Raw genomic sequence first — 48,874 nt, forward strand, 5'->3', positions numbered from 1 at the left:
GAAGGATGAGTCCCGGCGTGGGATCTACGGAGCGAACTGACTGTTCAAGGGCGCAAACGGCGTCCGGGACTCGATGACGGAGCGCTACTCCGTCAGGTGTGACAATACAAGGGCGCAATCCCCGAAGGGCATTGCGCCGTATCGACCGCCGGGGTGCCTCGCCGCATATATGTATATGTGCCTCCGCGTTCAAAGTGGATAGGACCACCAACCGGACCACTTGCTGGCCCCGCCCCGCCGAGCCCAGCACCACACCCGCAACACTCGCCTCACAAACTACAAACCACTACGTTTCCAAGTCCCACCGCCTTCAAAACACTACCGTACATGGCCGCATCGGCCTGGCTGCTGCATTTCAACGACAAGCACTGCAATACCACCCGCTAAACCACCCCAAAGCTATTTGCCTGTTTTGTGTGTCATGGCGCACACACTTGCGCAAATCAGATGACCATTCGTTGACAGCGGTTTTACAGTGGTATTGAATTGATCTTGTATTCAATTGGTATCAAACCAATCCAACAAGGCCGGCGCGGTACACGACACGGCCTCCAGGGAGCAAGAGCAGGATGTCCATTGATTATCTGATCGGCGTGGATGGCGGCGGCACCGGTACCCGGGTGGTCGTGGCTGATCGCGACGGTCGGGAGCTCAAGCGTGCGCAAGGCGGCCCATCCGGTCTCGGGCTAGGCATCGAGCCGGCCTGGCAGGCCGTGCAGGCCACCGCCGCCAGCGCCTTCGCCGAGCTCGGCGTCAGCTACAGCCCGGTGCATTGCGCCATTGGCCTTGGGCTCGCCGGCGTGCACAACGCCGGCTGGGCGCAGGCCTTTCTGCGCGCTGCCCCCGGTTATGCCCACATCGCCCTCGATACCGACGGCTTCACCACCCTCCTGGGCGCCCACGGCGGCCAGCCTGGCGCCATCGTCGCGGTCGGCACCGGCACCATCGGCGAGGTCTGGTTCGGCGGTGACGACAAGCGTACCGCCTCCGGCTGGGGCTTCCCCAGCGGCGACGAAGGCAGCGGCGCCTGGATAGGCCTGCGCGCCGCCCAGCTGGCGCAAAAAGCCCTCGACGGTCGAGCCCCGCGCGGCCCGTTGGCCGAGGCAGTGATCGCCCATTGGGGTGGTAGCGTCGACGCCGCTTTCAGCTGGCTGGGCGCTGCAACTCAGACCACTTACGCACAACTCACACCACTGGTTATACAAACCGCCGCGAGCGATCCGGCGGCTGATACCATTCTGGCCCAAGCAGGTGTGGAGGTCGCCGCCATCGCCGATGCGCTCGACCCCAACCACAGCCTGCCTCTCGCGCTGTGTGGCGGTCTGGCCGAGGCACTCGCTGCCTGGCTGCCCCCGGCGCTACTCAACCGCGCGCGCCCCTCGCAAGGCGATTCAGCCACCGGCGCGCTGCATCTGATACGGGGTCGCCTACATGGATAAGGCACGCGAAAACGCGCTGCTCGCACTCAAGCCGGACGCAGACAGCAGCACACCGCTCTATCTGCAGGTCGCCAACAAGCTGTCCAACGCCATCGCCACCGGCCTCTGGCAGGCCGATGAAGCCCTGCCCAGCGAGCGGGTGCTGTGCGACATGCTGGAAATCTCGCGCGTCACCGCCCGCAAGTCCATGGACATTCTGTTCGAGCAAGGGCTGATCGTCCGTCGCCAGGGTTCCGGTACCTATATTGCACCGCGCCTGGTGCAGCCGCTGTCGCGCCTGACCAGCTTCTCCGAAGAGATACGCAGCCGCGGCTTCGCCCCAGCCTCACGCTGGCTCAGCCGCGAGATCGGTATCGCCAGCCAGGAAGAAGTCCTGCGCCTGGGTCTCTCGCCTGCCGCCACCGTGGCCCGCCTCAAGCGCCTGCGCATGGCCGACGACACGGTCATGGCCGTCGAAACCTCGACCCTGCCCAGCCGTTACCTGCCCGATCCCGGCTCGGTAGGCGATTCGCTGTACGCCTATCTGGACGGCCGCGGCACCCCGGTCACCCGCGCGCTGCAGCACATCAAGGCGGTCAACGCCAGCGACGAGATCGCCCAACTGGCCGGCATCCCATCGGGCAGCGCCATGCTGATGATCACCCGTATCGGCTACCTGGACAGTGGGCTGCCGGTCGAACTGACTTATTCCTACTGCCGCAACGACTACTACGACTTTGTCGCAGAACTGCGCCGCTAAGCGAACGTACAGCAATGCTTACCCTCACAGGCAACATCCTCACTCCCGACGGTTGGCAACACGGTCAGTTGTCTTTTGACAGCCGTGTCGTCGGCATCATCGGCGCGCCGCTCGATCCGGCCAGCAATGCCGACGATATCCTGCTGCCCGGCTTTATCGACCTGCATGTGCACGGCGGTGGCGGGCGGGACGTGATGGAGGGTGCCGATGCACTCGACGTGATCACCCGCACCCATGCCCGGCACGGCACCACCAGCCTCCTGGCCACCACCATGACCGCCCCCAAGCGCGAGATCGAACACGCGCTCAACGGGGTACAGCGCGCCATCGCCCAACGTACCGCCGGTGGCTCGCGCGTGCTCGGAGTGCACCTGGAAGGCCCCTATATCAATCCGGGCAAGCTCGGTGCCCAGCCCAACTTCGCCCGGGACGGCATCCTCAGCGAGATCTCCGGCTTCAATGAACTGGCCCCGCTCAAGGTACTGACCCTGGCGCCCGAGGTACAAGGCCACATGGAGCTGATCAGCGACCTGGTGTTGCGCGGCATCCGCGTCCAGCTCGGCCACACCCTGGGCAGCTATGAAGACGGCGTGGAAGCCCTCAAGCACGGCGCCACCAGCTTCACCCACCTGTTCAATGCCATGACCGGCCTGCACCATCGCGAACCCGGCATGGTCGGCGCTGCCCTGGCGCACGCCGAATACGCCGAGCTTATCCCCGACCTCCTGCATGTGCACCCGGGTGCGATCAAGGCCGCCCTGCGCGCCATCCCCAAGCTCTACTGCGTCACGGATTCGACCGCTGCCGCCGGCATGCCCGACGGCAACTACAAGCTGGGCCGCCACACGGTCACCAAGTGCATGGGCGGCGTTCGCTTGCCCGATGGCACCCTGGCCGGTTCAACCCTGACCCTGGACGAAGCCCTGCGCAACCTGGTCGGTCTGGGCCTGGACCTGGACGACGCCGCCCGCCGGCTGTCCACCTACCAGGCCGAGATGCTGGGCCTGAGCGACCGCGGCCAGCTCAAGGTCGGCGCCCATGCCGACATCGTGGTGTTCGATCGCAACCTGAAACTGAAGGCCGTCTACGTCGAAGGCGAGCTGATTCCCGGAGAGCAGCAGTGACAACTTGCATGTGGAAAGAGATGCGCGAAGGCCCCGAGGCCGTCGCCCGCCAGGCAGAAAAGCAGGACGCCCGCTACGCCGAGCTCGGCGCACGGCTGCGCCATACCGATCCGCATGCGCTGGTGACCGTGGCCCGTGGCAGCTCCGACCATGCCTCCGCCTACCTCGCCTATCTCACCATGCTGCGCCTGGGCCGTCTGTCCCTGTCCCTGCCCATGTCGCTGGTCACCATGTACGACGCCCCGCTGGACGTCGCCGGTACCGTTGCAGTTGCCATCTCGCAATCGGGCCGCAGCCCGGACGTGGTCGAACCGATCAAGCGCTTTCGCGAAGGCCGCGCCCAGACCGTTGCCCTGGTCAACGACCCCGCCTCGCCGCTGGGCGAAGCCGCCGAGTGGACCCTGCCGCTGGAAGCCGGCCCCGAGTACGCCGTTGCCGCCACCAAGAGCTATATCGCCAGCCTCGCCGCCGGCGCCCGCCTGGTCGCCCACTGGGCCGACGACGAAGCCCTGCTCAAAGGCCTTGCCGCCCTGCCCGATGCCCTGCGCCAAGCCCAGGAAGCGGACTGGTCGGCCGGGGTCGAAGCCCTCAAGGACGCCGACCGCATCATGGTGGTTGGCCGAGGCCTGACCCTGCCGGTGGCCATGGAGGCCGCCCTCAAGTGCAAGGAGACCGCCGCCATCCAGGCCGAGGCCTTCTCCGGCGCCGAGATCAAGCATGGCCCCATGGCCCTGATCGACGAAGGCTACCCGCTCCTCATCTTCGCCCCGCGCGGCGCGGCGCAAGCCGGCCTGATCAAGCTGGCCGAGGAAATGCGCGGTCGCGGCGCCAAGGTGCTGCTGGCCGCCCCGGCCGACGTGGCCGAGCGCGAGCTGACCCTGCCGGTCGCACCGGTCGCCGAGCTCGACCCGATCACCGCCGTCGCAGCCTTCTACCCCATGGTGGAGGCGCTGGCCCGCGCCCGCGGCTTCGACCCGGACCAACCGCGCCATCTGAACAAGGTCACGCTGACCCGCTAAGTCGGCAGACCGGCAGTACCGCAGCAAGCAACAGACAGTAAAGAGCGTGCCCTGAACTGAAGTGCTCGAAAGCAGGCGTGAATTCAGGCCCTGGCGAGCACGGCGAGGTTCCCCGCCGGAGGGTGGGGCGAAGGGGTAGGAATTCGACACGGGGAGCGCTGGCTGTTTCAGGCTTACCCGGCAGCAAGCGCACGGTTTTCCGGGCGCCAGCGCCGAACGAACTCCTTACCCATCGCTTGCCAGCTCAAGACACGCTCTCGCGCTCGCGACCCAACGAAAAACGCGAGCACAGCTTTCTAAATGACGCCCGGCCTATGAGCCACGGCGCAGGAGTGGGTGGTGCACATGCGCACCCGGCTGAAGACGAAGTACTACGGGACTTACGTATCATGCAGTGGAGACAACTGACGCAAGCGCTGATGCTGCTGGCCGGCCTTGCCCTGAGCGACAGGGCCATGGCGGACAAGCCGCGCCTCGAATTCTGGACCCAGAGCCTGGCGCCCAAGTTCGACCCGTACTTCAAGAACCTCGTTGACCGCTACAACGCCGCCAACCCCAATGTGGAAGTGGTGTGGATCGACTATCCCTGGAACGTCATCCGCCCCAAGTTCACCGCTGCCATCGCCGCCGGCCGCCCCCCCGTGCTCGCCAATATGGACGTGCCCTGGGCCTATGAATACCACCTCAACGGCCTGATCCAGCCGGTGGACCAGCTCATCGACCGCAACCAGTACCTGGCCGGCGCGGTGCAGGACGTCACCTTCGAAGGCAAGACCTGGGCCGTGCCGTTCTATAACGGCGCCAACGTCATCGCCTACAACACCGCCCTGTTCAAGCAGGCCGGGCTCGACCCCAACAAGCCACCGCAGACCCTGGACGAACAGCTGCGCCTCGCCGGCATCATCAAGGCCAAGACCGGCGTGGCCGGCTTTGCGCCTACCCTCGGCCCCACCAAGCTCGAGGGGCTGATGAGCCAGGAAGGTCTGGACGTCATCCGCAACGGTCGCGCCGTGTTCAATTCGCCGGCCCATGTCGCGCTCGTCAACAAGCTGGCCACCGCCTACCGCAGCGGCGCCCTGCTCAAGGACGGCCTGTTCGCCCAGGACAACTTCCAGCTCTCCATGGCGGCCTACAACAGCGGCCGCATGGCCATGCTGGTCACCGTGCCTGCTGCCCTGGGTCGGGTTCGCGACGACGCCCCCGAGATCTACAAGGCCACCGCCGTCGCGCCAGTGCCGCTCAGCCCCAGCAAGGTCGCCGCCGGCGGTTGGCAGTTCACCTACGTGGTACCCAAGAACGTCGACCCCAAGCTGCTGCCGGAGATCGGCAAGCTGGCCCGCTACCTGACCAATGCCGAGAACCAGCTGGCCTTCGCCAAGCTGGCCGGCACCCTGCCGACCAACCGCCAGGCGGCCGCCCACGCCTACTTCCACGCCGCCCCGCCCGATGCCGGCGCCGCCGAGAAGGGGGTGATCGCCGCAGTACAGAACCTGGAATACGTCCGCACCATTTATCTGAGCGGCGTGAAGGACGCCGAGCTGCTCTCGACCAAGCTTTCCAGCGCCGTCGAGCAGGCCGTCACCGGCCGCAAGGACACCCAGCAGGCGCTCGATGAAGCGGCCGCCTTCTGGAACAAGAAACTGGGCGCGCTCTAAGCCCCCCATGCAACAGCAACCGTAACCGTGAGAACGACGTGGCCCACGCCCGCAACCGTACACTGACCGCCTACCTGTTCCTGGCACCCGCGCTCGCGCTGCTGCTGGTGTTCTCGTTCTGGCCGGTCGGCTTCGGCTCCTACATCGCCTTCACCAAGTACAACCTGATCGATGCTCCGGTCTGGGTTGGGCTGGAGAATTTCCGTGACCTGTTCAGCGAAGAGCTGTTCACGGTCTCGCTCAAGAACTCCGCCCTCTACCTGCTGGTGGTACCGGTCATCCAGGTGCTGGCCATCCTCTTGGCGGTGCTGGTCAACAACCAGTTGCCCGGCATCAAGCTTTTCCGCGTGGCCTACTACGTGCCGGTGGTCACCGCCGTGTCGGTGGTCGGCATCATCTGGAACTTCATGTACAGCGCCGACGGTGGTGCCCTGACCGTGGCGCTCAACCACACCCTGCAGTTCCTGCACCTGATCGACCAGCCCATCGGCATCCTCACCGACGACCGCGTGGCCTTGTTCGCCGTCATGTTCGTCACCATCTGGCGCGGCCTGGGCTGGTACATGGTGCTCTACCTTGCCGGCCTGCAATCCATCCCGGCCGATGTGTACGAGGCCGCCCTGCTCGACGGCGCCAACGCCTGGCAGCGCTTCTGGCGCATCACCGTGCCGCTGCTCTCGCCCACCATCCTGCTGTGCTCGCTGATGTCCATGCTGGCCGCGGTGAAGGCCTTCGAGGAAGTGCAGATCATGACCGACGGCGGCCCCTCGCAGTCGACCTATACCGTGCTGTTCTACGCCTACAAATTCGGCATCCAGGAACTCAAGTTCGGCCGTGCACTCGCCGCCAGCCTCGTCATGTCCGTGGTCTGTATCGCCCTGGCCTGGCTCAACTTCCGCTACCTGCAGCCCAAGAACAAATAAGTCGATGAGCAAAGTCCAAACCATGTCGCTGCCGACTCCCCAGCCCCTGGCCCAGGCCAGTGGCACCCGTGCCGTGTGGCGCCGCCTCGGCCGCCACCTGCCGCACTACGCGCTGCTGTCGCTGCTCGCCGTCATCACCGTCTACCCCTTCTGGTGGACCCTGGTCACCGCCCTCTCGACCACCGGCGACATCTACCGCTTCCCGCCACCCTTGTGGCCACAGGATCCCAGCCTCGACAACTTCATCGAGGTATTCAACACCATCAAGCTGATCACCTTCTACAAGACCTCCGTCCTGATCGCCGCCGCCACCGTGGTCGGCACCCTGGTGATCTGCAGCCTGGCGGCCTACCCGCTGGCGCGCATGGAATTCGCCGGCAAGCGCATCGTGTTCGGCGCCATCATCGCCACCATGATCCTGCCGGCAGAGATCAACTTCCTGGTCAACTTCATCACCATCGCCAAATTCAACCTGGTCGACACCATCGCCGGTGTCGTGCTGCCCAACCTCGCCGGTGCAGTCGGCATCTTCCTGATGAAGCAGGCCTTCGAGGCCGTACCCGGCGATCTGATCGACGCCGCCCGCATCGACGGCGCCAACGAATGGCAGATCTACTGGCAGATCATGCTGCCCTTGGCCAAGCCCGCCCTGGGTGCGCTCACCATCCTCACCATGGTCAGCGCCTGGAACCAATACATCTGGCCCTCGGTGGTCATGACCAATCCCGACAACTTCCCGCTCAGCGTGGGGGTGCAGTACCTGTCCAGCGCCTTCAGCTCCAAGACCCGCGTGGTCGCGGCCGGCGCAGTACTGACCATCCTGCCCATGCTGATCGTCTTCCTTTTCACGCAGCGTTTCTTCCTGCGTGGCTTTGACGGCGCGGTGAAATAGATGGCGATGGATAGCAAACGGATTGCAATGTGCGGCACCACACCGGTGCCCTTGGAGAACGCTGACTAGCAGGCCGACCGACTTGGGCTAGATGCCCCGCTCCCGCAGTAGCAAGCAATGACGCCGCCTTGCCCAGGCAAGGCGGTCAAGGACGCTTTTTGCCCGAAATCCGGGCAGCACCAGCCCGCCGAGCCGGCACGCGGCGGCGAAAAACGAAGGAATACGGCCATGGCCGAATTGAAGCTGCGCAACCTGCAAAAGACCTACGACAACGGTCCGACCGTCATCCACGGCATCGATCTCGATATCCGTGACGGCGAGTTCATGGTCTTCGTCGGCCCTTCGGGCTGCGGCAAGACCACCACCCTGCGCATGATCGCCGGCCTCGAAGACATCAGCGGCGGCTCGCTCAGCATCGGCCAGCGCCAGGTCAACGATGTCCCCGCCGCCAAGCGCGGCGTGGCCATGGTGTTCCAGAGCTACGCCCTGTACCCGCACATGACCGTGCGCGAGAACATGGGCTTCGGCCTCAAGCTCGCCAAGAAGTCCCGCGCCGAGATCGACGAAGCCGTACAGCGCGCCGCCGACATCCTGCAAATCACCCACCTGCTCGATCGCAAGCCCAAGGCCCTCTCGGGCGGCCAGCGTCAGCGGGTGGCCATCGGTCGCGCCATCGTGCGCAAGCCCGACGTCTTCCTGTTCGACGAACCCCTGTCCAACCTCGACGCCTCGCTGCGCGTGCAAATGCGCATCGAGCTCGCCAAGCTGCACAAGGACCTCGCCACCACCATGGTCTACGTTACCCACGACCAAGTGGAGGCCATGACCCTGGGCGACCGGATCGCCGTCTTCAACGGTGGCCGCATCGAACAGGTCGGCACCCCGCTGGAGCTCTACCAGCACCCGGCCAACCAGTTCGTCGCCGGCTTCCTGGGCTCGCCCAAGATGAACTTCCTGCCCGCCCGCCTCGCTGAGAGCAGTGCAGCCGGCAGCCGCCTCACCCTGGCCGGTAATACCGGTATTAGTGTACCGCAGAAATGCCCGCTGGCGCTCGAGAGCGCCATCACCCTGGGCCTGCGTCCCGAGCACATCAGCTGGCAGCCACAGGCCGCCGACAACACCATCCCCGCCGAGGTCGACCTGGTCGAGCACCTGGGTGGTGAGCAGATCGTCTACGCCCGCGCCGCCGGCATCGATCAACAGATCGCCTTTTCCTTGCCGAGCAAGGACATCGCGCCGGCACGTGGCGAACGCGTCTTCCTCAAACCCGAATTCGAAGCCTGCCATCTGTTCGATGCCGCAGGCCAAACCTTGGCCGGGCGCGCGGTCGGCGCCTGAGCTCAGTACAAGCCGGCCTGGCAGCAGTAGGAGGCAAGGGTCGGCTGCTTTGTTCCAGCAGCAATGTTGTACCTATCTAAACCACAGGAGAGCGGCATGTTTAACAAAAGGGTATTTGCAAAGCAGCACCAACCAAGGCCCGTCGCACTGGCGGTCGCCTTCGCCATGATGGGCGCAGCCGTCCCGGTCTTCGCCGACGACGCAGCCCCGGCCAAGGATGAAGCGGTGGTCGTCACCGGTATCCGCGCCTCGCTCAAGCAGTCGCTGACTCAGAAGCGCAATGCCGATTCCATCGTCGAAGTGATCACCGCCGAAGACGTGGGCAAGATGCCGGACAAGAACGTCGCCGACTCGCTGCAGCGTGTGGCCGGCGTCAATGTCGCAGCGGCTGGCGCCGGCGAAGGCAGCTTCGGCGAGAACGACCGCGTTGCGCTGCGCGGCACTCCGTTCGCCCTGACCCTGACCACCCTCAATGGTCACACCGTGTCGAGCGGCGACTGGTTTGCCGACAATATCGTCAACGGCGGCCGCAGCGTGAGCTTCTCGCTGTTCCCGTCCGAGCTGATCGGCCAGGTGGTGGTGCACAAGGGCTCCCAGGCCGACCTGCTGGAAGGCGGCGCCATGGGCGTGGTGGACATCCAGACCCGCAAGCCGCTGGATTTCAAGAACCAGATCAACGGCCAGGTCAGCATCGGCGGCGTCTACTCGGAAAACTCCAAGAAGACCGACCCGCAAATCAACGGCCTGTTCGCCTGGAAGAACGACCAGAGCACCATCGGGGTACTGGTCCAGGGTTTCCATGAGAAGCGCACCCTGAGCCGTGCTGGTCAGGAAAACCAGATCTGGTACGACAAGGTAGTGGCCAACTCCCCCATTGCCAACGCTATCCCTGGTTCAGTTGGCACCGTGACCAGCTACCTGGGCGGTACCGCCTGGTTCGAACAGGAGCGCACCCGCAATGGCGGCCTGATCGACGTGCAGTTCAAACCCTCGGCCGACGTGTCCTTCGACGTCACCGGCTTCTACTCGCACCTCGATGCACCCAATATCAACCATAACTTCATGCAATCGGTTGGTCTGTTCGGCGGCAACGCAGATCGCCCATACCCAACCGGCAATATCACCGGCTCGGCTGCCGGCGGCATTCTGACTTCCCTCAACATCAACAGTCCCGCAGGTTGTGGTGCTCCGTGCGCAGGTCTCTCCAGCGCGGTGCAGGAAGAGTTCTCCCGCCCGATCGCCGAGAGCAAGTCGCAGTTCGTCAACCTGGACGGCAAGGTCCGCGTCAACGACAAGCTCACCCTCGCCGGCAAGCTCGGTACTTCCAAGGGTGTTGGCAACACCGTCTCCGGCGCACTGGGCGTGTGGATGCCCTGGACCGGCGGCGGCTATCAGATTCGCGGTGTAGACCAAGCCGTGATCTACAACACCCCCGGCGCCGACAAGTTCTCCATCGGCGGCAACCAAGCTACTCCGTACACCTACGGCTCGCATGTCACTGCCACCGATACCGAGGACTACGGCCAAGTCGACGGCACCTACAAGCTGGACCTGGGCACCGTACAGCGCTTCAAGTTCGGCGCCCGCGTCGCCCGTCATGAGCGCGAACTGACCTCGATCGGCATCAAGGCGACGGACGCGCTCTCCAACGTAGCGAATCTGCCGATGAACGGCCTGACCGCTTTCCCAACCACCTTCAACGATCTGGGCGCCAACGGCGCCGGCTACTGGACCTTCTCGCAGGATGCGGTCAACGGCTGGCTGTCCCAGTACGCCTATTACGATGGCCACCTGCGCCAGTCCGAGTTCGACATCAAGGAACCGACCGAGTCGGCCTACGCGATGGCGGAGTTCGGTGGTGAAGGCTTCTCGGGCAACTTCGGCGTGCGCCTCGTGCACACCAAGGAAGACGTGACCCGCTATGAGATCGGTCCCTCGGGCAGCTTCGAGCCGCGCAACTACATCAACAACTACGTCGATGTACTGCCCAGTGCCAACTTCAAGCTGGACCTGAGCCGCAACCTCGACCTGCGCTTCGCCCTGAGCCGCACCATGGCTCGCCCGGAACTGGGTCAAATGGCCGGTGTGGACCTGCGTGATGTGCAAGGCTTCGGCACGGTCGGCAACCCCAACCTCAAGCCCATCCGTTCCAACAACGCGGAAGTCACGACCGAGTGGTACTTCGGCAACGACAACAAGTCGCTGTTGGCCGCCAGCCTGTTCTACTCGTCGCTGGATGGCTACGTGACTTATGGTTCGGGCACCGCTACCTTCTATAACCAGTTGAAGGGCGAGAATACGGTCTACCAGGTCGCCACCCCGGTCAACACCACCGCCGAGGTCAAGGGCCTGGAACTGGCCTACCAGCAGGCGCTGTGGGGCGGCTTCGGCGTGAATGCCAACTATACCCACACCATCGGCAAGGAAACCGGCAAAGCGCCAGGCTCGCAATGCGGCGCCCTGACCAACCCGGACTGCACCATGATCGGCACTTCCAAGAACGCCTACAACCTGGGCGCCTTCTACGAAGACGACAAGTTCAGCGCCCGCATGACCTACAGCTGGCGTTCGGGCTTCCTGAACGGCCTGAGCCGCAACAACTCGGCCTTCCAGGACTCGATCGGGACCCTGTCGCTGTCCCTGGGTTACCAGATCAATCCGAACCTGAGCATCTCGCTCGACGGCAAGGACATCAACAACCCCATGGTCCGTTCCATCATCCACACCCCGGGTGCTGGCGACCTGCCGGGCGCGCTGTACAAGAACGGTGCCCAGTACTACCTGACCCTGCACGCGAAATATTGATGGGAAGTAGAAATAGCAGTTAGGCCTGAAACTGCAGCTCATCGCCCGGCTTATCCCCGCAAGGAGGAGGCCGAAGTAGTAAGCCACCTGACGGTGGCAACGACTTCGCTCAGCCGGGCGCTTGGGCGGCAGTGGGCGATCGGCGGTCCCTCGCTGATTTAGCCCTGCCCCCCGCCCTCGCCTCCGCGAGGGAGCCTCCCTGACGGGAGAACGTGGGGGGCTCCGCCATTTGCTAGTGGCACGTAGCAAGCGGCAGCTCAGCGCCCGGCACAGCCGGGCGTTGGGCGGCAGTGGAAAGTCGGCGGGGCTTTGCTGATCTATCCCACTCCCCTCCGCCCCCGCCGCCGCGGGGAAGCCTCCCTGACGGGAGAGGGTGGGGCGCTCAGACATTCGTAGCACGCAACAAACGGGGGAGTCGTCAGACTCCCCCGGCAATACCCCGCGTTACCCGGCACGGTCGTCTGAGGGGACGACCGTCGCCGTGGTACCGGTTTATGAATTCGCAGTCTCGTCTTCCAAGGTTCACTCCTCTCTGGCGCGTGTCCGTCTGCTCTCCCTCAGACGGCCGCGCTTCTTTTTTGCCTCAAGGAGACCGGCCCAAATCAGGTACAGGATGCGCTTGTAGGGTGCGTGCTTCGTCGGCAGAAGTCGCGAACGAGCGTCAGCGAGGCTCCCTCGCGGCGGCGAGGGCGGGGGGAGTAGGGCTCAATAAAGACAGCTGAAGCGAGCGCGCCTGAACATCAGTTGCCGCACAACACCCGGCTGTGCCGGGTGCTGATCCGCACTCAGAACCGACAAACACCTCAAACCGGGTTCACCGCTTCAGCTTCGCAAAACGAGGTAGGTCATCGACCGCCTTATCGAACCCATCCAGCCGGTCGCCCATGGCTGCCCCCAGCCGCTCCAGCCGGTCGTTGGGGCTCGGGTGGGTTTTGAACAGCAGGGCGAAGGCCCCGTCACTGGGGCTCTCCGCCAGCGTCTGCAGCACCCCCACCAGACCGTAGGGGTTGTAGCCACCGCGCGCAGCGATCACCACCCCCATGCGGTCGGCCTCGAACTCGTCCTCCTTGTCCAGGCCACGCAGGAACACCTCCTTGCCGCCGCCCACCAGCTTACCCACCATGTCGGCCTTGGCCGAACCGGTGTTCTCCTTGTACTGCGCCGCCACATCATTGAGGATGGAGCTGCCCAGCGCCTTCTGGATCGCCTTGAGCTGGTGCTTCTGCAACACGTGCGACATCTCGTGGGCCAGCACCCCGGCCAGCTCCGATTCGCTACGCAGGCGCTGGAACAGCCCGCGGGTGATCAGCACATAGCCGCCTGGGGTCGCAAAGGCATTGACGTTGGGGTGGTCGATCACCCCGAACTTCCAGGGCAGGCCCGGTCGCTCCGTCTGCTGCGCCAGCCACATCCCCACCCGGTTCACGTAGCGTTGCAGTTCGGCGTCGTTGACCAGGGGCGAGGCGCCCAGCAGCGTCGCCGCCAGCTCGCCGCCCATCTGGATCTCCTCCGGCTCGGCAATATCGCGGCTGGCGTCGGATGCCTTCTTGATCGTCTCAGCGCCCTTGATCACCTTGTCGAGGTTGAACTTGCCAAAGTCGATCGCCTGGCTGGGCAGGGCCGCTGCCAACAGCAGCGGCAATATCAGTTTGCGCATGCTCGTGGCTCCCTAACGGTTCTTGTCCGAGCTGCCCTTGGGCAGGTATTCGATCTGTTTGTTGCTGGCGAGCTTGCCGGCCCGGGCAAATTTCTCCGCCTCGTCGGCCGTCGCCGCATAGCTGCCCAGCTTGGCCAGCTGTTCATGATTGGGCTGGGCGTTCTTGATGTCCTCTTCCGACAGGCCCTTGACCCCGGTGGTCACGGTCGTACCCGAACTGCCGGTCTTGAACAGATTCACCGCCGAGAGCAGACCACCGCCGCCACCCTTGCTCTCGCCGCTGCCGGTGCGCACATTCAGCATCTTCACCCAGCCGGTCTGGCCGGCCGCCTTGACCTGCATCCAGGCTCCCTGCCGTGCCACAATCTCCACCGGCGCCTGGGCAGCCAGGTCCGCCACCTTCTCGGCATCCAGAAACGGCTTTTGCTTGAGCTCGGCGGCCCTGAGCAGGGTGCCGTTCTCGGCCGCCTGCGCCACGCCGGCCAACAAGGCCAGCATCCACCACACAGTTTTCATTCCCGCTACTCCCTGATCATTGCTTGATCCCTGGCTCATAAAGCCGGACTTCCTGCTCGCGCCCCTTCACATGGTGCGAGCCACAGTCACGATAACTGAAGGCCTCGCCAGCCGCCTGCATGGTCGATTCCGCCACCAGCACTCGCGCCACACCCTTGGTCTGCCCTTCAATCCGGCTGGCAAGGTTCACGGTATCTCCTATCGCAGTGTAGTCCAGCCGGTCGTTCGAGCCGATAAAGCCGACCACCGCAGGGCCGGTATTGAGGCCGATACCGATGTCGAACTCACTACCCAGCTCAGTCAGCTCGGCCTTGAAGCGGTCCAGCGCCGCCGACATCTCGATCGCCGCCAGGATGGCATGGCGGGCATGGTCCGGGTCGTTCACCGGCGCCCCCCAGAAGGCCATGATGGCGTCGCCGATGAATTTATCCAGCGTGCCGCCATGGCGGAAAATGATCTCCACCTGGGTAGAGAAATAGCGGTTGAGCAGCGAGACGATGGCCTCCGGCGTACGCGTCTCGGACAAGGTGGTAAAACCGCGTATATCCGAGAACAGCACCGTCACCTCCCGGCTTTCGGCGTTGGCGCCGGTATCGATCTCGCCGCGCGCCACCAGGTCCCCCACCACCCGCGGGTCCAGAAAGCGCTGGAACATGCCGATCGCCCGCTCGCGCTGTTGCCGCTCCTTCAAGTAGGCCAGCAGCGCGCACAGCCAGTAGAACACCCAGCCGCAGACCAGCGGCGCATAGAAGGGCAACCACCAGCCCTGCTGCAGCCCCCACCAGGCCAAGCCCAGCACCAGCCCATTCACACCCAGGAGACCATAACCTATCCGTGTTGCGGTCATCCCGCGCGAAAAGGCCAAGGCCACACCCAGCAAGAGGAGCAGCGCCAAGGGCAGGCCCAGCTGCCGCGGCGGCTCTCGCAGCCAGTCTCCCTGCCGCAGGTTGTCGATGGCCGTCGCCAGGATATCCACCCCCGGGTAGAGGCTGGAGAGCGGCGTTACCCGCAGGTCCTGCAGACCCGGTGCGCGGGCACCGATCACCACGATCTTGCCGCGGAACTCGTCATGCGGCCGCTGCGAGACCTCACGTTGGCTGTCGAGGTAGACATCGGCGTATGAGACATGCGGCGGCGCCGGCCGCCAGTTCAGCAGCAGCTCAGAACCACGCGGCAAGGGCCAGCCCAGGTCGGTCGCGAGCTTGGCCGGCAGCGATAGGAAGCGCCAACCCAGCCGCTCCATGTAGACATGGTAGTGGCGGCCGACTTGGTCGCTGTCCTCATTGAAGTTGATCAAGCCGGCCTTGATGCGCTGCCATTGCGGCAAGGGCAGGGCTTGTTCCGCACTCTCGGGCGGCTGTAGCGCGGCGGCCGGTACCATCAAGGGGATGCGCGCCCCTGCCACCGCCCGGGGGGTGGGCACAATCCCGAAGGAGCGCGGGAAGCGCTCAATGGGCTGGCCCATGCCGGGCTCATTGAGCGTCTGCGGCAGGTAGACATTGCTGGCCTGACTCAGCACGCCCATATAGTAGCGGTCGCTATCGAGCCGGAAGCTGTCCACCTCATTGGTCAGGATGTCCGAGACGATGGCCTTGGCCCCTAGCCGGTTCAGGTGCTCGATCAGCTCGCCATGGACCGAACGCGGCCAGGGCCAACTGCCGGCAACCTCGTTCATCTCTTCCAGCGAGCGCTGGTCGATATCGACCACCACCACCTCGCTCGAGGGCGCCCGCCGCTGTGCATGGAGCCGCAGCAACACGTCACCGCCACGCTGGTCGACGATGGCACTGGCCTGCAGGAGGCCGTAGTCCAGCAGCACCAGAACGGCAAAAGCCGCCAGCGCATGCCACCAACTGAAGGCTTGCAGGGAACGGGGCAGGGAAAGACGTTTCATGGCGACTCCGTGGCGCGGCGCCTTGTTTTTAGCAGTCCGCGCACCTTATCACCAGTCGCCGCCTCCAAAAAACAAAGGGGGCCGACATCGCGGCCCCCTTCGGGTGTACAACGGGCTAGAGAAGCTCCGCCAAGCCCCACCTCTCGCGTCAGCGAGGCTCCCTCGCGGCGGCGAGGGCGGGGGCGTGGAATTGAACAGCGATAACCTTTTGATTTTATGCTGACTGCAAGCACCCGGCTCCGCCGGGTGAAGAGCAACTATCTTCGGGTTACACCGTCTGCAGAGCCTCCGGGCGATTACTCGTCCATCAGCGCCGTGGTGTAGACCTCCTGCACATCGTCCAGGCTTTCCAGCGCGTCCAGGAGCTTCTGCATCTTGATCGCGTCGTCGCCCGACAGCGGCGTCTCCGCCTGCGGCTTCATGGTGGCTTCGCCCATCTCGGCCTTGAAACCGGCCTTTTCCAGGGTTTCCTTGATGGTCACAAAGTCGTACGGGGGCGTGATCACCTCGATCGAACCATCCTCGTTGCTGACCACGTCGTCGGCGCCGGCTTCCAGTGCCGCTTCCATCAGCGCATCTTCATTGGTGCCCGGTGCAAAGATCAGGTAGCCACAGTGCTTGAACTGGAAGGACACGCAACCGTCGGTGCCCATATTGCCACCGTACTTGCTGAAGGCATGGCGCACATCGGCCACGGTACGGGTCTTGTTGTCGGTCAGGCAATCCACCATCACGGCCGCACCGCCAATGCCGTAACCCTCGTAGCGCGTCTCCATATAGTCGACGCCCTCCAGGTTGCCGGCGCCACGGTCGATTGCGCGCTGGATATTGTCCTTGGGCATATTCGCGCCCAGGGCCTTGTCCACCGCCAGGCGCAGGCGCGGGTTGGTAGCCGGATCTGGGTCACCCATCTTCGCGGCAACGGTGATTTCCTTGATCAGCCGGGTAAACAGCTGACCGCGCTTGGCGTCCTGACGACCCTTGCGATGTTGAATGTTCGCCCACTTGGAATGGCCGGCCATGGTGTAAACCTCTTGCTAGAACAAGTCTTGGGAAGTTCGCGATTTTAGCACAGCGGCCGCCCGCTGCATTTGCCCCCGCTTGGGCGCTCTTCTACACTGCGCCTACCCCTACCCTCAACAGGAGTTCACCATGAAGCTCGCCTTTCTCGCCGCAGCCCTGCTCTCCTTCGGTCTGGTCCATGCCGCCGACCCGGCACCCGCCGCCGACGCCCCCAACAAGCAGCAGAGCAAGATGGGTCAATGCAACAAGGATGCCGAAGGCAAGAAGGGCGATGAACGCAAGAAATTCATGAGCGAATGCCTCAAGGCCAAGCCGGCCGCCGATGCCTCCGCCAAGCCCACCGATCAGAAGGAAAAGATGAAGTGGTGTAACAAGGAAGCCACCGGCAAGAAGGGCGACGAGCGCAAGAAATTCATGAGCGAGTGTCTGAAGAAATAAGCCACTCAGGCCCGCACCCGTCACAGCGGCCCGCCTTGCGCGGGCCGTTTGCTTTAAGGGCGTTCGCCGGCCTGCCGGATGAAGCGTAAGGCGCAAGCCGTAGCGCGGCACCAGCACCGCGAGCGGTTGGTAACGCAGCCATAGGCCGGCAGGGCGACGGACCCGCTAGCCGCGCGGGTGATGCTGGGCGTGCAGCGCCTGCAACCTGGCCTTGGCCACATGGGTGTAGATCTGGGTGGTCGTGATGTCGGCATGGCCCAGCAAGAGCTGCACCACCCGCAGGTCGGCGCCGTGGTTGACCAGATGGGTAGCAAAAGCGTGTCGCAGCACATGCGGGCTGAGCCGCTGGCTGGCAATGCCGGCCCGTAGCGCATACTGCTTCACGATGTACCAGAAGCCCTGCCGGGTCAGAGGCTGGCCCTGCGCATTGAGGAAGGCAATCGCATGGGCGCGCCCGCCCAGCAGCGCCGGCCGCCCTTCGGTCAGATAGCGCCGGAAAGCCGCCTGGGCCGGCTGGCCCATCGGCACCAGCCGGGTCTTGTCGCCCTTGCCGTGCTCCACTCTGACCGAGCCCTCGTTCAGATTGATCGCCGCCAAAGGCAAGCTGACCAATTCCGAAACCCGCAGGCCCGCGGCATACATCAGTTCCAGCATGGCTGCATCACGCAAGCCCAGCGGCGCATCCAGCGCAGGCGCCGCCATGATGGCCTCCACCTCGGCCTCGGACAGCGTCTTGGGCAAGGGCCGCACCGTATGCGGGCCATCGATCTCGGCACAGGGGTTGGCCGCCAAGGCACCCGTTTCCTGGCAGTGCCGGTAGTAGCTGCGCAGCGCAGACAACAGCCGTGCGCGCGATGCCGCATTCTTGCCGCGCGCCATGGCCGGCAGCCGCCGCTTCTCCGCTTCGCCCAGCGCCCGGTTGGCCTCGAAGGCACTCGCGAGCTCGGCCAGGAAGTCGCGCACATCCTCGGCCGAGGCCGTCAGGCTGTTCGCCGCCCGCATCGCCAGCCAGGCGACCCATTGCCGCAGATCGCGCCGATAGTTGTCGGCGGTATGCGCCGACCAACCCTCGGCCAGCCATGCGGCGTCGATGTACCGGTCGATGCGGTCGAGATCAGGCGTAGCAGCTTCGGTCATGGCGCGCATTATTGGCAGAAAGCCTTGGGGTCAGAAAGTCGTGAAGTCAAAAAGTCGTGGCGTCCAAAATCCTGGCCAATAAAAAAACGCGGCTGTCTTGCGACAGCCGCGTTCCGGATACTGCGTCTTGCTGACCGATTACTCGGCGGCAGCAACGGCAACCTTGCGGGCCGGCAGCTTTTCCTTGATACGAGCGGACTTGCCCGAACGATCGCGCAGGTAGTACAGCTTGGCGCGACGCACGTCACCACGACGCTTCACTTCGATCGAAGCAACCAGCGGCGAGTAGGTTTGGAAGGTACGCTCAACGCCTTCGCCCGAGGATATCTTGCGGACGATGAAGGAGCTGTTCAGGCCGCGGTTACGCTTGGCGATCACGACGCCTTCGTAAGCCTGCAGACGTTCACGGTTACCTTCCTTTACCTTCACCTGCACGATGACGGTGTCACCGGGGGCGAATTCGGGGATGGTCTTGCCCAGGCGGGCGATTTCTTCTTGTTCCAGCTTAGCGATGAGATTCATCGTTGTTACTCCGGTAGTGAAGCTTGTTCCTTCTGGAACTCTGCCAGAAGCCGAGCTTCCTCTTTTGTCAGTTGGCGGTCTTTCAGCAGCTCCGGGCGGCGCAACCAGGTGCGGCCCAGCGACTGCTTCAGGCGCCAACGCCTGATCGCTGCATGGTTGCCCGAAAGCAGGACTTCCGGAACGGCCATGCCGCGATATTCCTCGGGACGGGTGTAATGCGGGCAATCCAGCAACCCATCCACAAAACTGTCTTCCTGCGCCGAGGCCGCATCGTTCAGCACCCCCGGCAATTGCCGCACCAGCGCATCGATCAGCACCATGGCCGGCAACTCACCGCCCGACAGCACATAATCGCCGATGGAGATTTCCTCATCCACCTGGCGCTCAAGCAGGCGCTCATCCACGCCCTCGTAACGCCCTGCCAGCACGATCAAGCCCGGCTCGGCCAAAAGGCGCATCACCGTCTCATGCGTCAGCGGCGCGCCCTGCGGCGACATATACACCACCCGCGTACGCGCCACCCCGGCCTCAGCCTGCGCGCTACGAGCCGATTCAATGGCAGCCTCCAAGGGCTCGGGCAACATCACCATGCCGGGACCACCACCGTAGGGGCGGTCATCCACGCGGCGGTAGTTACCCACGCTATAGTCACGCGGGTTCCAGCAGCGCAAATCGAACAAACCCTGTTCGCGCGCCCGCTGGGTAATGCCATGCTCGCCTATGGCGTCGAACATGGCCGGAAAAATCGTGACGACGTCGAAACGCACGTCAGTAGTCCAGGCCCCAATCGACCTTGATCGAGCGGGCAGCAGCATCGACCTCGATCACCACCGCGCCGACAAAGGGCAGCAGACGCTCGGTCTGGCCATCCTTCACCACCAGCACGTCGTTGGCACCGGTACTGAGGAGGTTGGCAACCTCGCCCAGGGCCTCGCCCTGCAGGTTGACCACCGCCATGCCGATCAGATCAGCCCAGTAGTACTCACCCTCCTCAGGCGCCGGCATGGCGGAGCGCGGCACGGCCACGGTCATGCCCTTCATGCTGAAGGCCAGATCGCGGTCATCCACCCCCACCAGCTTGGCATTGAGCGCCTTGGGCTGGGCCTGGCTGTCCTCCACCCGGTAGGCACGCCAGCCGCCATTGCGGCCCAGCCACCAGGTGTCGTAGTCCAGAAGGCTATCGGCAAACTGGGTATCGGCCACGACCTTGACCCAGCCTCGGATACCAAATGCCCCTGCGACAAAACCCATCGGCACCAGGTCAGCGGGAACGCCGGCCTCGGGTGCTGCGATGGGTTGTCGGTTCGCCGGCGCGTTGCCGGCGTTTGCAGCCTTCGGCACTTAGGCCGGCAGGCGCTTGACCAGCTTCTTGACGCTGTCGGCCAACTGCGCGCCGGTGCCGACCCAGTGGTTCAGACGGTCAGCGGCAATGCGCAGACCTTCTTCGCCATCCTTGGCCACCGGGTTGTAGAAGCCGATGCGCTCGATGAAGCGACCGTCGCGGCGGCAGCGCTTGTCGGCCACAACCACGTGGAAGAAGGGACGATCCTTGGCGCCACCACGGGCAAGACGAATCACAACCATTGTGCTGTTCCTAAAACTGTATTACTTCGGTTAGACGGAGAAAGCCGGGCATCATACAAGCAAAGTCGCAAAGCTGGCAAGAACATCTTGCAACTCAAGCAATTAGCGCAGCCCGGCACACCCGCCCTCCTGCGAGACACTGCCTCCATCACGGCGGCCTGGCGCATGGCGTACCACCATGACAACCAGCAAGAATCAAACCTACACATCCGAGAGCACCGCAAGCCGCTCACGGCACAGCGGGCATAGAGACCCATTCCCACCCCGCGCCACCACCGCGATCTCTAAACACCCAGCGGAAGGCACACCCACCACTCTGCGTCGCCCCACGCGTAGCCTCCGGCAATTCAAGGCCACCGGCGGGCGTCAGCGAGGTTCCCCGCCGGCGGGCGGGGCGGAGGGGCAGGGACTAAATCAGGGCAGGGCTACCCAATTCCGCCCTCACAAATAACTAGCGCCCGGGTCTCCCGGGCGCCTGCACTGCAGCCAGACCTTATTCGCCGCGCATCCAGTCAGGCCCTACATCCCCGGCAACATCCCCTTCATGCCTTTCATGCCCTTCATCAGCTTGAACATATTGCGGCCGGAGAACTGCTTCATCATCTTCTGCATATCTTCAAACTGCTTGAGCAAGCGGTTCACCTCCTGCACGCTCACCCCCGCACCGGTCGCAATGCGGCGCTTGCGGCTGGCCTTGAGCAGCTCGGGCTTTTGCCGTTCAAGCGGCGTCATCGCGTTGATGATGCCCTCCACCCGTCGCATCGCCTTGTCGGCCTCCGGCCCCTGCATGGCCTGACCCATCTGACCCATACCCGGCAGCTTGTCGATCAGGCCAGCCATGCCGCCCATCTTCTTCATCTGCTGGATCTGCGCCTTGAAGTCCTCCAGATCGAAGCCCTTGCCGGTCTTCATCTTCTTGGCCAGCTTCTCGGCCTCTTCCACGTCGACCGTCTGCTGTACCTGCTCGATCAGGCTCAGCACGTCGCCCATGCCCAGAATGCGCGACGCCATCCGCTCCGGATGGAAGGGCTCCAGCCCACCGATCTTCTCGCCCACACCAACAAACTTGATCGGCTTGCCGGTTACCTGCCGCACCGACAGTGCCGCACCACCGCGGGCATCGCCATCGAGCTTGGTCAGGATCACCCCGGTCAAGGGCAGCGCCTCGCCAAAGGCCCTGGCAGTGTTCACCGCATCCTGACCCTGCATGGCATCGACCACGAACAAGGTCTCGACCGGGTTGATGGCAGCATGCAGCTGCTTGATCTCGGCCATCATGGCCTCGTCGATCGCCAGTCGGCCGGCGGTGTCGACAATCAGCACATCAAAGTAGTGCCGCTTGGCATGGTCCAGCGCCGCCCGGGCGATCTCCACCGGCGCCTGCTTGGGGTCGGACGGGAACCACTCGACCCCCACCTGGGCAGCCAGCAGCTTGAGCTGTTCAATGGCGGCAGGCCGGTAAACGTCAGCCGACACCACCAGCACCTTTTTCTTGGACTCTTCCTTGAGCCGCTTGGCCAGCTTGCCCGTGGTGGTGGTCTTACCCGCCCCCTGCAGGCCCGCCATCAGCACCACCGCTGGCGGCACCGCCGCCAGGTTGAGGCTGTCGTTGTGGTCGCCCATGAGCTTCTTCAGCTCCTCGTGCACCACGCCGATCACGGCCTGACCCGGCGTCAGGCTGCCCAGCACATCCTGCCCCAGCGCCCGCTCCTTGACCTGGGAGACAAAGGTCTTCACCACCGGCAAGGCCACGTCGGCCTCCAGAAGCGCCATACGCACCTCGCGCATGGCATCGGAGATATTGTCCTCGGTCAGGCGCGCATGGCCCCGCAGGGTCTTGACGACGGACGACAGGCGGCTTTGCAGGTTGTCAAACATGGGAGCAATTCTCAATCAGCGCCTTGGCGGCGCTCTGTTAAACTCGAACGCGTAAGTTTACCCGACTTGCTTGCGCTTCTCTCATGCTCATACCACATCCCTTGCTATATCTCCTCGTCTGGCTGGGTTACGTCGCACTGGCCGGCTGGCTGCTGGCCCGTCACCACCAGGCCCCGCAACCGGCGGACGGCCGGCAGCAAAGACTGGAGCACGCCCTGCTCGGCCTGCTGCTGCTGGCACATGCACCGCTGGCCTTCATGCCACTGGCGGGCAGCCTGCCGCACTTCGGCGCCCGCGAGGCATTAGGCCTCTTGACCTGGGTCGCGGTACTCATCTACTGGACCGCCGCCTTCCTGATCCGCCTCGAAGGCCTGCAGACCATCCTCCTGCCAGTCGCCGCCATCAGCCTGGGCCTGAGCCTGCTGGTCCCGGTCGGCCACGCCACCCCCTGGCTCAGCGCACCGCTGATGCAGGTCCACTTCGCCATCGCCATGCTGGCCTACGGCTTTTTCGCCGTCGCCGCCGGCCTCGCCGTCCTGATGCGCCTGGCCGATCAGGAACTACACCGCCCCAGCCGCGGACTACTGCGCCAGCTACCCCCACTGCTCGCACTCGAACGACTGCTGTTCGCCACCCTAACCCTGGGTTTCACCCTCTTGACCGCCACCCTCGCCACCGGCTCGGTCTTCGCCGAAGAGCTGTTCGGCCAGCCGCTGGCCCTGAGCCACAAGACCGTCTTCTCGGTTCTGGCCTGGCTGGTATTCGGCGTCCTGCTATGGGGCCGCCACACCCGCGGCTGGCGCGGCCGCCTAGCCGTGAATTGGACCCTGGCGGGCTTTGCCCTGCTGCTGCTGGCCTATATCGGCAGCCGTTTCGTACTGGACGCTGTGCTGCATCGCTGATGCAGTTTCCCAACACAGCAGCCATGACATTGTATTAAACTGGCATCCAGGCTGGCTTACAGCCCTGTAAACTCGCGCTAGGCGGCAACCGTGCCGCGAAACCGCGACAACACCCCCAAAACCAAGCGGCACAAGGGTTTCCGGCTTTACAGGCGGACTTGACAAAGGCATTATTTATGCCAGCCTCCAAATACACGGCGCAGTGACGCGTCATCCTTGCAAGGACGCCCCACCCATGGCGCAAGCCCCAATCCCGCTGTCCGGCCTGGCCCGTCTCCTGGTCCAGCAGGGTCTACTGCAGGCAACGGATGCGGAAGCCATCCAGAATCAAGCGCATTCGACCCACCTACCCTTCATACAAGCCCTGGTCGCCAGCAAGAAGATTCCGGCCATGCGCATTGCTGAAGTTGCCGCGGGCACCTTCGGCTATCCCTTGCTCGACCTCGCACAGATCGATTCCGCCTATATTCCGACCGGCGCGCTCGACGCCAAGTTGATGCAGACCCGCCGGATTGCCCCGTTGTTCAAGCGCGGCACCAAACTGTTCGTCGCGATCTCCGACCCCACCGAGCTGCAAGCGCTGGAAGACGCCAAATTCCAGACTGGTACGGTGATCGAACCCATTGTGGTCGAAGATCCCAAACTCGGGCAGTTGATCGAGAAATTGATTGAAGCCAGCGGCGCCAACCTCAAGGACATGGTGGGCGATCAGGACGATCTGGATCTGGGTGGTGGAGAATCCACCGAGCCCGAACCCGATGCCGGCGCCAGCGAAGTAGACGACGCCCCCGTCGTCAAATATATCCAGAAGATCCTGCTCGACGCGATCAACGGCGGCGCCTCGGATATCCACTTCGAGCCCTACGAGAAGTTCTATCGCATCCGCTACCGGATTGACGGCGTGCTGCGCGAGGTCGCGCAGCCTCCCCTGGCGATCAAGGAAAAGATCTCCTCCCGGATCAAGGTGATCTCCAAGCTCGATATCTCGGAAAAGCGCATCCCGCAAGACGGCCGGATGAAACTGGTACTGTCGAAGACCCGTGCCATTGACTTCCGGGTCTCGACACTACCCACCCTGTTCGGCGAAAAGATTTGTATGCGTATCCTGGATCCGAGCTCAGCCACGCTGGGTATCGATGCGCTGGGCTACGAACCGGAACAGAAGGCGGCCCTGCTCGACGCTGTCCATCGCCCCTACGGCATGGTACTGGTCACGGGTCCGACGGGCTCAGGCAAGACCGTATCGCTTTATACCTGCCTCAATATCCTGAACGAGCCCGGTATCAATATCTCCACCGCGGAGGACCCGGCGGAAATCAACCTGCCCGGCATCAATCAGGTCAACGTCAACGACAAGGCCGGCCTGACCTTCTCGGCAGCGCTCAAGTCCTTCCTGCGGCAGGATCCCGACATCATCATGGTCGGTGAAATCCGTGACCTTGAAACTGCCGATATCGCGATCAAGGCTGCTCAGACCGGCCACATGGTGTTCTCTACCCTGCATACCAACGATGCCCCGGCCACGCTGTCGCGGATGCTGAACATGGGTATCGCCCCATTCAACATCGCCTCCTCGGTGATCCTGATCACCGGCCAGCGGCTGGCAAGGCGTTTGTGTGGCAACTGCAAAAAGCCGGTGGAGATTCCCACCGAAGCGCTGCTACGTGCTGGTTTCAAGGAAGAAGAACTCGATGGCAGCTGGCAGCCCTACGGGCCTGTCGGCTGCGATACCTGCAAGGGCACCGGCTATAAAGGCCGGGTCGGCATCTATCAGGTCATGCCCATTTCGGACGAGATGCAGCGCATCATCATGCAGCAGGGCACCTCCATCGACATCGCCGACCAGGCCCAGCGCGAAGGCGTCAAGGACCTGCGGCAATCCGGCCTATTGAAGGTCAAGCAAGGTCTCACGTCGTTGACGGAAGTCGAAGCCGTCACCAACGAATAAGAATCCGGGAGCAAAGTAAATGGCGGCAGACAAGAAGAACCAGGTCAAGGAACAGACCTTTTCCTGGGAAGGCAAGGACAAGACCGGTAAGACACTCAAGGGCGAAATGCGCGCCGGCGGTGACAACGTGGTGCGTGCCAACCTGCGCCGGCAGGGCATCACTGTCATCAAGATCAAGAAGCAGTCGCGCTCCATGGGGCGCAAGATCACCGAGAAGGACATTACCTTCTTTACACGCCAGATGGCGGTAATGATGAAGTCGGGCGTACCCCTCTTGCAGGCCTTCGACATCGTCGCCAAGGGCCACGCCAACCCCAGCGTGACCCGGCTGCTGCTTGACATCAAGAACGATGTGGAAACCGGCTCCAGCCTGACCCAGGCCTTCCGCAAGCACCCCATGCAGTTCGACCAGCTGTTTTGTAATCTGGTCCAGGCCGGCGAACAGGCTGGTATTCTGGATGCGCTGCTGGATCGCCTCGCGACCTACAAGGAAAAGATCCTTGCCATCAAGGGTAAGATCAAGTCAGCCATGTTCTACCCTACCGCCATCATCGTGGCGGCCTTTATCGTGATCACTGTGATCATGATCTTCGTGATCCCGGCCTTCAAGGACTTGTTCTCCGGCTTCGGCGCCGACCTTCCCGGCCCTACCCAGCTGGTGATCGATATCTCCGAGATCTTCCTGAACTACTGGTGGGCCATCTTTGGCGGCATCGGTGGTGCCATCTACGCTTTTATCCAGGCGAAGAAACGCTCCAAGGCCTTCCAGGCCTGGATAGACCGGACCGCCCTGAAGCTACCGGTGCTTGGCGATGTGCTGCGCAAATCCACAATCGCTCGCTGGACTCGCACCATGTCCACCATGTTCGCCGCCGGCGTCCCGCTGGTTGAGGCGCTCGACTCGGTGGGCGGCGCATCTGGCAACGTCATCTATGCCGACGCCACCAAGCGCATCCAGACCGAGGTCAGCACCGGCACCAGCCTGACGGTCGCCATGCAGAACGCCGACGTGTTCCCGCCCATGGTGCTGCAGATGGTCGCCATCGGGGAAGAGTCCGGTGCGCTGGACTCCATGCTGGGCAAGATCGCCGACTTCTTCGAGCAGGAAGTGGACGAGGCCGTGGACGCGCTGACCAGCCTGATGGAGCCGATGATCATGATGGTGCTCGGCCCCATCATCGGCGGCATCATCATCGCCATGTACCTACCCATCTTCAAGATGGGCCAGGCGGTTGGCGGCTGATCGATGTCCCTCTGGCAAGCCCTGTCCGTCTACCCCACCCTGTTTTGCTTGGCCACCTTGCTGCTGGGGCTGATGATCGGCAGCTTCCTCAACGTGGTCATCCATCGCTTGCCCAAGATGATGGAAGCGGAATTCCGCCATGACTGCGCGCTGATCGACCTGTCTGAGGACGCGCCGCAACCGGAACGCACCAAGTACAACCTGGTGGTACCACGCTCGGCTTGCCCGCAGTGCGGTCGGCTGATCGCCGGCTACGACAATATCCCGGTACTGTCCTGGCTGCTGCTGCACGGCCGCTGCCGTCACTGCAAGACGCCCATCTCGGCTCGTTACCCGCTGGTCGAGCTGGCTACCGGCCTCCTAAGCGGCGGTCTCGCCTGGCATTTCGGCTGGGGCGCCGCCGCCGCCGGTGCGCTTTTGTTCGGCTGGTTCATGATGGCGCTGTTCTGGATTGACGCCGACACTTACCTGTTACCCGACAGCCTGACCTTGCCCCTTTTGTGGTTGGGCCTGCTGTTCAACCTCGGCAATACCTACGTTCCATTGCCACAGGCCGTGGTAGGCGCGGTCGCCGGCTACCTCAGTCTGTGGTCGGTCTACTGGCTGTTCAAGCTAGCCACCGGCAAGGAAGGCATGGGTTACGGCGACTTCAAGCTGCTGGCCGCCATCGGCGCCTGGCTGGGCTGGCAGGCCCTGCCCATCGTCATCCTGCTGTCATCTATCGTCGGTGCCGTCATCGGCATAGGCATGGTCGTCATGGCCAAGCGCGGCTGGAGCAAACCGCTTCCCTTCGGCCCTTACCTTGCCATTGCCGGCCTGGTTGCCCTGATCTGGGGACCCGCGCTGCAGAAGTTGCTCTGGGGCTGAGGCCATGCGCGTAGTTGGTCTTACCGGTGGCATAGGCTCAGGCAAGTCCACGGTCGCCGCCCTGTTTCAGGGCCTGGGCGTCCCCTTGATCGATACCGATGCCATCGCCCATTCGCTGAGCGCCCCCGGGCAAGCCGGCGCGCAAGCCGTCGCTGCCCTGTTCGGCGTTGATTACCTCGACGCAAGCGGCGCCATCGATCGCCCACGACTGCGCCAGCGAGTCTTTCAGGACGATGCCGCGCGCCGCTCCCTTGAACAGGCGCTCCACCCGCTGATCCGACAAGCCGCCATGGCAGCACTCACCACGCTGCCGGCCTCCACTCCCTATTGCCTGCTCGCCGTACCATTGCTGTTTGAAACTGGCGCCTACGCCGACGTGATCGATCAGGCCTGGGTCGTGGACTGCCCGGAGGCGCTCCAGATTGCCCGGGTCAAGGCGCGCAGCGGCATGAGCGAAGCCGAGATACGCGCCATCATGGCCAAGCAATTGACCCGGGAGGCGCGACTGGCGCAAGCCGACGCCATCATCGAGAATGACGGTGATGTGTCGCAACTCACGGAAAGAGTTGAGGAATTACATCGGAAGTACATGCAAGCGCCTGAATAGGAACAAAATTTAGGTTAATGGATTTGTCAAAACAGCGCGAATCTTGCACAATCGACCGCTAATACAGCGCCAGCAGCCGCCCAAAGCCCGTGATCAGCTACGAATTTCCCGTCAACGAACGCATCCGCACCCTCCTGCGGCTGGAGGATCTATATGATCGCGCCTCGTTCTTTGCCGGCCGTGAACACGCGGAGGAGCACCATGCAGCGTTGCTGTGCTTGTTCGAGATCATGGAAGTCGCCGGTCGGGCCGATCTGAAGTCGGACCTGCTGCAAGAGCTGGAACGGCAACGTCAGACCCTGGAAACGCTGCGTGACAACCCTCAGATTTCCGAAGAAGCACTGGACATGGTGCTCGCCGACATCGAGCACACCCACGGCCGCCTGCTGGAACCTACCGGCAAGTTCGCCCAGCATCTGCGTGAAAACGAATGGCTGATGGCCATCAAGCAGCGCTCCAGCATTCCTGGCGGCGTCTGCGAATTCGACCTGCCTTCGTATCACTACTGGCAACAACGCCCCATAGAGGAGCGGCAACGCGAACTCAATGGCTGGCTGGCACCCATGCTGCCCATCAAGGACGGTATCGACATTGTGTTGCGCATACTGCGCAACAGTGCCAAGGTCGTACCGCTCACCGCCCGTAATGGCGCCTTCCAGCAGATGTCCGGTGGCAAGCTGGTGCAGCTGCTCAAGATCACGCTGGCCTCGGATATCCCTTACGTACCCGAGCTGTCGGCCAACAAGTACGCCATCAACGTCCGCTTTGTCTCACCGGCTGCCGGTTCTGATCGCCCACGCCAATGCGAGCACGATGTCGACTTCGTCCTCGCCTTCTGCAACCTTTAGAGACCTAGGTCGTTGATGGGTTCGGAGGATGGTGCGGGCGCCAGGCAAACCCTGGCGCTAGTCGGTAGTGCAGCCTGATACAGCAGGCGGTTCCCTGTTTCACTCCACCCCCGCCGCCGCGGGGGAACCTCACTGACGCTCGTTATCGCTTTGAACCACCTATGCGACTGGTACCTACCGAAGTCGCTAACTCGCAATCGTGGCCACCGCGCAACTCAGCGCTCTGATGTAGCGGACGCTTCCGTGTATTAATCCGCGCCCACGCAACGCGGTGAGCTTCGCTGATGCCTGTCATCGCGTAGAATTAGTCGCAGCGTTTCGCCCATTTCAGTTCAAAGCACGTACCACGATGTCCTCTACCAAGCCCCGCGAAGTGCCCTGCCCCAACTGTGGCACGCTCACCCCATGGACCAGCGAACAGAAGTGGCGCCCCTTCTGTAGCGAGCGCTGCAAGCTGATCGACCTCGGCCTGTGGGCCACCGAGCAGTTCCGCGTACCGGGTGAAGCGGCCGATGAAAGTCAGTTGCCACCACCTGACGGCGATTCATAAATCCTTAACGAAACAGTCACTTGGCAGTCACTACGGCGCTCTAATTTAGCTACCTGACATAACCCGATGTTCAGGAGGCCAGACGCCATGCTGCACCCCGATAGCCAGACCAGCCAGCCCCAGAAGCGCGCACTGAGCGTCTCGCTCGCCACCTGCGAGGATGACATCCGGGCAGCCCAGGCCTTGCGGTACAAGGTATTCGGCGAAGAGATGGGCGCCCGCCTCAACGGCCGTGAAGACAGCCTCGATATCGACCTGTTCGACAGCTGGTGCGACCACCTGCTGGTGCGTGACGAGCACAGTGGCGAAGTTGTCGGCACCTACCGCATCCTGCCGCCCTCCCAGGCACGCGAGCTCGGCAGCTACTATTCCGAGACCGAATTCGACCTGACGCGGCTACAACACATCCGCAGCAGCATGGTCGAAGTCGGCCGCTCCTGCGTGCATCCTGACTACCGCAACGGCGGCACCATCACCCTCCTGTGGGCCGGCCTCGCCGACTACATGATGCGCAACCGCTATGAGTATCTGGTCGGCTGCGCCAGCATCAGCATGGCCGACGGCGGTCATATGGCTGCCAGCATCTTCCAGCAGATCCAGCAGAAAAACATGTCGCCCGTGGAATGGCGTGTCACCCCACGCTGCGCGCTGCCGCTCGAGGCACTTAACAAGGATCTCGAGACTGAAATGCCCCCGTTGCTCAAGGGCTATCTGCGCCTGGGTGCCTATGTCTGCGGCGAACCCGCCTGGGACCCCGACTTCAACACCGCCGACGTGCTCATCCTGTTGCCGCTGGCACGTATGAACAAGCGTTATCTGCGGCACTTCATGGGGGAGGGAGCCTGAGGGTGAAATAAACCGTAGACTCGTGCAATACGCTCAGCTGAGGCGCCCGGGAACCCTGTAAGGAGGCCGAAGTAGCAGGCCACCTAAAAGTGGCAACGACTTCGTCCACCCGGGCGCTTGCCATTTGAGCCACTGAAACAGCCCCCCTTTCCTGATTTAATCCCCTACTCCCCGCAGGCCCGGAGGGAACCTCGCCGATGCGCTTCAGTGCCACAGAAGGACGCCGCCAAGCGTCCGAGAGGCGCCGGCCGAATCTCTCCTACCCACCTCCTACGACGGTCGTATGGCCGTACTGCTGAGTGGAATGATCCGCCGGCAGCCAAGGCATCCCCTTAGACGCTAGCGTCGGCACATGTAAGCCTCCCAGGCAGTTGCGTCTGCCGTCATCGCTACCCGCCTGAAAACCCCGTTTTCACGCCGCGTAAGCCATATCCACCACCACGGCGGACGCGGGTTTCCCTGACAAGCCCCACCTGGCAAAGCTAAACTGCCAGCCTGTGGCTATGAAAACTTCCCATTTCCGGCAGGCTTGGCGTTTTGTCCGCCTGCTCAACCATCTGCTGCTCGGCCTGATCGAGGCTGGCTTCTACTTCCAGCGGCGCACGCCTGCCGACCGAGTACGGGCGGTCGCGCGCTGGTCGCGGCGGCTGTGTCTGATCCTGGGGGTCAAGGTCCGTGTACGCGGTGTGGTGCCTGCACCGATGCCTGCCAATACCATGCTGGTGGCCAACCATGTCTCCTGGCTGGATATCTTCGTCATGAACGCCGGCACGGTCGCGCGTTTTGTCGCCAAAGCCGAAGTGCGGCACTGGCCCTTGCTGGGCTGGCTGTGCCAACGTACCGGCACGCTCTTCGTGACCCGCGAACGCCGACACGACACTCGTCGCGTCAATACCGAGATCGCCGACGCCCTGTCACAGGGCGACTGCATCGCCGTCTTCCCCGAGGGCAGCACGACCGATGGCACCGACGTCGCCACCTTCAACGCCTCCCTGCTGCAGCCCGCCATTGAGGCCGGCGCCCAGATCATCCCGGTTGCGCTGTGCTACTACGATCGCCGCGGTCAGCGCACCACGGTAGCCGCCTATGTCGGCGAGATGAGCCTGCTGGACTCGCTAAGGGCCCTGCTGGCCGAACCCAGCCTGGTTGCCGAATTGACCTACCTGCCCGCACTGCCGGCTGCTCAGGCGCAACGGCGTGAGCTGGCACGGCTGGCGCAGCAGCAGATCCGTAGCGTCGTCCGGCCCGAAGCCGCAGTTAATGCTACTCCCGCCCCGGTGGTTGTCGTGATGGCACCTGAAATACCTGTCCATCCTCCAATCTGATCCCACTCAGGCGGCCACCCCAGACGCAACCGGTATCGAGCGCAATCACATCAGGCCGTACCAAAAGCCCGAGCGCCGACCAGTGACCACAGACCACGGTCGCATCCAGGCTCAAACGGCCCGGCGCATCGAACCAAGCTACGCAATCCGCCGGTGCATCCTTGAGCTCACCCTTGAACTCCATCTCCAGCGAACCATCTGCAGCCAAGAGCCGCATACGGGTACAGGCATTCACGATCAGCCGCAACCGATCGTAGCCTTGCAAGCCCTCATCCCAACGCAGAGGCTGGTTGCCATACATCGCCGCCAGGAAAGCCTGCGCTTGTGGGCCGGATAGCGCCTGCTGCACCTCGACCGACAGCCCCAGTGCCTGCGACACCGTCCACTGTGGCAACAAACCGGCATGGACGAAGACATACTTCCCCAGCTGCTGCACCAGTGGCTGGCGCCGCAGCCAGTCCATCAGCATTGCCGCATCCGGCGCAGCCAGGATGGCCGACAGCGTATCGCGCCCCTTGTTCTTTGCGAGCCCAGCATGAACCGCCAACAGGTGCAGATCATGGTTACCTAGCACCACCCTTACAGCATGGCGGTGTGCATGGACCCAGCGCAGTACCTCAAGCGATTCCGGCCCGCGGTTGACCAGGTCCCCAACCAAGTAGAGGCGGTCCTGTTGTGGGTCGAAGTCGACCAGCTGGAGCAGGAGGAGCAACTCCTGCAGACAACCTTGCAGATCACCAACAGCATAGGTGGACATAACAGATCTCATACAAACGAATCTGGCAATTATGCCAGCCAGGGCAGGCACATGCGGCTGTGCCCCATGCATTCGAGCCAGCCAGGCTCTAGACTGCACACAGGAGGACGCAATGATCGAACATCCCCTCGCCAGCCTCGACGCCTGGGTGCGTTATTTCGAGGCCAGCGACATCCCCATCCTAGCCCACAGCCGTGACGCCATGCAGTCACTGGCCCAGCGCGGCGACGACGCCACCGTGCTGGACCTGGCGCGGATTGTCCGCCATGACGCTCTTTTGGCCTTGCAGGTGCTGCGCTACCTGCAGCAGCATCGCTCCAGCCACCAGCACACCGAAGTCACCACGGTGGAGCGCGTCATCCTGATGCTGGGCGTGGACCCGCTGCTCAAGGCTTACGCCCACAAGCAAACCGTCGAAGAACTGCTGCAGGACCACCCGCACGCCCTCGAAGCGGTACGACAGGTTTTGTCACGCGCCTGGCACGCCGCCCACTGCGCCAGCGTTTGGGCCGAGCACCGCCACGATATCGACGGCGGCGAAGTCCAGACCGCAGCCCTGCTGCGCGACATTGCGGAAATACTGGTAGGTTGTTTCGCACCCCGGTTGCTGCTGCGGGTACGCGCCATGCAGCAGATGGACAAGCGCTTGCGCAGCCAGCTGGCGCAACGCACGGTGCTAGGCTTCCCTCTGATCGATCTGCAACTCACCCTGGTCGAACAATGGCGCCTGCCGCCCATCCTCAAGCAGTTGATGGACGAACACCATGCCGAGCACCCGCGGGTGCGCACGGTAGCCACCGCAGTCGCTTATGCCCGCCATAGCGCCACAAGTTGGCAAGACGCCGCCCTGCCGGACGACTACCTGGCTGCCGCCGAGCTAACCGGCCTCGGCTACGACAAGGTGCGCTATCTGACCCTGGAGGCCAGCCGCAAGGCCCATGAAGCCTGGCCCTGGTACAGCCAGCAGGAGCCGCCGCCGCCGCCCGCTTTCAGCCTGGAGGAAGGAGAGGGAGGATAGCCCGCGTCGGCGCGCATGATGCATGCCGGCGCATAGATCACCCCCTTAAAAAAGCAAAAAAAGCCAACCTAACGGTTGGCTTTTCTGTCGGGGAGCGGGGCTTAAGCCGCTTCCACTACCTCTTCCACTTCAGGACGGTCAACCAGTTCGACCAATGCCATGGGGGCATTGTCGCCTTGGCGGAAACCGTTCTTCAGGATGCGCAGGTAGCCGCCGTTGCGGTTCTTGTAGCGCGGGCCCAGCACGTCGAACAGCTTGAGCGTCAGCTCACGATCGCGGGTGCGGTCGAAAGCCAGGCGCAGGTTGGCGACGGAGCGCTCCTGCTTGCCCAGGGTGATCAGCGGCTCAGCCACGCGACGCAGTTCCTTTGCCTTCGGCAGCGTGGTCTTGATGACTTCGTGCTTCAGCAGTGCGTTGGCCAGGTTGCGCAGCATCGCCAGACGATGGCTCGTCGTGCGATTCAGTTTGCGGTTACTTTGACGATGACGCATGGTGTTTATCCCTTGTCTTTCCAGCCTGGATTAAGGCTTTTCCAGGCCAACCGGCGGCCAGTTTTCCAGCTTCATGCCGAGCGTCAGACCCTTTGAGGCCAGCACTTCCTTGATTTCATTCAAGGACTTGCGACCCAGGTTCGGGGTCTTCAGCAATTCGGTCTCGGTACGCTGGATCAGGTCGCCGATGTAATAGATGTTTTCAGCCTTCAGGCAGTTCGCCGAACGTACGGTCAGCTCGAGATCGTCGACCGGGCGGAGCAGGATCGGATCAACCTGCGGCGCGCGCGGCGCTTCAGGTTCGACCTCGGTGCTCTTCAGATCAGCGAACACAGCCAGTTGCTCGACCAAGACGCGGGCAGCAAAACGCACCGCCTCCTCAGGATCGATCGCACCGTTGGTCTCGATGTCCATCACCAGCTTGTCGAGGTCGGTACGCTGCTCAACGCGAGCGCTTTCCACGGCATAGCTGACGCGGCGGATGGGGCTGAACGAAGCGTCCAGCAGGATGGAACCGATGTTACGGCCCTCTTCCTTGTCCACGCGCACCACGGCCGGCTGGTAGCCACGGCCCTTCTCGACCTTGATCTCCATGGCGAGCTTGCCGCCGGTGGAGAGATTGGCGATCACATGATCGGGGTTCACGATCTCGACGTCGTGCGGGACTTCGATATCGCTGGCCTTGACCAAGCCTTCGCCGTCCTTCTTCAGGGTCAGCAAGGCTTCGCTGCGGCCGTGCAGCTTCAGCACAACGCCCTTCAGGTTCAAGAGGATGTCCACGACATCTTCTTGAACACCGTCCAGCGCGGAGTACTCGTGCAGCACACCCTCGATCTTCACCTCGGTCGGGGCATAGCCGGGCATCGACGACAGCAGGATGCGACGCAATGCATTGCCGAGCGTATGGCCATAGCCACGCTCGAACGGCTCCATCACGACACGCGCCTGGGTAGACGACGAGGCTTGCACATCAATGATGCGCGGCTTCAGCAAGTCATTCGCGTTGCTTTGCATAAACAATCAATCCCTTTATCGAAACGAGCGGCGAACCGGACTAGCCGGTTCGTCTGCTTAAGGCCCAATTACTTCGAGTAGAACTCGACAACGAGCTGCTCGTTGATGTCGCTGGACAGGTCGCTGCGTTCAGGGGCGCTCTTGTAAACGCCTTCCATCTTCTTGCCATCGACACTGACCCAGCCCGGGAAACCGATTTGTTCAGCCAGCGCGAGCGCTTCCTGAATACGAACCTGCTTCTTGGACTTGTCACGCACGGCCACAACGTCGCCGGCCTTGACCTGGTACGACGCGATGTTGACCACAACGCCATTGACGGTGATCGACTTGTGGCTGACCAGCTGACGCGCTTCGGCGCGAGTGGAGCCAAAGCCCATGCGGTACACGACGTTGTCCAGACGTGCTTCCAGGATCTTCAACAGGTTTTCACCGGTCGAACCCTTACGGCGAGCAGCCTCTTCAAAGTAACGGCGGAATTGACGCTCCAGAACGCCGTAGATACGGCGGATCTTTTGCTTTTCCCGCAGTTGAATGCCAAAGCCAGACAAACGGGGCTGCTTAGCACCGTGTTGGCCAGGCTTACTATCCAGCTTGCACTTGGTGTCCAGAGCGCGACGTGCGCTCTTCAGGAACAGATCAGTGCCTTCGCGGCGCGAAAGTTTACATTTCGGTCCGATATAACGTGCCATCTCGGGTCTCCGGAATTAGATACGACGCTTCTTCGGCGGACGACAGCCGTTGTGCGGTACGGGGGTAACGTCGGAAATGCTGGTGATCTTGAAACCCAGCGCATTCAACGCACGCACAGCGGAGTCACGGCCGGGGCCGGGTCCCTTGATGCGGACTTCGAGGTTCTTGACGCCATATTCCTGGGCAACTTTACCAGCATGCTCCGCAGCTACCTGAGCTGCGAATGGTGTACTTTTCCGAGAGCCCTTGAAACCAGCACCGCCCGAGGTAGCCCAGGAAAGAGCATTCCCTTGACGATCAGTGATGGTCACGATCGTGTTGTTGAAGGAAGCGTGCACGTGCACGATGCCCTCAGAGACGACCTTTTTGACTTTCTTACGTACACGCACTGTGTTTGCTTTAGCCATTGCTATTCCTTAAGTGCTTACTTCTTCCCGGCGATCGACTTGCGCGGGCCCTTACGGGTACGTGCATTCGTGCGGGTGCGCTGACCACGCGCGGGCAAGCCCTTGCGATGGCGCAGACCACGGTAGCAACCGAGGTCCATCAGACGCTTGATGTTCATCGTAATCTCACGACGGAGGTCACCCTCTACCGTGAACTTGCCGACTTCCTCACGCAGCTTGTCCATCTCCGCATCCGTCAAGTCCTTGATCTTGCGATCAGAAGGAACAGCGGCGGCGACGCAGATAGCCTTAGCGCGAGTCTGTCCGATCCCGTAAATGGCCTGCAGGCCAATGACGGTATGCTGATGATTGGGAATGTTTACCCCAGCAATACGGGCCATGATTCTCGTTACCCCAGATGTAAAAAGTTGCGGATTCTAGCACCAAGGCTAGCCGACGACAACTAACGCGGCTTAACCTTGACGTTGCTTGTGCCGCGGATCAGTGCAGATCACACGCACAACACGGTTGCGGCGGATGATTTTGCAGTTACGGCAGATTTTTTTGACCGAAGCTTGAACACGCATCGCTCTATCCTTTCAATGAAAAACCGCGTCACTTCGCGCGGAAGACGATTCGGGCACGGGACAAATCGTAAGGGGTCAACTCCACTGTGACTTTGTCACCAGGCAGGATGCGGATGTAGTGCATACGCATCTTGCCGGAGATATGTCCCAGTACCACGTGCCCATTTTCCAGCTTCACGCGAAACGTCGCGTTGGGAAGGTTCTCGAGAACCTCCCCTTGCATCTGAATTACGTCTTCCTTCGACATGACGAGTTCGGATTATCTAAGGGTTAGTCAAAGTGCTTGATCAGCCAGCCTTGAAGTTTGCCTTCTTCAGCAAACTCTCGTACTGGTGCGACAGCAAGTAGGACTGAACCTGTGCCATGAAATCCATGGTTACCACGACCACGATCAGGAGAGACGTACCACCAAAGTAGAACGGAAGGTTCCACTGCAGCAGCAAGAATTCCGGGATCAAGCAGACGGTCGTGATATAGATCGCACCGATCAGCGTCAAACGCAGAATGACTCGTTCGATATACTTTGCAGTTTGTTCACCCGGGCGGATGCCAGGAATGAACGCACCACTCTTCTTCAGGTTATCTGCCGTTTCCTTGGGGTTGAACACCAAGGCGGTATAGAAGTAGCAGAAGAAGATGATTGCCGCTGCGTACAGCAGCACGTACACAGGCTGGCCGGGATGCAGCATGTCGCCAAACCGCTTCAGCCACGAGAAATTGTCCGAATTACCCGTCCACGACAGAACCGTGGCGGGGAACAGGATGATGCTCGAAGCGAAGATCGGCGGAATGACGCCGGCCATATTCAGTTTCAGCGGCAGGTGGGTGCTCTGGCCCTGCATCACGCGGTTGCCGACCTGGCGTTTCGCGTAATTGACAAGAACCTTGCGCTGGCCGCGTTCTACGAACACGACACCGGCAATCACCAGTACCACACCAGCAGCCAGTGCAAGCACCAGCAGAATGGGCAAAGCACCTTGGCTGGTCAGCTCAAGGGTCTTGCCGATGGATGCCGGAATACCTGCAGCGATACCCGAGAAAATCAGGATCGAAATACCATTGCCCAGGCCACGCTCGGTGATCTGCTCACCCAGCCACATCAAGAACATCGTCCCGGTCACCAGGGTCACGACGGTGGTGAAGTAGAACTCCACCTGCCCCGTCATCACCAGGTTAGGGGTCCGGAACAACATCACGGCGATCCCGAAACTCTGGAACGTCGCCAGTATCACCGTCGCATAGCGGGTGTACTGCGTGATCTTGCGCCGACCGGCCTCACCTTCCTTCTTCAGCTCTTTCAGTGCTGGCAGCACTTCGGAACCGAGTTGCAGGATGATGGAGGACGAGATGTACGGCATGATGCCGATGGCAAACACAGTAAATCGCGACAACGCACCGCCGGAGAACATGTTGAACATGTTCAGGAGGCCCGCCCCGCTCTTCGTGGTATCGAAGAGATGGGCGAGCTCCACCGGGTTGATGCCCGGCACCGGGATATGCGCGCCAATGCGATAAACGATCAAGGCACCAATCAGGAACCAGATACGCTTTTTCAGATCCGCAAACTTGCTTGCGGTACTGGCCATCGCGGGATTTGCCACGTATATCGCCTTATCTCAGACTTTATTCGGCAATGCTGCCGCCAGCGGCTTCCAGAGCGGCACGGGCACCGGCAGTCGCCAGTACACCACGCAGCTTGACAGCCTTTTCCACCGCACCAGCCAGGATCAGCTTGACGGCCTTGGCACCATGGGGCACCAGACCGGCTTGCTTCAGCACCAGGATGTCGGCTTCTTCCACCGGCAGGCGGCTCAGGTCACCAGTGCGGACTTCAGCCGTCAGACCCTTGGTCAGCGACTTGAAGCCACGCTTGGGCAGGCGACGTTGCAGCGGCATTTGACCGCCTTCGAAGCCAACCTTGTGGAAACCACCCGAGCGCGACTTCTGACCCTTGTGGCCACGACCACAGGTCTTGCCCAGGCCAGAACCGATGCCACGGCCAACACGCTTGGAAGCGTGCTTGGCGCCCTCTGCGGGCTTGATCGTATTCAGTTCCATTTAGCCCTCGCTTTTCAGCAGATAGCTGATCTTGTTGATCATGCCGCGGTTTTCCGGGGTATCCAGCACTTCAACCGTGTGGTTGATGCGACGCAGACCCAGGCCACGCGCACAAGCCTTGTGCGCTTCCAGACGGCCGATCAGGCTCTTCACCAGCGTTACTTTGATCTTGTTAGCCATTTGCTTCGGCTCCCAGGACGTCCTCGATGCTCTTGCCGCGCTTTGCAGCGACTTCGGCCGGAGTGCGCAGCTTGGACAGACCGTCCAGGGTAGCGCGAACGAGGTTGTAAGGATTGGTGGAACCGTGGCACTTGGCCGAAATGTTGGTCACGCCCATCACTTCGAACACAGCGCGCATCGGGCCACCGGCCTTGATACCAGTACCTTCGGCAGCGGGCTGCATGAACACGGTGGTGGCGCCATGCTTGCCGACCACTGCGTGTTGCACGGTACCGTTCTTCAAGCTGATCTTCACCAGCTTGCGACGGGCTTCTTCCATTGCCTTCTGCACGGCCACGGGCACTTCCTTGGACTTGCCCTTGCCCATGCCGATACGGCCATCACCGTCGCCAACCACGGTCAGCGCGGCGAAACCCATGATCCGGCCACCCTTCACCACTTTCGTGACGCGGTTGACGCTGATCATCTTCTCCCGCAAGCCGTCGCCGCGATCTTCGATTTCAGACTTAGCCATGATTACTCCTTAGAATTCGAGGCCGGCTTCACGAGCGGCGTCGGCCAGAGCCTTGACGCGACCGTGGTAATGGAAGCCCGAGCGGTCAAAGGCAACGGCAGTGATGCCAGCAGCCTTCGCCTTTTCGGCGATGCGCTTACCAACAACTGCGGCAGCGGCGATATTGCCCCCGTTGGCGATATCCTTGCGGATTTCAACTTCCAGGGTCGACGCGCTGGCCAGCACCTTGCCACCGGTCTCATCGATGACCTGGGCGTAGATATGGCTGTTGGTACGATGCACCGAGAGGCGCACCACCTTCAGGCCGGCGATACGGGCACGGGTTTTGCGGGCCCTGCGCAAGCGAGTTTGGTTCTTGTCCATGATTTCAGCCTCGATTACTTCTTCTTGGTTTCTTTCAGGACCACCACTTCGTCGCTATAGCGAACGCCCTTGCCCTTATAGGGTTCCGGCGCGCGGTAAGCGCGAATTTCGGCGGCAACCTGACCAACCTGCTGCTTGTCCACACCCTTGAGGATGATCTCGGTCTGCGACGGGGTTTCCACCTTCACACCAGCCGGCATCTTGTGTGCGACAGGGTGGGAGAAGCCCAGCGTCAGGTTCAGAGTTTCACCTTGAGCTTGGGCACGGTAACCCACGCCCACCAGGTTGAGCTTGCGCTCGAAACCCTTGGAGACGCCGGTCACCATGTTGTTCAGCAGGGCGCGCAACGTGCCGGACATGGCGCGTGCGTGCTTGCTTTCGTCAACGGCCTTGAAAGTCAAGGCGTTGTTTTCGATCGCGATCTCAACCGCGCTGTCCAGAGGACGCGAGGCAGTGCCCAGAGGGCCCTTCACGACGATCTCGCCAGCGGCCATCTTGACTTCGACGCCAGCCGGCAGGGCGATGGGGTTCTTAGCTACGCGGGACATAGTTCAGCTCCTTACGCCACGACGCACAGCAGCTCGCCGCCAATACCTTGGGCGCGTGCTTTGCGGTCGGTCATCACACCCATGGAGGTGGAGACGATGGCGATGCCCAGGCCGTTCATGACCTTGGGAATGTCGTTCACGCCCTTGTAGATACGCAGACCAGGCTTCGAAACGCGGTCGATGCGCTCGATAACCGGACGACCGGCGTAGTACTTCAGCTCGATGTCGAGCTGGGGCTTCTTCTCGTCGCCGGTGATGGCGAAGTTTTCGATATAACCTTCATCCTTCAGCACGGCGGCGATGGCCACCTTCAGCTTGGACGAGGGCATCGTTACCGACGGCTTATCCGCACGCTGGGCGTTACGGATGCGGGTCAGCATATCGGCGATGGGATCATGCATGCTCATTCGTGATCTCCTTACCAGCTGGCCTTGACGACACCCGGGATCTCGCCACGCATGGCGATTTCACGGAGCTTGTTACGGCCGAGGCCGAACTTGCGGAAGACGCCACGCGGACGGCCGGTAACCGAACAACGGTTACGCAGACGGGTCGGGTTGGCGTTGCGCGGCAGGGCCTGGAGTTTCAGGCGGGCGGCGAAGCGCTCTTCGTCGCTCAGGTTCTGGTCATTGATGATTGCCAGCAGCTGTTCGCGCTTGGCGGCAAACTTCGCCACCAGCTTTTCGCGCTTGTCTTGACGGTTGATCAAAGCGAGTTTAGCCATGGCAAACCTCAGTTCTTAAACGGGAACTTGAACGCGGCGAGCAGCGCACGGGCTTCTTCGTCGGTCTTGGCGGTGGTGGTGATCGTGATGTTCATGCCACGCAGCGCGTCGATCTTGTCGTATTCAATTTCCGGGAAAATGATCTGTTCCTTGACGCCCATGTTGTAGTTGCCACGGCCATCGAAGGACTTGCCGGACACACCGCGGAAGTCGCGAATACGCGGCATGGCGATGGTGACCAGACGATCCAGGAATTCATACATGCGATCGCGACGCAGGGTAACCTTGCAGCCGACCGGGTAGTTGTCACGGATCTTAAAGCCGGCGATCGACTTCTTCGACAGGGTGACAACAGGCTTTTGACCAGCAATCTTGGTCAGGTCGCCAACGGCGTGTTCCATGACCTTTTTGTCGGCCACAGCTTCACCCACGCCCATGTTGATGGTGATCTTTTCGATCCGCGGCACTTCCATGATCGACTTGTAGCCGAACTTTTCGGTGAGCTGCGGAACAACGGTTTCTTTGTAGAAATCTTGCAAACGAGCCATGTTCTACCCCTTAGCCCCCGACCACTTCGCCGTTCGACTTGAACACGCGAACCTTTTTGCCGTCTTCGAGCAGCTTGAAGCCAACACGGTCGGCCTTCTGGGTCGCCTTGTTGAAGATGGCCACATTGGAAACCTGGATGGGCATCGTCTTCTCGACTACGCCGCCAGCAACACCGCGAACCGGGTTCGGCTTCTGGTGCTTCTTGGCAACATTGATGCCTTCAACGATAACCTTGTCACCAACCAGAACACGCAGCACGGTACCGCGCTTGCCCTTGTCCTTGCCGGTGATAACGACGACTTCGTCGCCTTTACGAATCTTGTTCATGCGCGGACCCCTTACAGCACTTCTGGCGCGAGCGAGACAATCTTCATGAAACGCTCGGTACGCAGTTCACGCGTAACGGGTCCGAAGATACGGGTGCCAATCGGCTCAAGCTTGTTGTTGAGCAGCACGGCAGCGTTGCCATCAAACTTGATGAGCTGACCATCGGCGCGACGAACGCCCTTGGCGGTGCGAACGACGACGGCGTTGTAGACGTCACCCTTCTTCACGCGACCACGGGGAGCGGCGTCCTTGATGCTCACCTTGATGATGTCGCCCACAGAGGCGTAGCGACGCTTGGAGCCACCGAGCACCTTGATGCACATAACAGAACGCGCACCGGTGTTGTCAGCAACATCCAGCATGGATTGCATTTGAATCATGTAAATAAACCTCCAACTTAACCCGTCAATTCCGCCGGCGTACCCGGCAGCGCCGCAGTAAACCACGGCACAACGGCCAGTTTTGGATCCCGATAGGGAGAAACCCCTTCACCAGGGCGCAACAGAACGCCGCACACCGACGAAGGATAAACAGCAGGGCATTCTACAAGAAGTAGAATGCCCTGACAAGCGAAACGAGAAAAAAGTGATTTAAATCACTGATTAAACGTTACGTGCTTTTTCCACGAGGCCGGTAACAATCCAGGACTTGGTCTTGGACAGCGGACGGGTTTCCTCGATCGTCACCACGTCGCCTTCGCCATAGGCGTTGGTTTCGTCGTGAGCGTGGTACTTCTTGGACAGACGGATGATCTTGCCGTAGAGCGGGTGCTTCACTTTACGCTCGACCAGCACGGTCACGGTCTTGTCCATCTTGTTGCTGACCACACGGCCGGTCAGCGAACGCTTCAGTTTGGTCTCGGTCATTTACGCCACCTTCTGAGCCAGGATGGTGCGAACGCGCGCGATATCGCGGCGAACGCGCTTCAGTTCGCTGGTCTTGGCAAGCTGCTGGGTAGCCAGCTGCATGCGCAGGCCGAACTGGGCCTTCAGGAGCGAGGTGAGCTCGGTCTTGAGCTCATCGACCGACTTGCTATTCAGTTCAGTCGTCTTCATCTCACTGCCCCACATGTCGGGTTACGAAAGTCGTCGCGATCGGCAGTTTGGCAGCGGCCAGACGGAAGGCTTCGCGGGCGAGGGTCTCGTCCACACCGTCCATCTCGTACAGCACCTTGCCAGGCTGGATTTCAGCGACGTAGTACTCCGGGCTACCCTTACCGTTACCCATCCGGACTTCGGCGGGCTTGGAAGAGATCGGCTTGTCCGGGAATACACGGATCCACACACGACCGCCACGCTTGATGTGACGGGTCATAGCGCGACGAGCGGCTTCAATCTGGCGAGCGGTCAGACGACCACGGCCGATGGCCTTCAGGCCCCACTCACCGAAGCTAACCTTGTTACCGCGGGTAGCAACGCCGGTGTTACGGCCCTTCTGCTGTTTGCGGTACTTGAGTCTAGTTGGCTGCAGCATTACGAGGTCCCTTTCGCGGCTTGCGTTCGGCTTGTTCCGGCTGGGCCACGACTTCCTGGCCCGGCTTCACTTCACCCTTGTACACCCACACCTTGATACCGATGATGCCGTAGGTGGTCTTGGCTTCGGAGGTCGCGTAGTCGATATCGGCGCGCAGGGTGTGCAGGGGCACACGGCCTTCGCGGTACCATTCGGTACGGGCGATTTCGATACCATTCAGACGGCCCGACGACATGATCTTGATGCCCTGGGCACCCAGACGCATGGCGTTTTGCATGGCACGCTTCATGGCGCGACGGAACATCACGCGCTTTTCCAGCTGCGCAGCGATGGAGTCGGCGATCACCTGAGCATCGGTTTCCGGCTTGCGGATCTCTTCGATGTTGATGTGCACGGGCACACCCATCAGCTTGACGAGATCGCGCTTCAGGATTTCGATGTCTTCACCCTTCTTGCCGATCACAACACCCGGACGGGCGCTGTGAATGGTGATGCGGGCGTTCTTGGCGGGGCGCTCGATAACGATGCGACCAACCGAGGCGTGCGACAACTTTTTCTTCAGGAACTCGCGCACCTTGATGTCTTCGGCGAGCATGGCCGGGAAGTTTTTGCTAGTCGCATACCACTTCGAGGCCCAGTTCTTGTTGACGGCTAGACGAAAGCCAGTCGGATGAATTTTCTGTCCCATATCGTCCTCATTCGCCCACGGTAAGGGTGATGTGGCAGGTCTGCTTCTCGATGCGGTTGCCGCGGCCCTTGGCACGAGCAGCAAAACGCTTCAGGGAAGGTCCCTTGTCCACAAAAATGGTCGTCACCTTGAGAGCGTCGATGTCGGCGCCGTCGTTGTGTTCGGCATTAGCAATCGCCGACAGCAACAACTTCTTGATGATGACCGCGCCCTTCTTGGGGCTGAAGGTCAGAATGTTGATGGCGTGCTCAACCGGCTTGCCGCGCACCAGGTCAGCGACCAGGCGAGCTTTCTGAGCCGACAGGCGTGCGCCAGTCAAAATAGCGGAAGTTTGCATGGCAGCACCTTACTTCTTGGCTTTTTTGTCGGCAGCGTGACCCTTGAACGTACGGGTCAGCGAGAATTCGCCCAGCTTGTGACCGACCATGTTCTCGTTGATGTAAACGGGAACATGTTGCTTACCGTTGTGCACCGCGATGGTCAGACCGACAAAGTCGGGCAGCACGGTGGAACGACGGGACCAGGTCTTTACCGGGCGCTTGTCGTTGGTAGCGCGCACTGCTTCAATTTTCTTGAGCAGGTGGGCGTCGACAAACGGGCCTTTCTTAACGGAACGAGCCATGTCTAATTACCCCTTATTCGAATACCGGCGGCGCACGATCATGTTGTCGGTACGCTTGTTGTTGCGGGTACGGTAACCCTTAGTCGGGGTACCCCACGGGCTAACCGGCACACGGCCTTCGCCAGTACGGCCTTCACCGCCACCATGCGGGTGATCGATCGGGTTCATCGCCGTACCGCGAACGGTCGGGCGGATACCACGCCAGCGGTTTGCGCCAGCCTTACCGATCTTGCGCAGGTTGTGCTCTTCGTTGCCCACCTCACCAATGGTGGCGCGGCAATCGACGTGCACCTTGCGGATTTCGCCGGAACGCAGACGCAGCTGAGCGTAAGCGCCTTCGCGAGCCAACAGCTGAACCGAGGCACCGGCCGAACGTGCGATCTGCGCGCCCTTGCCAGGTTGCATCTCGATGCAGTGAATGGTGCTACCCACCGGAATGTTGCGCAGCGGCAGGGTGTTGCCCACCTTGATCGGGGCTTCCGAACCACTCACCACCTGAGCGCCGACCGACAGGCCGCGCGGGGCGATGATGTAACGACGCTCACCATCGGCGTAGCACAGCAGCGCGATGTGGGCGGTACGGTTCGGATCGTATTCCAGACGCTCAACGGTGGCGGTGATGCCATCCTTGTTGCGACGGAAGTCGATCATGCGGTAGTGCTGCTTGTGACCGCCGCCATGATGGCGAACGGTAACCACACCACGGTTGTTACGACCGGCGTTCTTGCTCTTGCTCTCAACCAGGGCGGCAAAGGGCTTACCCTTGTGCAGCTCGGGGCTGACAACCTTAACGACCGCGCGGCGACCGGGGGAAGTCGGTTTTACTTTTACCAGCATCGTCGTTCTCCTTACTGCGCAGCCTGCAGGTCAATCTCTTGACCGGGCTTCAGGGCAACGTAGGCCTTCTTCCAGCCCTTGCGCCAGCCAGTGCTACGACCAAAGCGCTTTTGCTTCGGCTTCACATTGGTGACCTGGACGGATTCGACCTGCACTTTGAACAGCAGCTCAACCGCAGCCTTGATTTCAGGCTTGGTGGCGTCGCTGGCTACGCGGAAAACAACTTGCTCGTTCTTCTCGGCAACCAGGGTGCTCTTTTCAGAGATCACCGGGGCCAGCAGAACTTGCAGCAGACGGTCTTCATTCAGCTGAGTCATGCCAGGATCTCCTCGATTTGCTTGAGCGCCTCGCGGGTCACCAGCACCTTCTTGAAGCGGACCAGGCTGACCGGGTCGGCTTGCGACGGTTCCAGGACCAGGACGTTCGGCAGGTTGCGCGAAGCCAGGTACAGGTTTTCGTCGAGGTTGTCGGTGACGATGAGGGTGCGCTCGTTCAGACCCATGGCAGCCAGCTTGGCGGCAAAGGCCTTGGTCTTCGGGGTTTCGGCCGTGAAGGCATCCACCACCACCAGACGGTCTTCACGGACCAGTTGCGACAGGATGGTCGCAACGCCAGCGCGGTACATCTTGCGATTTACCTTCTGGGTGAAGTTCTCGTCAGGCGAGCTCGGGAAGATCTTGCCACCACCACGCCACAGCGGGCTGGAAGCCATACCGGCACGAGCACGGCCCGTACCCTTTTGGCGCCACGGCTTGCGGGTGGACTTGGCCACATCGCTACGGCCCTTTTGGGCGCGGTTGCCGCTACGGGCGTTGGCGAGGTAGGCGGTAACAACCTGGTGAACCAGGGCTTCGTTGTAATCGCGACCGAACAGTGCGTCGGAAGCGGTCACGCTAGCGGCAGCCTGGCCACTTGCATTGATGACTTTCAGTTCCATTACGCACCTGCCTTCACGCTGGGACGCACGACCACGTCGTTGCCCTTGGAGCCGGGAACGGCACCCTTGACGAGCAACAGACCACGTTCGGCATCAACACGGACCACTTCCAGGTTCTGCACGGTACGCTTGACGTTACCGTACTGACCGGCCATGCGCTTACCCGGGAAAACACGACCCGGATCCTGCGCCATACCGATCGAACCAGGAGCATTGTGCGACACGGAGTTACCGTGCGAAGCGCGCTGCGAACTGAAGTTGTGACGCTTGATCGGACCGGAGAAGCCCTTACCCTGGGAGGTACCGGTCACATCGACCAGCTGACCCACGGTGAAGATCTCAACGGTGATCTGGCTGCCGGGCTGGAACTTGGCCAGCTCGTCAGCCGTCAGCGCGAACTCGTGCAGACCACGACCAGCCTCGACACCCGCCTTAGCGAAGTGACCGGCTTCAGCCTTGTTCACACGGTTTGCGCGACGTTCGCCGAAGGTGACTTGCACGGCGGCATAGCCATCTACTTCCGGCGTCTTGATTTGCGCGACGCGGTTAGCCGACAGATCCAGCACGGTCACCGGGATGGAAGCACCATCCTCGACGAACACGCGGGTCATACCGACCTTGCGTCCGATAAGTCCTAAGCTCATCGTTCTTTCCTTTTAAAAGGGCCAGCTACGATTGGCCGGCGATCATTCGCAAGCCGCGCAGGGCGGCCTGCATCGAACGAAACTACCCGTTCCGGAAACGAAAACGGGCTCGCTTATACAGCGAGCCCGCGATCTTATCGCAACTTCTTGACTTAATGCAAGAAATTATTGCAGCTTGATCTCGACGTCGACGCCAGCCGGCAGGTCCAGCTTCATCAGCGCGTCCACAGTCTTGTCGGTCGGATCGACGATATCCATCAGACGCAGGTGGGTACGGATCTCGAGCTGGTCGCGCGAGGTCTTGTTCACGTGCGGCGAACGGAGCACATCGAAGCGCTCGATCTTGGTCGGCAGGGGAACCGGGCCCTTGACCACAGCGCCAGTGCGCTTGGCGGTGTCGACGATTTCCTGGGCGGAACGGTCGATCAGCGCGTAGTCATAAGCCTTGAGGCGGATACGAATCTTTTGGTTAGCCATGGTATTTCCTAAAGAGCGAGGCAGCCTTGCGGCCACCGGTTTGCAATAAAGAACGAAAGGCGGGTGAGCCTAGCGACCCACCCGCCTGGTCCAGCCAATTACTCGATGATCTTGGCCACAACGCCGGCGCCAACGGTACGGCCACCTTCGCGGATGGCGAAGCGCAGACCTTGTTCCATGGCGATCGGGGCGATCAGGGCAACAACCACTTCAACGTTGTCGCCAGGCATCACCATTTCGGTGCCAGCCGGCAGCTCAACCGCACCGGTCACGTCGGTGGTACGGAAGTAGAACTGCGGACGGTAGCCGTTGAAGAACGGGGTGTGACGACCACCTTCGTCCTTGGACAGCACGTACACCGAACCCGAGAACTTGGTGTGCGGGGTGATCGAACCCGGCTTGGCCAGCACTTGGCCACGCTCGACGTCTTCACGCTTGGTACCACGCAGCAGCGCGCCGATGTTGTCACCAGCCTGACCTTGGTCCAGCAGCTTGCGGAACATTTCCACGCCGGTACAGGTGGTCTTCACGGTCGGCTTGATACCGACGATTTCGATTTCTTCACCAACCTTGATGATGCCGCGCTCAACACGACCGGTCACCACGGTACCGCGACCCGAGATCGAGAACACGTCTTCCACCGGCATCAGGAAGGCGCCGTCAATGGCACGTTCCGGGGTGGGGATGTAGCTGTCCAGGGCTGCAGCCAGGGCGAAAATGGCGGGTTCGCCGATTTCCGACTGGTCGCCTTCCAGGGCCTTCAGCGCCGAACCCTTGATGATGGGCAGGTCGTCGCCAGGGAATTCGTACTTGCTCAGCAGTTCACGGACTTCCATTTCGACCAGCTCGAGCAGCTCGGCGTCGTCGACCATGTCGGCCTTGTTCATGAACACGATGATGTAAGGCACGCCAACCTGACGGGCCAGCAGGATGTGCTCGCGGGTCTGCGGCATCGGGCCGTCAGCGGAGGACACAACCAGGATCGCGCCGTCCATCTGGGCAGCACCGGTGATCATGTTCTTCACGTAGTCGGCGTGACCCGGGCAGTCAACGTGAGCGTAGTGACGGTTTTCGGTCTCGTACTCAACGTGCGCGGTGTTGATGGTAATACCGCGGGCCTTTTCTTCCGGCGCGCTGTCGATCTGGTCGTAGCCCTTGGCTTCGCCACCGAACTTCTTCGACAGAATGGTGGTGATCGCGGCGGTCAGCGTGGTCTTACCGTGGTCAACGTGACCGATGGTGCCAACGTTTACGTGCGGTTTGGTCCGCTC

At 61.9% G+C, this 48,874-nt stretch carries 61 protein-coding genes; 20 read left to right on the plus strand and 41 right to left on the minus strand.

The features are described 5' to 3' along the window. The first annotated feature begins 569 nt into the window (after positions 1-569). The 9 genes from VIM95_RS01525 to VIM95_RS01565 all read left to right on the plus strand — a co-directional run bounded on the left by VIM95_RS01525 (position 570) and on the right by VIM95_RS01565 (position 11,934). Positions 570-1,439: a BadF/BadG/BcrA/BcrD ATPase family protein gene (locus tag VIM95_RS01525; RefSeq protein ID WP_331982078.1), complete on the plus strand. Its 870-nt coding sequence runs from the start codon at positions 570-572 to the stop codon at positions 1,437-1,439. Next, positions 1,432-2,178, plus strand: a complete 747-nt coding sequence (locus VIM95_RS01530; RefSeq protein ID WP_331982081.1) for a GntR family transcriptional regulator — start codon at positions 1,432-1,434, stop codon at positions 2,176-2,178. The genes VIM95_RS01525 and VIM95_RS01530 overlap by 8 nt, the downstream gene beginning before the upstream one ends. A 14-nt stretch (positions 2,179-2,192) precedes the next feature. After that, positions 2,193-3,302, plus strand: a complete 1,110-nt coding sequence (nagA, locus tag VIM95_RS01535) for an N-acetylglucosamine-6-phosphate deacetylase (protein ID WP_331982084.1) — start codon at positions 2,193-2,195, stop codon at positions 3,300-3,302. 20 nt (positions 3,303-3,322) lie between these two features. Continuing rightward, entirely contained in the window at positions 3,323-4,321 is a 999-nt protein-coding gene (locus tag VIM95_RS01540) for an SIS domain-containing protein (protein WP_331982087.1), read from the plus strand. Between the two features lie 389 nt (positions 4,322-4,710). After that, positions 4,711-5,976, plus strand: coding sequence for an extracellular solute-binding protein (locus VIM95_RS01545; RefSeq protein WP_331982090.1), 1,266 nt, complete (start codon positions 4,711-4,713; stop codon positions 5,974-5,976). Between the two features lie 38 nt (positions 5,977-6,014). Then, on the plus strand, positions 6,015-6,899 hold the full coding sequence (locus tag VIM95_RS01550; protein WP_331982093.1) for a sugar ABC transporter permease: 885 nt from the start codon (positions 6,015-6,017) through the stop codon (positions 6,897-6,899). A gap of 4 nt (positions 6,900-6,903) precedes the next feature. Then, entirely contained in the window at positions 6,904-7,791 is an 888-nt protein-coding gene (locus VIM95_RS01555; protein WP_331982096.1) for a carbohydrate ABC transporter permease, read from the plus strand. A 228-nt stretch (positions 7,792-8,019) separates the two neighbouring features. Further along, entirely contained in the window at positions 8,020-9,129 is a 1,110-nt protein-coding gene (locus VIM95_RS01560) for a sn-glycerol-3-phosphate ABC transporter ATP-binding protein UgpC (protein WP_331982099.1), read from the plus strand. Between the two features lie 96 nt (positions 9,130-9,225). Continuing rightward, on the plus strand, positions 9,226-11,934 hold the full coding sequence (locus VIM95_RS01565; RefSeq protein ID WP_331982102.1) for a TonB-dependent receptor: 2,709 nt from the start codon (positions 9,226-9,228) through the stop codon (positions 11,932-11,934). Between the two features lie 814 nt (positions 11,935-12,748). Here the strand turns inward: VIM95_RS01565 and VIM95_RS01570 are convergent. From VIM95_RS01570 to VIM95_RS01585, 4 genes are all read right to left on the minus strand, one after another. Beyond that, on the minus strand, positions 12,749-13,591 hold the full coding sequence (locus VIM95_RS01570) for a M48 family metalloprotease (protein ID WP_331982105.1): 843 nt from the start codon (positions 13,589-13,591) through the stop codon (positions 12,749-12,751). Positions 13,592-13,603: 12 nt separating this feature from the next. After that, positions 13,604-14,107 carry an SH3 domain-containing protein gene (locus VIM95_RS01575; protein ID WP_331982108.1) on the minus strand — a complete coding sequence of 168 codons (504 nt, stop codon included), beginning with the start codon at positions 14,105-14,107 and terminating at the stop codon, positions 13,604-13,606. Positions 14,108-14,123: 16 nt separating this feature from the next. Then, positions 14,124-16,001, minus strand: a complete 1,878-nt coding sequence (locus VIM95_RS01580; protein WP_331982111.1) for an adenylate/guanylate cyclase domain-containing protein — start codon at positions 15,999-16,001, stop codon at positions 14,124-14,126. A 296-nt stretch (positions 16,002-16,297) separates the two neighbouring features. Then, positions 16,298-17,023: a YebC/PmpR family DNA-binding transcriptional regulator gene (locus VIM95_RS01585; RefSeq protein WP_331982114.1), complete on the minus strand. Its 726-nt coding sequence runs from the start codon at positions 17,021-17,023 to the stop codon at positions 16,298-16,300. Positions 17,024-17,153: 130 nt separating this feature from the next. Here VIM95_RS01585 and VIM95_RS01590 point away from each other — a divergent pair, with 130 nt between their 5' ends. Beyond that, positions 17,154-17,462: a PsiF family protein gene (locus tag VIM95_RS01590; protein WP_331982117.1), complete on the plus strand. Its 309-nt coding sequence runs from the start codon at positions 17,154-17,156 to the stop codon at positions 17,460-17,462. 165 nt (positions 17,463-17,627) lie between these two features. Here the strand turns inward: VIM95_RS01590 and xerD are convergent, their stop codons facing one another. From xerD to ffh, 6 genes are all read right to left on the minus strand, one after another. Then, a complete protein-coding gene (gene xerD, locus VIM95_RS01595; protein WP_331982120.1) occupies positions 17,628-18,599 on the minus strand; it encodes a site-specific tyrosine recombinase XerD in 972 nt (323 codons plus the stop codon). A gap of 138 nt (positions 18,600-18,737) precedes the next feature. Further along, positions 18,738-19,121, minus strand: a complete 384-nt coding sequence (gene rplS / locus VIM95_RS01600) for a 50S ribosomal protein L19 (RefSeq protein ID WP_331982123.1) — start codon at positions 19,119-19,121, stop codon at positions 18,738-18,740. Between the two features lie 5 nt (positions 19,122-19,126). After that, positions 19,127-19,936 (minus strand): tRNA (guanosine(37)-N1)-methyltransferase TrmD, encoded by an 810-nt coding sequence (gene trmD / locus VIM95_RS01605; RefSeq protein WP_349258171.1) that lies wholly within the window; start codon positions 19,934-19,936, stop codon positions 19,127-19,129. Further along, positions 19,890-20,462, minus strand: a complete 573-nt coding sequence (gene rimM, locus VIM95_RS01610) for a ribosome maturation factor RimM (protein WP_331982129.1) — start codon at positions 20,460-20,462, stop codon at positions 19,890-19,892. The genes trmD and rimM overlap by 47 nt, the downstream gene beginning before the upstream one ends. Continuing rightward, a complete protein-coding gene (gene rpsP / locus VIM95_RS01615; protein WP_331982132.1) occupies positions 20,463-20,705 on the minus strand; it encodes a 30S ribosomal protein S16 in 243 nt (80 codons plus the stop codon). A 519-nt stretch (positions 20,706-21,224) separates the two neighbouring features. Beyond that, positions 21,225-22,583 (minus strand): signal recognition particle protein, encoded by a 1,359-nt coding sequence (gene ffh / locus VIM95_RS01620; RefSeq protein WP_331982135.1) that lies wholly within the window; start codon positions 22,581-22,583, stop codon positions 21,225-21,227. A gap of 83 nt (positions 22,584-22,666) precedes the next feature. On the opposite strand from ffh, the gene VIM95_RS01625 reads away from it, so the two are divergent. From VIM95_RS01625 to VIM95_RS01665, 9 genes are all read left to right on the plus strand, one after another. Further along, a complete protein-coding gene (locus tag VIM95_RS01625) occupies positions 22,667-23,485 on the plus strand; it encodes a cytochrome C assembly family protein (protein ID WP_331982138.1) in 819 nt (272 codons plus the stop codon). Positions 23,486-23,720: 235 nt separating this feature from the next. Next, positions 23,721-25,433 (plus strand): type IV-A pilus assembly ATPase PilB, encoded by a 1,713-nt coding sequence (pilB, locus tag VIM95_RS01630; RefSeq protein WP_331982141.1) that lies wholly within the window; start codon positions 23,721-23,723, stop codon positions 25,431-25,433. Positions 25,434-25,452: 19 nt separating this feature from the next. Further along, positions 25,453-26,676 (plus strand): type II secretion system F family protein, encoded by a 1,224-nt coding sequence (locus VIM95_RS01635; protein ID WP_331982145.1) that lies wholly within the window; start codon positions 25,453-25,455, stop codon positions 26,674-26,676. Between the two features lie 3 nt (positions 26,677-26,679). After that, entirely contained in the window at positions 26,680-27,543 is an 864-nt protein-coding gene (locus VIM95_RS01640; RefSeq protein WP_331982148.1) for an A24 family peptidase, read from the plus strand. A 4-nt stretch (positions 27,544-27,547) separates the two neighbouring features. After that, positions 27,548-28,150, plus strand: a complete 603-nt coding sequence (gene coaE / locus VIM95_RS01645) for a dephospho-CoA kinase (RefSeq protein ID WP_331982151.1) — start codon at positions 27,548-27,550, stop codon at positions 28,148-28,150. Between the two features lie 89 nt (positions 28,151-28,239). Next, complete coding sequence (zapD, locus tag VIM95_RS01650; RefSeq protein ID WP_331982154.1) at positions 28,240-28,998, plus strand: cell division protein ZapD; 759 nt, start codon at positions 28,240-28,242, stop codon at positions 28,996-28,998. Between the two features lie 349 nt (positions 28,999-29,347). After that, the gene (locus VIM95_RS01655) at positions 29,348-29,548 is read left to right on the plus strand and encodes a DNA gyrase inhibitor YacG (protein ID WP_331982157.1); all 201 of its coding nucleotides are present in this window, start codon (positions 29,348-29,350) and stop codon (positions 29,546-29,548) included. Positions 29,549-29,635: 87 nt separating this feature from the next. Further along, complete coding sequence (locus VIM95_RS01660) at positions 29,636-30,394, plus strand: GNAT family N-acetyltransferase (protein WP_331982160.1); 759 nt, start codon at positions 29,636-29,638, stop codon at positions 30,392-30,394. Positions 30,395-30,897: 503 nt separating this feature from the next. Continuing rightward, positions 30,898-31,719, plus strand: a complete 822-nt coding sequence (locus tag VIM95_RS01665) for a lysophospholipid acyltransferase family protein (protein WP_331982164.1) — start codon at positions 30,898-30,900, stop codon at positions 31,717-31,719. On the opposite strand, the gene VIM95_RS01670 is transcribed toward VIM95_RS01665, so the two are convergent. After that, on the minus strand, positions 31,658-32,476 hold the full coding sequence (locus VIM95_RS01670) for a symmetrical bis(5'-nucleosyl)-tetraphosphatase (RefSeq protein ID WP_331982167.1): 819 nt from the start codon (positions 32,474-32,476) through the stop codon (positions 31,658-31,660). The two genes, VIM95_RS01665 and VIM95_RS01670, sit on opposite strands and share 62 nt — an antisense overlap. A gap of 112 nt (positions 32,477-32,588) precedes the next feature. On the opposite strand from VIM95_RS01670, the gene VIM95_RS01675 reads away from it, so the two are divergent. Further along, positions 32,589-33,494 carry an HDOD domain-containing protein gene (locus VIM95_RS01675; protein ID WP_331982170.1) on the plus strand — a complete coding sequence of 302 codons (906 nt, stop codon included), beginning with the start codon at positions 32,589-32,591 and terminating at the stop codon, positions 33,492-33,494. A 101-nt stretch (positions 33,495-33,595) separates the two neighbouring features. Here the strand turns inward: VIM95_RS01675 and rplQ are convergent, their stop codons facing one another. The 30 genes from rplQ to tuf all read right to left on the minus strand — a co-directional run. Continuing rightward, positions 33,596-33,985, minus strand: coding sequence for a 50S ribosomal protein L17 (rplQ, locus tag VIM95_RS01680; protein WP_331982174.1), 390 nt, complete (start codon positions 33,983-33,985; stop codon positions 33,596-33,598). Positions 33,986-34,015: 30 nt separating this feature from the next. Continuing rightward, positions 34,016-34,999: a DNA-directed RNA polymerase subunit alpha gene (locus VIM95_RS01685; protein ID WP_331982177.1), complete on the minus strand. Its 984-nt coding sequence runs from the start codon at positions 34,997-34,999 to the stop codon at positions 34,016-34,018. Between the two features lie 68 nt (positions 35,000-35,067). Further along, entirely contained in the window at positions 35,068-35,688 is a 621-nt protein-coding gene (gene rpsD / locus VIM95_RS01690; protein WP_331982180.1) for a 30S ribosomal protein S4, read from the minus strand. 15 nt (positions 35,689-35,703) lie between these two features. Further along, positions 35,704-36,096, minus strand: coding sequence for a 30S ribosomal protein S11 (rpsK, locus tag VIM95_RS01695; RefSeq protein ID WP_072428309.1), 393 nt, complete (start codon positions 36,094-36,096; stop codon positions 35,704-35,706). Positions 36,097-36,113: 17 nt separating this feature from the next. Then, positions 36,114-36,476 (minus strand): 30S ribosomal protein S13, encoded by a 363-nt coding sequence (gene rpsM, locus VIM95_RS01700; protein WP_331982197.1) that lies wholly within the window; start codon positions 36,474-36,476, stop codon positions 36,114-36,116. 72 nt (positions 36,477-36,548) lie between these two features. Beyond that, positions 36,549-36,662, minus strand: coding sequence for a 50S ribosomal protein L36 (rpmJ, locus tag VIM95_RS01705; protein WP_018748524.1), 114 nt, complete (start codon positions 36,660-36,662; stop codon positions 36,549-36,551). 28 nt (positions 36,663-36,690) lie between these two features. Next, a complete protein-coding gene (gene infA, locus VIM95_RS01710; protein WP_005674242.1) occupies positions 36,691-36,909 on the minus strand; it encodes a translation initiation factor IF-1 in 219 nt (72 codons plus the stop codon). A 40-nt stretch (positions 36,910-36,949) separates the two neighbouring features. Continuing rightward, positions 36,950-38,248 carry a preprotein translocase subunit SecY gene (gene secY, locus VIM95_RS01715; protein ID WP_349258172.1) on the minus strand — a complete coding sequence of 433 codons (1,299 nt, stop codon included), beginning with the start codon at positions 38,246-38,248 and terminating at the stop codon, positions 36,950-36,952. A 37-nt stretch (positions 38,249-38,285) separates the two neighbouring features. Further along, on the minus strand, positions 38,286-38,720 hold the full coding sequence (rplO, locus tag VIM95_RS01720) for a 50S ribosomal protein L15 (RefSeq protein WP_331982231.1): 435 nt from the start codon (positions 38,718-38,720) through the stop codon (positions 38,286-38,288). Next, positions 38,721-38,900 carry a 50S ribosomal protein L30 gene (gene rpmD, locus VIM95_RS01725; protein WP_331982234.1) on the minus strand — a complete coding sequence of 60 codons (180 nt, stop codon included), beginning with the start codon at positions 38,898-38,900 and terminating at the stop codon, positions 38,721-38,723. It abuts the gene before it with no gap. Further along, positions 38,893-39,414, minus strand: coding sequence for a 30S ribosomal protein S5 (gene rpsE, locus VIM95_RS01730; RefSeq protein ID WP_331982237.1), 522 nt, complete (start codon positions 39,412-39,414; stop codon positions 38,893-38,895). The genes rpmD and rpsE overlap by 8 nt, the downstream gene beginning before the upstream one ends. Positions 39,415-39,423: 9 nt before the next feature. Continuing rightward, positions 39,424-39,777: a 50S ribosomal protein L18 gene (rplR, locus tag VIM95_RS01735; protein ID WP_331982240.1), complete on the minus strand. Its 354-nt coding sequence runs from the start codon at positions 39,775-39,777 to the stop codon at positions 39,424-39,426. A 14-nt stretch (positions 39,778-39,791) separates the two neighbouring features. After that, on the minus strand, positions 39,792-40,325 hold the full coding sequence (gene rplF / locus VIM95_RS01740; RefSeq protein ID WP_331982243.1) for a 50S ribosomal protein L6: 534 nt from the start codon (positions 40,323-40,325) through the stop codon (positions 39,792-39,794). 11 nt (positions 40,326-40,336) lie between these two features. Next, on the minus strand, positions 40,337-40,732 hold the full coding sequence (gene rpsH, locus VIM95_RS01745) for a 30S ribosomal protein S8 (RefSeq protein WP_331982246.1): 396 nt from the start codon (positions 40,730-40,732) through the stop codon (positions 40,337-40,339). An 11-nt stretch (positions 40,733-40,743) separates the two neighbouring features. After that, the gene (rpsN, locus tag VIM95_RS01750; protein ID WP_331982249.1) at positions 40,744-41,049 is read right to left on the minus strand and encodes a 30S ribosomal protein S14; all 306 of its coding nucleotides are present in this window, start codon (positions 41,047-41,049) and stop codon (positions 40,744-40,746) included. Between the two features lie 8 nt (positions 41,050-41,057). Beyond that, complete coding sequence (rplE, locus tag VIM95_RS01755; RefSeq protein ID WP_331982252.1) at positions 41,058-41,597, minus strand: 50S ribosomal protein L5; 540 nt, start codon at positions 41,595-41,597, stop codon at positions 41,058-41,060. 10 nt (positions 41,598-41,607) lie between these two features. Continuing rightward, positions 41,608-41,925 (minus strand): 50S ribosomal protein L24, encoded by a 318-nt coding sequence (gene rplX / locus VIM95_RS01760; RefSeq protein WP_331982255.1) that lies wholly within the window; start codon positions 41,923-41,925, stop codon positions 41,608-41,610. Between the two features lie 11 nt (positions 41,926-41,936). Continuing rightward, entirely contained in the window at positions 41,937-42,305 is a 369-nt protein-coding gene (gene rplN / locus VIM95_RS01765; protein WP_072428322.1) for a 50S ribosomal protein L14, read from the minus strand. A gap of 222 nt (positions 42,306-42,527) precedes the next feature. After that, positions 42,528-42,791, minus strand: a complete 264-nt coding sequence (rpsQ, locus tag VIM95_RS01770; protein ID WP_331982260.1) for a 30S ribosomal protein S17 — start codon at positions 42,789-42,791, stop codon at positions 42,528-42,530. Continuing rightward, positions 42,792-42,980, minus strand: a complete 189-nt coding sequence (gene rpmC, locus VIM95_RS01775) for a 50S ribosomal protein L29 (RefSeq protein WP_331982263.1) — start codon at positions 42,978-42,980, stop codon at positions 42,792-42,794. It lies immediately after the preceding gene. A gap of 1 nt (position 42,981) precedes the next feature. Then, positions 42,982-43,398, minus strand: coding sequence for a 50S ribosomal protein L16 (rplP, locus tag VIM95_RS01780; RefSeq protein WP_072428324.1), 417 nt, complete (start codon positions 43,396-43,398; stop codon positions 42,982-42,984). Then, positions 43,382-44,086, minus strand: coding sequence for a 30S ribosomal protein S3 (gene rpsC, locus VIM95_RS01785; protein WP_331982267.1), 705 nt, complete (start codon positions 44,084-44,086; stop codon positions 43,382-43,384). Before rpsC ends, rplP begins: the two co-directional genes overlap by 17 nt. Positions 44,087-44,093: 7 nt before the next feature. Then, positions 44,094-44,423 carry a 50S ribosomal protein L22 gene (gene rplV / locus VIM95_RS01790; protein WP_331982270.1) on the minus strand — a complete coding sequence of 110 codons (330 nt, stop codon included), beginning with the start codon at positions 44,421-44,423 and terminating at the stop codon, positions 44,094-44,096. Positions 44,424-44,432: 9 nt separating this feature from the next. Beyond that, on the minus strand, positions 44,433-44,708 hold the full coding sequence (gene rpsS, locus VIM95_RS01795; RefSeq protein ID WP_028446086.1) for a 30S ribosomal protein S19: 276 nt from the start codon (positions 44,706-44,708) through the stop codon (positions 44,433-44,435). 6 nt (positions 44,709-44,714) lie between these two features. Beyond that, positions 44,715-45,545 carry a 50S ribosomal protein L2 gene (gene rplB, locus VIM95_RS01800; RefSeq protein ID WP_331982276.1) on the minus strand — a complete coding sequence of 277 codons (831 nt, stop codon included), beginning with the start codon at positions 45,543-45,545 and terminating at the stop codon, positions 44,715-44,717. A gap of 11 nt (positions 45,546-45,556) precedes the next feature. Then, complete coding sequence (gene rplW, locus VIM95_RS01805) at positions 45,557-45,853, minus strand: 50S ribosomal protein L23 (protein ID WP_349258173.1); 297 nt, start codon at positions 45,851-45,853, stop codon at positions 45,557-45,559. Positions 45,854-45,858: 5 nt separating this feature from the next. Then, positions 45,859-46,482, minus strand: a complete 624-nt coding sequence (gene rplD, locus VIM95_RS01810; RefSeq protein WP_331982282.1) for a 50S ribosomal protein L4 — start codon at positions 46,480-46,482, stop codon at positions 45,859-45,861. Beyond that, a complete protein-coding gene (rplC, locus tag VIM95_RS01815; RefSeq protein WP_331982285.1) occupies positions 46,482-47,126 on the minus strand; it encodes a 50S ribosomal protein L3 in 645 nt (214 codons plus the stop codon). Before rplC ends, rplD begins: the two co-directional genes overlap by 1 nt. 165 nt (positions 47,127-47,291) lie before the next feature. After that, on the minus strand, positions 47,292-47,603 hold the full coding sequence (rpsJ, locus tag VIM95_RS01820; protein ID WP_072428332.1) for a 30S ribosomal protein S10: 312 nt from the start codon (positions 47,601-47,603) through the stop codon (positions 47,292-47,294). Between the two features lie 98 nt (positions 47,604-47,701). Further along, the coding region (tuf, locus tag VIM95_RS01825) for an elongation factor Tu (protein ID WP_331982290.1) at positions 47,702-48,874 on the minus strand (1,173 nt) is incomplete at its 5' end.

Source organism: Chitinimonas sp. (genome assembly GCF_036568685.1).
Taxonomy (GTDB): domain Bacteria; phylum Pseudomonadota; class Gammaproteobacteria; order Burkholderiales; family Chitinimonadaceae; genus Chitinimonas.

Coding starts and splice junctions, on each gene's coding strand:
- VIM95_RS01525 (WP_331982078.1), top strand. CDS start 570: ATGTCCATTGATTATCTGATCGGCGTGGATGGCGGCGGCACCGGTACC.
- VIM95_RS01530 (WP_331982081.1), top strand. CDS start 1,432: ATGGATAAGGCACGCGAAAACGCGCTGCTCGCACTCAAGCCGGACGCA.
- nagA (WP_331982084.1), top strand. CDS start 2,193: ATGCTTACCCTCACAGGCAACATCCTCACTCCCGACGGTTGGCAACAC.
- VIM95_RS01540 (WP_331982087.1), top strand. CDS start 3,323: ATGCGCGAAGGCCCCGAGGCCGTCGCCCGCCAGGCAGAAAAGCAGGAC.
- VIM95_RS01545 (WP_331982090.1), top strand. CDS start 4,711: ATGCAGTGGAGACAACTGACGCAAGCGCTGATGCTGCTGGCCGGCCTT.
- VIM95_RS01555 (WP_331982096.1), top strand. CDS start 6,904: ATGAGCAAAGTCCAAACCATGTCGCTGCCGACTCCCCAGCCCCTGGCC.
- VIM95_RS01560 (WP_331982099.1), top strand. CDS start 8,020: ATGGCCGAATTGAAGCTGCGCAACCTGCAAAAGACCTACGACAACGGT.
- VIM95_RS01565 (WP_331982102.1), top strand. CDS start 9,226: ATGTTTAACAAAAGGGTATTTGCAAAGCAGCACCAACCAAGGCCCGTC.
- VIM95_RS01570 (WP_331982105.1), bottom strand. CDS start 13,591: ATGCGCAAACTGATATTGCCGCTGCTGTTGGCAGCGGCCCTGCCCAGC.
- VIM95_RS01575 (WP_331982108.1), bottom strand. CDS start 14,107: ATGAAAACTGTGTGGTGGATGCTGGCCTTGTTGGCCGGCGTGGCGCAG.
- VIM95_RS01580 (WP_331982111.1), bottom strand. CDS start 16,001: ATGAAACGTCTTTCCCTGCCCCGTTCCCTGCAAGCCTTCAGTTGGTGG.
- VIM95_RS01585 (WP_331982114.1), bottom strand. CDS start 17,023: ATGGCCGGCCATTCCAAGTGGGCGAACATTCAACATCGCAAGGGTCGT.
- VIM95_RS01590 (WP_331982117.1), top strand. CDS start 17,154: ATGAAGCTCGCCTTTCTCGCCGCAGCCCTGCTCTCCTTCGGTCTGGTC.
- xerD (WP_331982120.1), bottom strand. CDS start 18,599: ATGACCGAAGCTGCTACGCCTGATCTCGACCGCATCGACCGGTACATC.
- rplS (WP_331982123.1), bottom strand. CDS start 19,121: ATGAATCTCATCGCTAAGCTGGAACAAGAAGAAATCGCCCGCCTGGGC.
- trmD (WP_349258171.1), bottom strand. CDS start 19,936: ATGCTGCTGCCCGCTCGATCAAGGTCGATTGGGGCCTGGACTACTGAC.
- rpsP (WP_331982132.1), bottom strand. CDS start 20,705: ATGGTTGTGATTCGTCTTGCCCGTGGTGGCGCCAAGGATCGTCCCTTC.
- ffh (WP_331982135.1), bottom strand. CDS start 22,583: ATGTTTGACAACCTGCAAAGCCGCCTGTCGTCCGTCGTCAAGACCCTG.
- VIM95_RS01625 (WP_331982138.1), top strand. CDS start 22,667: ATGCTCATACCACATCCCTTGCTATATCTCCTCGTCTGGCTGGGTTAC.
- pilB (WP_331982141.1), top strand. CDS start 23,721: ATGGCGCAAGCCCCAATCCCGCTGTCCGGCCTGGCCCGTCTCCTGGTC.
- VIM95_RS01635 (WP_331982145.1), top strand. CDS start 25,453: ATGGCGGCAGACAAGAAGAACCAGGTCAAGGAACAGACCTTTTCCTGG.
- VIM95_RS01640 (WP_331982148.1), top strand. CDS start 26,680: ATGTCCCTCTGGCAAGCCCTGTCCGTCTACCCCACCCTGTTTTGCTTG.
- coaE (WP_331982151.1), top strand. CDS start 27,548: ATGCGCGTAGTTGGTCTTACCGGTGGCATAGGCTCAGGCAAGTCCACG.
- VIM95_RS01655 (WP_331982157.1), top strand. CDS start 29,348: ATGTCCTCTACCAAGCCCCGCGAAGTGCCCTGCCCCAACTGTGGCACG.
- VIM95_RS01660 (WP_331982160.1), top strand. CDS start 29,636: ATGCTGCACCCCGATAGCCAGACCAGCCAGCCCCAGAAGCGCGCACTG.
- VIM95_RS01665 (WP_331982164.1), top strand. CDS start 30,898: ATGAAAACTTCCCATTTCCGGCAGGCTTGGCGTTTTGTCCGCCTGCTC.
- VIM95_RS01670 (WP_331982167.1), bottom strand. CDS start 32,476: ATGTCCACCTATGCTGTTGGTGATCTGCAAGGTTGTCTGCAGGAGTTG.
- VIM95_RS01675 (WP_331982170.1), top strand. CDS start 32,589: ATGATCGAACATCCCCTCGCCAGCCTCGACGCCTGGGTGCGTTATTTC.
- rplQ (WP_331982174.1), bottom strand. CDS start 33,985: ATGCGTCATCGTCAAAGTAACCGCAAACTGAATCGCACGACGAGCCAT.
- VIM95_RS01685 (WP_331982177.1), bottom strand. CDS start 34,999: ATGCAAAGCAACGCGAATGACTTGCTGAAGCCGCGCATCATTGATGTG.
- rpsD (WP_331982180.1), bottom strand. CDS start 35,688: ATGGCACGTTATATCGGACCGAAATGTAAACTTTCGCGCCGCGAAGGC.
- rpsK (WP_072428309.1), bottom strand. CDS start 36,096: ATGGCTAAAGCAAACACAGTGCGTGTACGTAAGAAAGTCAAAAAGGTC.
- rpsM (WP_331982197.1), bottom strand. CDS start 36,476: ATGGCCCGTATTGCTGGGGTAAACATTCCCAATCATCAGCATACCGTC.
- rpmJ (WP_018748524.1), bottom strand. CDS start 36,662: ATGCGTGTTCAAGCTTCGGTCAAAAAAATCTGCCGTAACTGCAAAATC.
- infA (WP_005674242.1), bottom strand. CDS start 36,909: ATGTCGAAGGAAGACGTAATTCAGATGCAAGGGGAGGTTCTCGAGAAC.
- secY (WP_349258172.1), bottom strand. CDS start 38,248: ATGGCCAGTACCGCAAGCAAGTTTGCGGATCTGAAAAAGCGTATCTGG.
- rplO (WP_331982231.1), bottom strand. CDS start 38,720: ATGGAACTGAATACGATCAAGCCCGCAGAGGGCGCCAAGCACGCTTCC.
- rpmD (WP_331982234.1), bottom strand. CDS start 38,900: ATGGCTAACAAGATCAAAGTAACGCTGGTGAAGAGCCTGATCGGCCGT.
- rpsE (WP_331982237.1), bottom strand. CDS start 39,414: ATGGCTAAGTCTGAAATCGAAGATCGCGGCGACGGCTTGCGGGAGAAG.
- rplR (WP_331982240.1), bottom strand. CDS start 39,777: ATGGACAAGAACCAAACTCGCTTGCGCAGGGCCCGCAAAACCCGTGCC.
- rplF (WP_331982243.1), bottom strand. CDS start 40,325: ATGTCCCGCGTAGCTAAGAACCCCATCGCCCTGCCGGCTGGCGTCGAA.
- rpsH (WP_331982246.1), bottom strand. CDS start 40,732: ATGAGCATGCATGATCCCATCGCCGATATGCTGACCCGCATCCGTAAC.
- rpsN (WP_331982249.1), bottom strand. CDS start 41,049: ATGGCTAAACTCGCTTTGATCAACCGTCAAGACAAGCGCGAAAAGCTG.
- rplE (WP_331982252.1), bottom strand. CDS start 41,597: ATGGCTCGTTTGCAAGATTTCTACAAAGAAACCGTTGTTCCGCAGCTC.
- rplX (WP_331982255.1), bottom strand. CDS start 41,925: ATGAACAAGATTCGTAAAGGCGACGAAGTCGTCGTTATCACCGGCAAG.
- rplN (WP_072428322.1), bottom strand. CDS start 42,305: ATGATTCAAATGCAATCCATGCTGGATGTTGCTGACAACACCGGTGCG.
- rpsQ (WP_331982260.1), bottom strand. CDS start 42,791: ATGACCGAGACCAAACTGAAGCGTTCGCTGACCGGCCGTGTGGTCAGC.
- rpmC (WP_331982263.1), bottom strand. CDS start 42,980: ATGAAGACGACTGAACTGAATAGCAAGTCGGTCGATGAGCTCAAGACC.
- rplP (WP_072428324.1), bottom strand. CDS start 43,398: ATGCTGCAGCCAACTAGACTCAAGTACCGCAAACAGCAGAAGGGCCGT.
- rpsC (WP_331982267.1), bottom strand. CDS start 44,086: ATGGGACAGAAAATTCATCCGACTGGCTTTCGTCTAGCCGTCAACAAG.
- rplV (WP_331982270.1), bottom strand. CDS start 44,423: ATGCAAACTTCCGCTATTTTGACTGGCGCACGCCTGTCGGCTCAGAAA.
- rpsS (WP_028446086.1), bottom strand. CDS start 44,708: ATGGCTCGTTCCGTTAAGAAAGGCCCGTTTGTCGACGCCCACCTGCTC.
- rplB (WP_331982276.1), bottom strand. CDS start 45,545: ATGCTGGTAAAAGTAAAACCGACTTCCCCCGGTCGCCGCGCGGTCGTT.
- rplD (WP_331982282.1), bottom strand. CDS start 46,482: ATGGAACTGAAAGTCATCAATGCAAGTGGCCAGGCTGCCGCTAGCGTG.
- rplC (WP_331982285.1), bottom strand. CDS start 47,126: ATGAGCTTAGGACTTATCGGACGCAAGGTCGGTATGACCCGCGTGTTC.
- rpsJ (WP_072428332.1), bottom strand. CDS start 47,603: ATGGCTAACCAAAAGATTCGTATCCGCCTCAAGGCTTATGACTACGCG.